The organism is Pseudomonas sp. NPDC096917, from assembly GCF_044762555.1.
GTDB lineage: Bacteria > Pseudomonadota > Gammaproteobacteria > Pseudomonadales > Pseudomonadaceae > Aquipseudomonas.
This window is the reverse complement of the sequence record NZ_JBIWEO010000019.1, coordinates 1-56,616: the sequence shown is the minus strand read 5'-3', so window position 1 is coordinate 56,616 and position 56,616 is coordinate 1. Positions and strand designations below refer to the sequence as shown.

The following is a 56,616-nucleotide window of genomic DNA, read 5'->3' as shown; positions in this document are numbered from 1 at the left end:
GCCAGGACATTGAGTACACCCAGGTTGGAGTTAGCCTTTACCGCGAAACACACCAGGTGCGGCATACCGTTCAGCGCGTCGGCGTAAGCGTTGTATTGCGCCTCAATGTGCGCCCGGGAATACACGTAAGTCGGCGTGCCAAAGCGCTCGGCGATGGCCGTCAGCGCAACACCTTCAGCGAACAGCTCGCCGTCCCGGTAATTAAAAGCGTCCATGGTGTTCCCTTATTGGTGCTTGTGCGCTTGAGATTGCGAAGACTTAGCTTGGTCATCAGGGTTTTGGCTGTCATCGGGCAGATACAGCGGTCCTTTTTGACCACAGGCAGAAACAAGGCAAGCAACCGCGACGAGCGCAGCAATAGAAGAGATCAGGCGCTTCATGGCGAAATCCTTTGAAAAGCATTAATTGCGCCCGAGTATACCGAGCACCTACCAGCTTGCCTATGCGGCATGCGGCTTGAGCGCGGGCGCCTGTCTGGATAATCAGTGGTGACTTGCCGGCGGGCAGTCTTAGGGTTTGCAATCGGCCTGGAGCGCCCGTATCTTGCGAGATCCGAGCATGACTAGACAATAAGAGGGTTCCACCATGAGTTTGACTGAAGCCCGTTTTCACGATCTGGTCGATGCAACCCAGCAACAGCTGGAAGACGTTTTTGACGAGAGTGGCCTGGATGTAGATCTGGAGAACTCAGCCGGTGTTCTGACGGTTAAGTTTGAAGGCGGAGCCCAATTGATATTCAGCCGCCAGGAACCGTTGCGACAGCTTTGGCTGGCCGCTAAAAGCGGTGGCTTCCACTTTGACTACGATGAGGACTCCTCGCGCTGGATCTGCGATACGTCTGAGGAACTGCTCAGCGAAATGGTGCAACGCCTGACACTGGAACACACAGGTGCTGACCTGGATTTTGACGAGATTTGATTGTGAATCCCCCTGCTAAACCCGCAAAACCGCTCTACAGCAACGTCAGTCCGGCAGTGCCGTCCCCTTGCATCAGCACCTGCCGGCTGGATGAACACAAAGTCTGCCTGGGCTGTTTTCGCCACGTCGAAGATATTCGCGAGTGGCGCTCGGCAGATGACCAGCGGCGCCGGGTGATTTGCGAACAGGCCCGGCAACGCAAAGGTTGATCCAACGCTGTGCATTAACCCCACCTGGCTTGTGTATTTATTTTGCTGTGGTAGTGTCCGGGTTCGCCTCGCGCTAACGAGGCTGGTCAAAACCCCGCCATTTTTCGGCGGGGTTTTGCTTTTCCGTGCAGAAAAAAGGAGTCTGCCAGGTCATGAGTAACTCACCCGCCATCACCCTCACACGCCTGGACGTACAACGTCTGGAGAAGTTGATCGACAGCCTCGACGACACAGCACCCGGTGTTGCTGCGCTGCAAGCCGAGCTGGATCGAGCCGAAAACCTTGTCGGCCACGAAGAAGTGCAGGCAGGCGTTGTGACCATGAACTCGCGCGTGCACTGCCGCGAAGAAAGCAGCGGCAAGGACTACCACCTGACCCTGGTTTATCCGAAGGACGCCAACGCTGACGAGGGCAAGATTTCGATTTTGGCACCTGTCGGCAGCGCACTGCTGGGCCTGCATGCCGGGCAACACATCGACTGGCCAGCGCCGGGCGGCAAAACCCTCAAGCTCAAACTGATCGAAGTTGAATACCAGCCAGAAGCATCTGGCCACTACGACCTTTAAGCCTCCCCGCACCATCAGGATCAACGGTAGCGCTCGGCGTTGCAGCGCTGCCCCAATGCCTTAATCCACGCTGACGGGCAACCTGAGCGCAGGCTCATTGCGAGCCAACCGACTCAAGAAACGGTAACTGCCATTGAGCTCGCGTGACAACGCCAGACGCTCTCGGCTGTCGGGGCCGCTCTTCCAGTTCGAGCGATTGTCCAGCCGCGCCAATTGCTGCGCATCCCAGCCCCATTCAGTGGTCAAGCGCTCCAGCAACTGGCGTTGCCACTGCGCGCCACCGTGAGCCGCATGCCCCGTCAGCTTGCGATTGACCTTCAGGTACAGACTGCGACGCACCAACTCCAGCCGCTGCACATCGCCACAGGCGAGCAGATAGTCTTCGATACGCCGGTACACCATGACATACGGGTCCAATTCATCGAGGTCCAGTTGATTGCTGTACACCGCCCCCTTAAACCCCAGGCTCAGGCAATTGACCTGCGGGTACTCGCTGGCATACACCTCAATCAGCAGCAGTTTGAGCACTGACTTGTAGGGCGACTCAATGCCTTTGAACAACTGCCGCAGCCCAGCGTCTAAAAATTCACTCGGCGCGATGTGCGCCAAATGCCCGAGATCAATGACTTCATCGGCGCTGATAAAGGACTGTGCCTGCAAGGCGCTGGTAAATTCGACATAGCGCGCCTCCTCACGCACCGGCACCCACCACCACAGCGGAGTGCGCCCCGCCAGCCAGATAGCGGTGCGATAAAACTCATCAAGCAGCAACGAATGCTGCGCGGTCGCACCCTCGTGTTCGCGCCCTTTCATTGCAGTCTCGCCTTGCGCAAAACGCTGTGCATCAATCAAAAAAAAGTGCGCCTCGCAGCCTTGGCTCGCCGCCCATCGTTCCAGTTGATGGCACTTTTGGTGCAACGCCGCCAAGGCGCCTTCATCCAGATCCGGGGCGTGGCAAATCCACACGTCCATATCGCTCTTGTCGTTCTGGGCCAACGTGCCGAGACTGCCCATCAAATACAGGCCGTGGATTGGCTGCGGCGCGTCCGGGGCGGGTAGGTAAGTCAACTCAGGCGCAAGGGCCTGCGCCTTCTCAAGCGTCGGCGCATCAGGCGCATAGCCCGATACCCCGGCAGGCGTGCGGTCCGACACATAGCCGGGCAACAACCGATGATTCACATGAAACAGCAGCGCCAGCAGGCTCAGTACCGTCTGCTGACAGGGCGTCAAACCCGCCATCGCTCGGCTCAGACGGCCCTGATTGACAGCCAGAAATCGCCCACGCAGCTGATGGAGAATCTGTCGGTCGATTCCCTCATTCAGAGCAGGCCGTACTTCAAAAGGGCGCGTCATGGCAAACTCAGACCGGCTCGCCAAGCGAGAAAGAGAAGGGGAGGAGAGTTTACAGCCAGCTGTAGGAAAGTCTTAGAGCGAATGTGTTTTTGACGTCAGATTTTTTACGTATCTGAACAATGGGCGGGGGAAAGAGTGTGCCCGCGGAATCATTGAGCGATGAGATTCCGTGGGCATGGCATGACTATCAGGCAAGTTCTGCCAGTTTTTCACCCAACTTGGACTCTGAATTCAAAATCAACAGCAACCCTTGGACATGCTCAGCCGCATCACGGCCCAGGCTGGTCAGGTAGCCACCATCGGGCTGATTGATCAGATCCTTGTCATACAAACGCTGTGCTGCCGCAACCAGTGCCGGATTGGCAGTTTGATGAATCTTCAGGCCCTCAAGAGTACTTTCCAGATCAAACAGTGCTAGGACTTCCAGTTCGGCAACCAACTCAGGGGTAAACGACATAAAAACTCCAGGCTATGCAGGAAAAGACGACAACTGCTCTAAGGTGATCTCACTCACGCCGACTGTCCAGTGACAGTTCAGACCTTTGCAAAGCAGCATGTCGTACCTGCCCCGCGTTGTAGCTCTGACGAGGCTATTGGAGTGTAGCCGCAGTCTTCAATTGCGCGCGCGAACAAATGAACACCTTGGCAGCGATTACGCACGCCCCTTGGAAATTGATTTTCCAGTTATATAAACATTCTTAAATAGTATTTTTAAGAATAATCGCGCCTCACTACTATTGCTCCCAAGCCAGCACCTCAGTCGGCACCCAATATTTTCAGGAGCACACCATGAGCGCATCTCTGCGTAGCGTTGACGGCCAGGACGAAGCCACCATTCTGCGGGAAATCCAGAGCGCGCTACGAGACCTGCGCTTTGGTGCCGTGGAAATCACGGTGCACAACGCACAAGTGGTTCAGATCGAACGTAAAGAAAAATTCCGTCTGCAGAACCCTAGCCAAAAAAACAATTGATTTGCTTAAAGCGCACTCGCCTGGGTGCGCTCATAAAAACTAGAAAAGCTTTGGAGCCTCACCTATGTCCCTACGCCGTTACGCTTTGGCCGCGCTGGCCAGTGCCATTTTTGCTGGCTCCGCTGTAGCCAAAGATTACGAACTACTCAACGTCTCTTACGATCCGACCCGCGAGCTGTATCAGGATTACAACGCCGAATTCACCCACTTTTGGAAACAAAGCCACCCGGGCGACGACGTCAAAATCCAGCAATCTCACGGCGGCTCGGGTAAACAAGCTCGCGCCGTGATCGATGGCTTGCGCGCAGATGTCGTGACCCTTGCCTTGGCCGGTGACATCGACGAAATCGCCAAATTGAACAAAGGCTCGCTGCCGGAAAACTGGCAAACCCGCCTCCCGGATTCCAGCACGCCTTATACCTCGACCATCGTTTTCCTGGTGCGCAAAGGCAACCCTAAAGGCATCAAGGACTGGGGCGACCTGGTTAAGGATGACGTTTCGGTCATTACCCCGAACCCAAAAACCAGCGGCGGCGCTCGCTGGAACTTCCTCGCGGCCTACGCCTACGGCCTGAAAGCCAACGGCGGCGACGAAACCAAAGCCAAAGAGTACGTCAAAGCGTTGTTCAAGCACGTTCCGGTACTGGACACCGGTGCCCGCGGCTCGACCATTACCTTCGTCAACAACGGTCAGGGTGACGTGTTGCTGGCCTGGGAAAACGAAGCCTTCCTGGCACTGAAAGAAGACGGCGGCGCTGACAAATTCGAGATCGTCGTGCCTTCGCTGTCGATTCTGGCTGAGCCACCGGTAGCTGTAGTCGACAAAAACGCCGAGAAAAAAGGCAACTCCGAGATCGCCAAGGCGTACCTCGAACACCTGTATAGCCCGGCGGGTCAGGAGATCGCCGCCAAGAACTTCTACCGCCCTCGCGACAAGGACGTTGCCGCTAAATACGCCAAACAATTTCCGACACTGGATCTTGTGACTATCGACAAAGACTTCGGCGGCTGGAAAACTGCGCAGCCGAAATTTTTCAATGACGGTGGCGTGTTCGACCAGATCTACCAGGCGCAATAACCTGTGGGGCGCGACGTCAAGTCGCGCTTAAAGCTAGAACATAGAGCCCGCGACTGAGTTGCGGGCTTCGTGCGTTAACCAAGGACTCTTATGTCACGTCGTATCTCCCCCGTCATACCCGGCTTCGGGCTGACGCTGGGCTACACCTTGGTGTACCTCAGCCTCATTGTGCTTATACCGCTGGCCGCCATGTTCGTGCATGCCGCCCAACTCACTTGGGACCAGTTCTGGGCCATCATCACCGCCCCGCGGGTGTTGGCTGCGCTCAAGCTAAGCTTTGGTACTGCTTTCGTCGCCGCCATTATCAATGGCGTAATCGGCACCGTCCTGGCCTGGGTCCTGGTGCGTTACACCTTCCCCGGTCGCAAGATTATCGACGCGATGATCGACCTGCCGTTTGCCCTGCCGACCGCCGTGGCCGGTATCGCACTGACCGCGCTGTACGCCCCAAACGGCTGGATCGGACAGCTCGCCACCGACCTGGGTTTTAAAATCGCTTACACCCCGATGGGTATCACCCTGGCACTGACGTTCGTCACTCTGCCGTTCGTGGTGCGTACCGTGCAACCGGTGTTGGCTGACATTCCGCGTGAAGTCGAAGAAGCCGCGGCCTGCCTCGGCGCCAAGCCACTGCAAGTGTTCCGCTACATCCTGGTGCCGGCTCTGCTGCCCGCCTGGTTGACCGGTTTTGCGCTGGCCTTCGCCCGGGGTGTTGGCGAGTACGGCTCGGTGATTTTCATCGCCGGTAATATGCCGATGAAAACCGAGATTTTGCCGCTGCTGATCATGGTCAAGCTCGACCAGTACGACTACACCGGCGCGACCGCCATTGGCGTGATGATGCTGGTGGTTTCCTTCATTTTGCTGCTGATCATTAACTTGATTCAGCGCCGCATCGAAACCCCATCCTGAAGGAGGCCAGCGCATGTCCAGTTCAACAGTAAGCGCGGCGTCTGCCGCCAACGCCGCCCGCCGGGGCAGCCCGGGTTCACGCCGGGTGCTGATCGCTCTCGGCTGGTTGTTCTTCATTGTCTTTCTGCTGCTGCCATTGCTCATCGTGGTGTCGCAGGGCCTGAAGCTGGGTTTCGGTGCATTCTTTGACGCAATTCTTGAGCCTGACGCACTGTCGGCCCTCAAGCTGACCATCATCGCAGTGGTCATTTCGGTGCCACTCAACCTGCTGTTCGGCGTCAGCGCCGCGTGGTGCGTGAGCAAATACAGCTTTCGTGGCAAAAGTATCCTGGTCACCCTGATCGACCTGCCATTTTCGGTCTCGCCCGTTATTGCCGGTCTGGTGTACGTGCTGATGTTCGGCGCGCAAGGCTTCTTCGGACAATGGCTGCAAGACCACGACATCCAGATCGTCTTCGCCTTGCCGGGTATCGTGCTGGCCACCATCTTCGTCACCGTGCCCTTCGTGGCCCGTGAACTGATCCCGCTGATGCAAGAGCAGGGCACCCAGGAAGAAGAAGCTGCACGCCTGCTGGGGGCCAACGGCTGGCAGATGTTCTGGCATGTGACCGTGCCCAACATCAAATGGGGCCTGATCTACGGCGTTGTGTTGTGTACGGCGCGTGCGATGGGCGAATTCGGCGCAGTGTCGGTGGTTTCCGGGCACATTCGCGGGGTAACCAACACCCTGCCGCTGCACGTCGAGATCCTCTACAACGAATACAACCACGTCGCCGCCTTCGCTGTGGCCACCCTGTTGCTGATCCTGGCGCTCTTCATCTTGCTGCTCAAGCAGTGGAGCGAATCCCGTATTAACCGCCTGCGCGCCAGCGCCGCGGAGGAATAAACCATGTCGATCGAAGTCCGTAACGTCAGCAAGAACTTCAATGCCTTCAAGGCACTGAACAGCATCAACCTGGACATTCAAAGCGGCGAGCTGGTGGCCCTGCTCGGCCCGTCGGGCTGTGGCAAAACCACGTTGTTGCGCATCATCGCGGGCCTTGAAACCCCCGATCAGGGCAACATCGTATTCCACGGTGAAGACGTCTCGGGGCATGACGTGCGTGATCGCAACGTCGGCTTTGTGTTCCAGCATTACGCGCTGTTCCGTCACATGACGGTATTTGACAACGTGGCTTTCGGCCTGCGCATGAAGCCCAAAAACCAGCGCCCGAATGAAAGCCGCATCGCAGAAAAAGTCCATGAACTGCTGAACATGGTGCAGCTGGACTGGCTCTCCGACCGCTACCCCGAGCAGCTTTCTGGCGGTCAGCGCCAGCGTATCGCCCTGGCTCGCGCCTTGGCGGTCGAGCCCAAAGTGCTGCTGCTCGACGAACCGTTCGGCGCCCTCGACGCCAAGGTGCGTAAAGAACTGCGTCGCTGGCTTGCACGCCTGCACGAAGACATCAACCTGACCTCAGTTTTCGTGACCCACGACCAGGAAGAAGCGATGGAAGTCGCTGACCGCATCGTGGTCATGAACAAAGGCGTGATCGAGCAAATTGGTTCGCCGGGGCAAGTCTACGAAAACCCCGCCAGCGATTTCGTGTACCACTTTCTGGGCGACTCTAACCGCCTGCACATCGGCGAAGACCAGCACGTGCTGTTCCGTCCGCACGAAGTGTCGTTGTCACGTCACGAACTCGAAGACCACCACGCAGCACAAGTGCGTGACATCCGCCCACTGGGCGCCACGACCCGGGTGACGTTGAAGGTTGAAGGTCAAAACGAGCTGATCGAAGTTGAAGTGGTCAAAGACCACGACAGCCTCACCGAACTGGCCCGTGGCGAGACGTTGTTCTTTAAGCCGAAGGTGTGGCAGAAGGCTTGAAAACGCCCTCACCCCAACCCTCTCCCGAAGGGAGAGGGTGATGGGCTTTTAGCTTTTGTCTTTTAAGGCTTTTTCAGCTTCGGATTAGGGAAGAACTGCACCGCTTGGACTTTGGGGTCCGGTGCTTTTTTCAGCGCGGAGGTATTGACCCGCGTACCCAATTCCTTGGGCACCGACAGGCCTTGCTCGTTCAGCGTGTCGGAGTAACCGCAGGCCACGCATTCGCGGTGCGGCACTTCGTCTTCGTTCCACATCATCAACTTGTCGGGCTCGCTGCACGCCGGGCAAACAGCCCCGGCGATAAAGCGTTTTTTTGTCACGTTTACCGGTGCATCACTCATGCTGCCGCATCCTCGGTCAGACCGCTGTGGCGCAAGAGGGCGTCTATTGACGGCTCACGGCCACGGAAGTCCTTGAACAGTTCCATCGGTGCCAGCGAGCCACCCCGCGCCAGAATCGCCTGACGGAATGCCTTGCCGGTTTGTGGGTTGAATACGCCTTCTTCTTCGAAGCGCGAAAAGGCATCCGCCGACAACACTTCAGCCCATTTGTAGCTGTAGTAACCCGCTGCGTAACCGCCCGCAAAAATATGCGCGAAGCTGTTGGGGAAGCGGTTGTACGCCGGTGGACGCATCACCGAGACTTCATCGCGAATGCTGTCCAGCACCTGCGCCACACCGCGGCCATCGCCGTGGGTGGCGTGCAGTTCGAAGTCAAACAGCGAGAACTCCAGCTGGCGAACCATCATCAGCCCTGACTGGAAGTTCTTGGCCGCAAGCATTTTGTCCAGCAGGTCTTTAGGCAGTGCTTCGCCGGTTTCGTAGTGGCTGGAAATCAGCGCCAGACCTTCGGGCTCCCAGCACCAGTTTTCCATGAACTGGCTTGGCAACTCGACCGCATCCCACGCCACGCCGTTGATACCGGACACGCCTGCGTGTTCGATTTCAGTCAGCATGTGGTGCAGGCCGTGGCCGAATTCGTGGAACAGGGTCGTCACTTCGTCGTGGGTCAGCAGCGCAGGCTTGCCTGATACCGCTGGCGTGAAATTGCACACCAGATTGGCCACCGGGCTCTGCAACACGCCAGCCGCTGTGCGGCGACGGTCGCGCGCGCCGTCCATCCATGCACCACCGCGCTTGTTGGCGCGAGCATACAGGTCAAAGAAGAAGCGCCCGATGCGCTCGCCGTTTTCCTTGATTTCGAACAGGCGAACATCCGGGTGCCAAGTGTCAAAGCCTTTGATCTCGGCAATTTCGATCCCGTAAAGGCGATGCACGATGGCAAACAAGCCATCCAGCACGGTGTCGATCGGGAAGTAGGCGCGCAGTGCTTCTTGAGACACGCTGTAACGTTGCTCGCGCAGTTTCTCGCCGAAGAAGCCTGTGTCCCAGCTTTTCAATTCCGAGCAGCCTTGCTCGCTGGCATAGGCTTGCAATTGCTCAAGGTCGCGGGCCGCGAACGGCTTGGTGCGCTTGGCCAGATCACGCAGGAAGGTCAGCACCTGATCCGGAGTCTCAGCCATTTTGGTCGCCAGGCTCAGCTCGGCAAAGCTGCCGAAGCCCAGCAACTTGGCCAGTTCCTGGCGCAGATCGAGGATTTGCTCCATCACCGGGCCGTTATCAAACTTACCGGCATTGGGGCCTTGGTCCGACGCACGGGTGCAGTACGCCGCGTAGACTTCCTCACGCAGGGCGCGGTCTTCGGCGTAGGTCATGACCGGGTAGTAGCTTGGGAATTCGAGCGAGATCAACCAGCCATCCAGACCTTTGGCCTGTGCAGCGGCGGCCATTTGGGCCTTGGCCGAGTCAGTCAGGCCCGCCAGTGCGGCTTCGTCGGTAATGTGCTTGGTCCAGGCCTGAGTCGCGTCCAGCAACTGGTTAGAGAACTTGCTGCCCAGCTCCGAGAGTTTGCTCTGCACGTGGGCATAACGCTTCTGCTCGGCTTCTGGCAGATCAATACCCGACAAGCGGAAATCGCGCAGCGAGTGCTCAAGAATGGTTTTTTGCGCCTGGTCAAAGTCAGCCACTTGCGGGCTGTGCGCCAGGGCTTCGAAGGCCTGGAACAACTCGCGGTTCTGGCCCATCTCGGTGGAGTAGGCGCTCAACGCAGGCAAGCACGCCTCATAGGCATCACGCAGTTCGCTGCTGTTGCACACGGCGTTAAGGTGGCTGACCGGACTCCAGGCAGCGCCCAGACGGTCGTTCAACTCGTCCATCGCCAGCACCAGACCGTCCCATGTCGGGTTCTTGCCCTGATCAGCGAGGATCTTTTGAATGCCAGCACGGTTGTCCGCGAGGATCTGCTCGATGGCCGGCTGTACGTGCTCAGGACGGATCGCCGAAAACGGCGGCAGGTCGTAGGGCTGCAATAGAGGGTTGTTCTCGCTCACGTTTGGCACCTTGGCTAGAAGAAATTAAGGATCTGTTGAGGTTTCACAGCAAAATTTGAACCACTGACTTAACGTGTAATGAAACGTCAGCAGACCCACGGCCATCTTAATTACAATCACCACAGACCGCAGCCCTGTAACGCCCTATTACTGCTAAAGAAGGAAGCTATTTGTGTCCATCCGTCCGTTCCAGCAGCACACACCCTTATTGGGCGCACGCACCTTTATCGATCGCTCGGCGGTCGTGATTGGCGACGTCGAGATCGGGGCCGACAGTTCAATCTGGCCATTGACCGTGATTCGCGGCGATATGCACCGCATCCGCATCGGTGCCCGCACCAGCGTGCAAGACGGCTGCGTGTTGCACATCACCCACGCCGGGCCATTCAACCCCGAGGGTTTCCCGCTGCTGATCGGCGATGATGTGACCATCGCCCACAAAGTCATGCTGCATGGTTGCAACGTGGGCAGCCGCATCTTGATCGGCATGGGCAGCATCGTGATGGACGGTGCCGTGATTGAAGACGACGTGATCGTCGGCGCCGGCAGCCTGGTACCACCGGGCAAGCGGTTGGCGAGCGGCTTTCTGTATGTCGGCAGCCCGGTCAAACAAGTGCGTGAACTGACTGAAAAAGAGAAAGCCTTTTTTACCTACAGCGCTGGCAACTACGTAAAACTCAAAGACCAGCACTTGGCCGAAGGTTACGACCAGCCCGTTTAAGCCGCCTATTTTGGAGCCCTGCATGCAGTATCAAAACGTATTGTTCGACCTCGACGGCACCCTCACCGACCCACGCGAGGGCATCACCCGCTCCATTCAGTACGGCCTGAGCAAAATGGGCATTGATGAGCCTGACCTGAGCAAACTCGAACACTTTATCGGCCCGCCGTTGTTGCAAGCCTTTATGGAGTTCTACTCGTTCAGCGAAGCCCAAGCCTGGAAAGCTGTAGATTATTACCGCGAGCGTTTTTCGGTCACCGGGTTGTACGAAAACCGAGTATTTGACGGCGTTACGCCGCTGCTGGAAGAACTGGTCGGGCAGGGTCGCCAGCTGTTCATCGCCACCTCGAAGCCGCAGATTTACGCCCGCGAAATCGCCCGGCACTTTGACTTTGCCAAGCACTTTAAAGTGATTTACGGCAGCGAACTGGACGGCACACGCACCAACAAGGTCGAGCTGATTGCTCACCTGATGGCCGAAGAAGGGCTGGACCCGGCGCACACCCTGATGATCGGCGACCGCAAGCACGACCTCATCGGCGCCAGCGAAAACGGCCTGGACGCGGCGGCCGTGGGCTACGGCTTTGGCAGCTTTGAAGAACTGAGCTCGCACACGCCCACGTACCACTTTGAAACCTTGGCGCAGTTGCATCAGGCGTTTAAAAACTGACAAAAGCCTGGTGAACAGCTAGATGCTACCGCCCACTTCTAACAAAACCGTTTCTGAATTGGTTAATAGTATTGATATTCTCGATATAACTTGTGTCTACTGGAAACCTGAATGGACGCGTAGCATCTGGACCCTGTGCCATAAACTGGTCAACTCGAGATCTTGATCGTGCAACTTTAACTCTTGATTGTGCAGCTTTAGCTTCAGCATAAGTAGGCAAATAATCCTCTGCTATCTGGGGATAAGTCGGTAGGGGATCCATCACTTGCCCAGCACTATCTTGAACACTGCGTCCAGGCAGCCGCGCTGGCACATCGTCTGCCCTATTTAAAACATCGCGACTCGCCCGGGGTATTGGTGTACCGGCGATCACATTCTGGACACCGCTTGCAGTAGGAAGTTCTTGCACGCTGTTTCTGCGGTTTGAAGTATTGCCGAAAATACTTCGAAAAAAACGCATGAACACATATCCCGAAGGATCCTCGTAATTAACAGGATCATCCCCGCAATAAGCATAAGTATTAATTCCGCCTTCTTGAAACGGGCTCAAAACATCTGGGCTGTTAAAGCGCATTAAGACAGGGTTGTAAGCCCGTACACCGTTACCCAATAAATAATGCCCGGTCAACGGGTCGGGGCGCTGGCCATTAAAGCCCAACACACTCAGCCTGGCTTCAGAGGACGAATGGCTGCCGTAAGGTGTATAGGCAATCGTTTGGGTGGTATGTGGCGCAACCACTTCCAGCACCGACCGTTGAACGTTCGTACCCAGCAAGCGGGTTTCACGGCTGTTAACGTCGGCTTGATGAAACGCGAGCAGGGATGCCCCCGTCTCGAACACACTGCGGGTTGATGTGCCCTGAATGTCAGTGGCGAGTCGTTTCTGGTTGTAAAACCGCTGAGAGACCGTTTTAGCTCCCTGTCCGCTAGCGACAATGCGATCCAGTGGATCGTAGGTGTAGTGTTGATCAGCCATGGCAAAGACCTCTGTTTGCAAGTGACTTGCCAGTATCAGCCTCTAACGCCCCCTCAGATAGCTAGCAGAACTGCTAGGCTTGCTCAGCCGCGCCTCTATCTCGCGCTGCAAATCCTGGCGCCAGCCCAACAAAAAAAACAGCTCCACCACCACAAACAAAGGCCCGACAATCAGCCCGGTCACGTCATCGATAAACGCCGGTTTGCGCCCTTCGTAGTAATGCCCGACAAACTGAATCACCCAGCCGATCACAAACAGCCCAACGCCCCAGCTCAACCAAGCTCCCGTACTCAAGGCCGCCAAGCTGTGCCCCAGCCATACGGCCAAGCCCAGCAAAACAGTCATCAATACCCCCAGGCGCACGTCAAGGCGCAGGTAAAACACCGCACTCGCAATCATCACGAACACCGCAGGCGAAATACCCGCCCATTGCGGGCGCGACAACAGCACTGCCACGGCAATCACAATCAGTGGGATGCCCACAAAGTGGGTCACGATATTGCGCTTATCACGGTGATAAGCGGCGTATTGGCTCAGATGGTCGACCAGGCTTTTCATGGTGGCAGCTCTCGGGTGGGCAACGAGCTGATTGTAATACTCCCCCTTGTATCAACAGGCAATAAACGCCAATGGCAAATCCCGAATCTGCTCGCGCACCGGCGGCTGATAAGGCCCTTCACGCGTCAGTTCATGCAGCAATTCTTCACGCAGTTGATGAAACTCAAAACTGCTGCGATGGCGCGGGTGAGGCAGGTCGATGTTGACCACTTGCTTGATCCGCCCGGGGCGTGGCTCCAGCACCACCACACGGTCTGCCAGAAAAATCGCCTCTTCGACGTCATGCGTCACCAACACGGTGGTGATTTTGGCCCGCTCGCGGATCGCCAGCAGCTCGTCCTGCATTTGCTGGCGGGTCAGGGCATCCAGCGCCCCGAACGGCTCGTCCAGCAGCAAAATCCGTGGGCTGGCCACCAGCCCGCGAGCAATCGCCACGCGCTGCGCCATGCCGCCGGACAACTGATGCGGAAACGCCCGGGCGAAGTCTTTCAAGCCCACCAGTTCAATAAACGCGGCGACCCGCTGCTGACGCTCGGCCGGGGTCAGCGGTTCGTTGACCAGCCCCAGGCCGATGTTGTCTTCAACACTCAACCACGGGAACAAACGGTGCTCTTGAAACACGATCCCACGCTCGCTGCCCACACCGTTGACGGCCTTGCCGTCCACTTCAATCGAGCCGCGAAACTCAGTGTCGAGCCCCACCAGCAAGCGCAGCAAGGTCGACTTGCCGCAGCCGCTGGAACCGACAATGGCGACAAACTCACCTTCAGCAATCTGCACATTGAAATCGCGTATGGCTTCCAGTTCCAGGCCGTCCACTTCGAAGGATTTACCGACCTGATTAAAACTGACAATAGGTGCGTTCATGCGTTTCTCCAGCGGGTTGCGCGGGTTTCGAGGCGTTGGCCAATCAGGTTCAGCAGGGCGCCGGTCAGGCCCACCAGCAGCATGCCGCTGAGGAGGGTGTCCATGCGCAGCAGTTGTTGGGCGCCGATCATCAGGCTGCCGATGCCCCCATTGGACGGCATAAAGTATTCCGCACCGATGGTGCCCAGCCAGGCGTAGATCAGGCTCAGACGCAGCCCGGCGAAAATACCCGGTGCAGCGCCTGGCAACACCAACAGACGCAGGCGCTGCCACAGGTTAAGGCGCATTACCTGCGCCGCTTCACGCAGTTGCGGCGAGAGGTTGGCCACACTGCGTTGGGTGGCAATAAACAGCGGAAAAAAAGCAGCCAGGGCGACGAAAACCCACTTCGACAACTCACCCAGGCCAAACCATGCCGTGAGTAACGGTACCCACGCAAAAATTGCAATCTGGCGCAGCGCCGACAGGCTCGGCCCCAGCAACCGTTCGCTGGTGTGCGACAAGCCCAGCACCACACCAAAAACAAAACCCAAACCGCCACCCAGCACCAAACCACCCAAGGTGCGCTTGAGGCTCAAGGCCATCGCCGTCGGCAAACTGCCGTCAACCAGACCGTTCCAGGTACCATGCACCACGGCCCACGGGCTCAACAGAATCTGTGGGTCGACCCACGCTTGCGTCACCGCCACTTGCCACAACGCCAACAGAAGCAGCGGCAACCACCCTGATTGCAGACGTTGCCAGCCGCTCGAACGTGGGCCACGGGTCAATTGCGCCGTCGCCGCATGCGGCCAATGCACCAGTTTTTGATCCAGCCAGCCAATGCCGCGATCCATCGAGACGCCGATCACGCCAATCACCACGATGCACACAAACACGATGTCGAGCATGAACAACTGCCGCGCATAGACCATCAGGTAGCCAATCCCTTCGCTGGAGGCCAGCAGCTCAACAGCCAGCAACGATGTCCAACCCGCCGCCAGCGCCAAACGCAAACCCGCCATAAAACCGGGCAGGGCGGCAGGCACGATCAGCCGACGAACCTTGAGGTGCAGCGGCAAGCGCAGCACCTGCGCCGCTTCTCGTAACGTGGGCTGGGCATCCCGTACCGCCACCAGCGTGTGCAAGGTGATGGGCACCACAATCGCTTTGATCAGCACCACCAGCTTGAGCACTTCGCCGATGCCAAAAAACACCATAAACAGCGGGATCCACGCCAAGGTTGGCACGTGTGCCAACGCGTTGAATGTCGGCAAAACCAGCCGTTCAGCCACACGGCTCAAGCCCAACGTGGCACCCAGCACCGTGCCAATACCGACGCCGACCAGCAAACCAAAAAACAGACGTTGCAGGCTGATCGCCAAATGGCTCCACAGCTCACCGGCGCCCAACTCCAGCGCGCTTTGCCAGACCAGCGAAGGCGGCGGCAAAATCTGCTCGCTCATCCATTGCTCGCGAGCAGCCAACCACCATAGTAAAAACAGGGCTATCGGCAACAGCCACGGCAATGCTCGTTGACTGACGTTGGGTAACCAGGCCTTCACACCCAACGGTGAGGCAGCCAAAGGCAAATTGAGCAGCGAAGCTTTGGCCATCGCAGACCTCCGTTGTCGGTTGTGCGGGCGCAACCAAACGTTCTATGTATATTTCCGTTTGATCTATAAATATTGATATTCATATCTAACAGAGATAAGGCCATCCTTTATGCCGTGTCTTGATACCCGCTGCCAATGCATTAAATGAATATTTTCCGTGCGACTTATGCATATCAGGCCAAGAGCCGCAGACGAGAACGCTTATTCCTTTTTGTTACTAAATTGTGCGCTTTTAGTATTTATTGCTCGCTCAATCTTATGCCTACTTTTTGTTCCTCAATACCCGCCGTATTCAGGAGCAGCACCCATGCCAATCCCTTTCAAACACACCTTTCGCCGCCTGGCCGCGCCTGCCTTAGCGGGCTTGCTGGGGTGCTTGCCATTGCTGGGCCACGCCGATGACTTAAAGCAAATCCGCATCGCTGTACCCGACCTGAGCGCGGGCAGCCAACACAGCGGCGGCGGGATCAGCGACGTGCTGCGCAGCCAGCAGTTGCTGGAAAAAGCCTTTGCCGACGACGGCGTGACCATTGAATGGAAGTACTTCAAAGGGGCAGGCCCGGTGATCAATGAAGCCTTCGCCAACGGCCAGGTCGACTTTGCCTACCTGGGTGACTTGGCCGCCATCATCGGCAAGGCCAATGGTCTGGACACGCGCCTGCTGAGTGCCGCCGCACGTGACAACAAACAATATTTGGCCGTGGTGCCGGGTTCGGGGATCAAAACCCTGCAAGACCTCAAAGGCAAACGGGTCGGACTATTTCGCGGCACCGCGACCCAACTGTCTTTTGACGCCGCGCTGGCCAGCGTGGGCCTGACGGAGAAAGACCTCAAAGTCATCAACCTGGACTTCAACGCCTCGGTGGCCGCGCTGGCGGCCAAACAAATCGACGCTTCGTGGGGCGGTTCCAACTTGAGTTCGTTGCAGGCCAAGGGCCTGGCAGACATCCCGCTGAACACCAAAGACCTGAACAACGCCGGCAGCGTGCAAAGCGTGCTCGTGGCCTCGGGCGCCTTTGTCGATGCCCACCCGCAAGCCGTGGCCAAACTGCTTAAAGCCCAGGAACAAGGTGTGCAATGGCTGACCAACGAGGCCAACAAACCGGCCTACATCGCGCTGGTCTCGGGGCTGGCCAACTACCCGGCGCACATCCTTGAAAAAGACACTGAGGACCAGACATTCAGCGAAGTCTTCGTCTCGCAACTCGACCCCGTGTTCCTTGGCAAATTGCAGGACTCCGTCACCCTGGCCGCCGAGCAACGCCTGATCCGAAAACCGTTCCAGGTCAGCGAGTGGGTTGCACCACCGCTTGCCGCCGCCTCCCGCTAAACCTTTGCGTCGCACTCTAACCGTAAGCCATCAAAACAATGAGGGTCATCCAATGAGCACTGCCGCTTTAGCCGTAAAACCTGACGTTCAAACACTTGAGATACACCCGGTGGCCGGACGCATTGGCGCCGAAATCCGCGGGATCAAACTGTCGGGCGACCTGGACGCCAGCACCGTCGACGCGATTCAACAGGCGTTGCTGACCCACAAAGTGATTTTCTTCCGCGACCAGACTCACCTCGATGACCAAAGCCAGGAAGCCTTTGCGCAACTGCTCGGCGACCCGATTGCTCACCCCACCGTGCCCGTGCGTGACGGCACGCGGTTTTTGATGGAACTGGACGGTGCCCAGGGCCAGCGCGCCAACTCGTGGCACACCGACGTGACCTTCGTTGACGCTTACCCCAAAGCTTCGGTACTGCGCTCCGTACTGGCCCCGGCGGCGGGCGGCGACACGGTATGGGCCAACACCGCCAGCGCATACGCCAAGTTGCCTAAAAACCTGCAAGAACTGGCTGACAACCTGTGGGCCGTGCACAGCAACGAATACGACTACGCGACCACTAAGCCGGAGGTCGCGCCAGAAAAGATTGAGCAATACCGCAAAATCTTTACCTCAACCGTGTATGAAACCGAGCATCCGGTGGTGCGCGTGCACCCGGTGAGTGGTGAGAAGAGTTTGGTGCTGGGACACTTTGTGAAACGCATCAAGGGGTACTCGTCGTCTGATTCGGCGCACCTGTTCAACCTGCTGCAAAGCCACGTTACGCGTTTGGAAAACACCGTGCGCTGGCGCTGGAACACCGGTGACGTAGCGATCTGGGACAACCGCTCGACCCAGCATTACGCCATTGACGACTACGGCACCCAAGACCGCATCGTGCGCCGCGTGACCTTGCAGGGCGATGTGCCAGTGAGCGTGCAAGGGCACCGCAGCCAGACCACAAAAGGCGCTTAGCCCATTACAACACCCTGAAGGAGCAAGCTTGCTCGCGATCTTTTGCTTTTAAAGATCGCGAGCAAAACGGGTTTACCACACCCCAATCTGCACCACTTTCTCAACTTCTGGCTCACCATAGCGAAAGCTCTCCGCGCGGCGGTCCACTTCCTGATGGCTAATAGTGGTACGGCGCTTCAATCCGCGCAGCCAGTCAAACAAATACCCCATGTGCTGTTCACGTACCGCTGCATAGGCCGGGTCGTCACCCAGGTCATTCAACTCCTGCGGGTCATTGAGCAGGTCATACAGCTGCGGGCGAAAACCGTCATACGCCAGATACTTCCAACGCTCACTGCGCACCATGGTCATGCGGCACCGATCAATTGGTTGGCCCAAACGCTCACGTGCCGGAGCCTGGAACGCGTAGTCGTATTCGCTAATCGCGTACTCGCGCCACGCAGGCGTTTGCCCATGCAGCAGCGGAATTAGCGAACGCCCTTCCAATCGGTGCTCAGCGCCCGTCACCCCAAGCGCCTGCAAAAAGGTCGGCAAGGCATCAATGGTTTCCGCCAGGCGTTGATCGACCGTGCCACGTGTCACATCAGCCTCCGCGCGTGGGTCCCGCACGATCAGCGGTACGCCCACCGCAGGCTCCAGCAAGAACTCTTTTTCGCCCAAAAAGTGATCACCCAAAAAGTCGCCGTGGTCACTGGTGAACACAATCAGCGTGTCGTCCCAGCGGCCGGTGCTTTGCAGCAAGTCAAACAGCCGCCCCAATTGATCATCGACCTGCTTGATCAACCCCATGTACGTCGGGATCACATTCAAACGCACTTCGTCCCGCGAAAAATTCTGGCTCTCTTCGTGCTGGCGAAACGCGTTGTACACCGGGTGCTCGCTGGCTGGCTGGCCCGCATTCGGGCGAATCGGCGCCAGCACGTGCTCCGCGCCATACAGCGCGTGATACGGCGCCGGGGCGATGTAGGGCCAATGCGGCTTGATGTACGACAAATGCAGGCACCACGGCTGCTCACCTTGCTCCTGGATAAAGTCGATGGCGCGGTCGGTGGTGAACACCGTTTCCGAATGCTGTTCCTGCACCCGTGCGGGCAGGTGCGCGTTACGCATTTTCCAGCCGCTGAGCACTTCGCCATCGGCCCCCGCACCCGCGTTGGCCCAGTCATGCCACGGGTTGGCACCGTCGTAGCCCAAGTCCTTTAAATACTGGGTGTAGGGCGCTGAGTCTCGTTTGTCGTCAAACAGCGGGCTGTCAGGGTAAATGCCGTCGTGGCGGGCGTAGGCTTCAAAGCCAACTTCATTCAAGATTTCGGCTTGCTGGCTGTTCGGGTCAATCGCCAAACGCTGCAAGGCCTCGACGTTGGCCGTGGCGTGGGTTTTACCCACCAGCGCGGTACGAATCCCATGGGGGCGCAGGTAGTCACCCAGAGTCAGTTCCTCCAGCGGCAACGGCACCGCGTTCCAGGCCACTTGGTGGCTGCTGACATAACGCCCGGTGTACGCCGACATGCGCGACGGGCCGCAAATCGTGCCTTGGGTATAGGCCCGGCTGAAACGCACGCCAGCCGCGGCCAGGCGGTCGATATTGGGCGTGTGCAAATGCGGGTGGCCGTAGCACGACAAGTAATCGCGACGCAGTTGGTCGCACATGATGTACAGCACGTTTTTGATGGGTTGCAGCTGTGGCATGAGGGTTCACCTTTGGCAGATCAGGTGACCGATTTCGCGCGAGCGCGCCGCGTGCGACAAGCGCATTTGGTGAATGGGTTTGATGCACAGTACGCATGCCTCAAATCGCGAAGTTCTCAAGCCCACACACATCATGGTCATCACTGTTATCCAGTTGTTTGATTTCATCAATCAAGGCTTGGGCCAAGGGCGAAAGACGAGTCGATGAGCGGCTGACGATGCCATAGCGGGTGTAGAGCGCGTCCTGGTCTTGGGCCAGTTCGTCGACCTCAATGCGTACCAGGTCGCCCTTGGCGTACAAAAAAACGTCGCTGTAGGCGCCGCAAATGCCGATGGCATCGCTGCTCAGCACCACGCTCAAAAGACTGAACGGGCTTTCACACTCCACATTCGGCGCGTAGTCCTGGCGTCCACTTAACTGCACCAGCACTTTGCGCAGGTTAGGCGGGCGGATGGTCACGGCCAATGGATAACTCAACAGTTCTTCGGCGCTGACGCTGCTGCGTTGAGCCAGCGGGTGGCCTGCGCGGCAGCAAAAAAACCAGCGGCGCGGACGCAAGCGCTGGGTGAAGTAGGCAGGATCTGCTTCGAAGTTGCGGGTATCCGCGATGAAAAACTCAAACTCTTCGTTAAGCATGCGCTTACTCAGGCTTTGCCAGTCATCAACCTGAAAATTCACCCGCGCCTTGGGGTAACGCCCGATGAAACGTCCGATGGCTTTGGGCACCAAGCCCGAAGCAGGCGCAGGGCCGCAACCGAACAACACCTCACCGCTTTCCAGACTATTGAACTGATTGATCTCGTTGGTCAGTTGCCGGGCGCCACTGACCAGTCGCCGCGCGTGTTCAAGCAGCAACTGGCCTTGCTTGGTGGGTGCCAGGTCCTTGCGCCCGCGGTCCACCAACGGGCAACCCACGCTGTGCTCCAGCGCCTGAATGCTGCGGCTAAATGCCGATTGCGAGAGGTTCACCGCCTGCGCCCCCGCAACAAAACTGCGCTGCTCGGCAAGGGCGATGAAGTGACGAAGTTGGCGCAGGTCGATATGCATTTTTCACATCAAAAATATCGGGGAAATGCATTGGCTATGCATTCGATGGACTCCTTATAAAGGCAATCTCTTATGCAGTAAATATCTGTCAAAACATAAACAAATAACTAATTGGAATATACAAGGCTGTGTATTTCGTCGACCAGGAGCCGCCCATGAGCCCATCCCAACAAGCCCTTCCATTCCCTTCAAGGCGTGTTAAACGCCTGCCAATGGCGCTATTCCTGGCGGGCTGCACCACGGGTTCGATGGCAATGGCAGACGAAAACCCAGCCGCTGTTGCCACCACGCCGGCCACCCAAGCCGCACCGGCAAAAGCTGATGGCAGCCAATTGAAAACCGTGACGGTGACCGCTCGACGCCGTGAAGAAAGCGCGCAAAACGTGCCAACGCCGATGAGTGTGATCAGCGGCCAGACCCTCGAAGCCCAACGCGTTTACCGAATTCAGGATTTGCAGCAACTGGTGCCCAGCGTCAACGTCGCCTACATGCACGCGCGCCAATCCAGTGTGTCGATTCGCGGGCTGGGCAATAACCCGGCCAGCGATGGCCTGGAAGGCAGCGTGGGGTTGTACATCGACAACGTTTACCTGGGGCGGCCGGGCATGGCGGTGTTTGACTTGATGGACATTGAGCAGCTGGATGTACTGCGCGGCCCACAGGGCACGTTGTTCGGCAAAAACACCACGGCTGGCGTGATCAATATCAACACCCGTGCGCCGACATTCACCCCCGAGCGCAGTATCGAAACGTCACTGGGCGAGGACGGTTATTTCCAGACCAAGGGTACGATTTCCGGGCCGCTCAGCGATGAGCTGGCCGGGCGTTTTTCGGCCTACCGAACCCGCAGCGATGGCGACATCAAAAACGAATTCGACGGCAATCAACTTAACGGCGGCGCACGCGAAGGGTTTCGCGGCCAACTGCTGTACAAGCCCAGCGAGACGTTCAACCTGCGCTGGATCGGCGACTACAACGAAGAGGATTCCAGCGCGGGCACCCGTACGCTGTTCAGTACCGGGCCGACCATTAATGGCGTCAACCGATACGAAACACGTGCCGCCGCAGCCGGGGCCACGCTGGTCGACGGCTCACACCGCAAGGTCAACCTCGACAGCCAGCAATCGGTCACCGTGTTTCAGGGCGGCACCTCGCTGGAGGCCAACTGGACACTGCCCAGTGACTACACGCTGACCTCGATCACCTCGTATCGCTGGTGGGATTTCACCCCACGCAACGACGACGGGTTGGACGTACCGGCGGCTTACAACGCTGGCGTGTCCGTGAATGACAAACAGTGGTCGCAGGAGTTTCGAATCGCTTCGCCTACCGGCGGTTTCTTCGATTACGTGGCGGGGGCTTACTACTTCGGCTCCGATCTGGACAACCAGTCCTTCACTTATTACGGCCCCAAGGCCGACATCTGGAATGGCACACCGGCGGGGGCTCTGGCGAACGTGAACACCGTGGGTAACGGCCACATTTCGACCAACAGTTTTGCGCTGTTTGCCCAAGGCACGTGGCACCTGACGCCGCAGCTGGATTTCACGGCCGGGCTGCGCGGCACCTATGAAGAGAAAAGCGCATGGGTGACCCGCAATGCTCCGGTCGGCGGGGCCTCTGTCACTGGCGCCGCAGCAACGGCCCGCCAGGCGCGGGTCGGCGCTTATGATTCGGGCGATTTGAACCAATACAGTACCAGCCCATCAGGCCTGCTGAACCTGACCTACCACTTCAACGACAACGTGCTGGGCTACGCCAGCCTGTCACATGGCGAGAAGTCGGGCGGGGTGAACCTCACCGTTGGCTCGGCACCCAGCGCCGGGGCCGATTCGCTGCTGATCGGTGCCGAGCGCGCCAACAATGCCGAGCTGGGGGTTAAAAGCACGCTGTGGGATCGTCGCCTGCAACTAAACGCCAACCTGTTCTGGACACAGGTCAACGGGTACCAGACCACGGCGTATGACGATTCCACACGCGCTCAATACCTGACTAACGCAGGCTCTGTGCGCTCACGCGGGGTCGAATTCGAGAGCACGTTGATCCCCGTGCGCGGGCTGACGCTGAACATAAACGGATCGTTTAATGATGTGCGGTACCTGTCTTACAAAGATGCGCCATGCCCGCCGGAAGTCAGCCTGCAACCCGGCGCGCCCGCCTCATGCGACTTGAGCGGGCATCAGGTGGTCGGCGCTTCGAAGTGGATCGGCAACGCCAATGGCGAATACAAATGGAACCTCAACAACGGCCTCGAAGAGTACGTGACCGCCAGCTACGCCTTGCGCTCCAAAGCCGTGGGCACGGTCGAAGACTCGGCTTATGCACAGATCCCGAGTTATGCGGTAGTCAACTTATCCACAGGCCTGCGCGGGGACTTTCACCAAGGTCAGTGGGACGTATCGCTGTGGCTGAAAAACGCCTTCGACAAAACCTATTACACCACCCTGTGGAGCGCTGCCAACGGCGGTTATGAAGGGTTGCTGGGCTCGCCACGCACGCTTGGCGTGACCGGCCGTTACGATTTTTAAAGGCTGACCACAGCCTATCCGGCAGGAGCGGGCTTGCAGCCCGCTCTCACTCTCAGAATGGTTTTTTGGTTATTAACAAATAGCTTCTTATTCCTTAGCGAATCTAAAAGCCGTCCCTATACTGACTCGGTAACACACATACCGCTGGAGGCATGCACCCATGGGCAACGAATCGATTCGCTATTTGATAGTGCCGGGCTGGCAAGGGTCGTCTGACGATCATTGGCAAACCCACTGGCAAAACAGCTTGCCGAACAGTGCTCGGGTGGAGCAAGCCGACTGGCTGACACCACGCCGCGAAGACTGGATTGCTGCGTTGGCCGAGGCGATTGCCACCGACAGCACGCCGGTCATTCTGATTGCCCACAGCCTGGGTTGCATCACCGTCGCTCATTGGGCAGAACGCGCCCCTGCTAGCCTGCTGAGCCAGGTGCGGGGGGCCTTGCTGGTAGCCCCGGCCGATGTCGAACGCCCAGCCTGCGCGCCCGCTCTGCGTAACTTTGCACCGATCCCGACGCAAACCCTGCCGTTCCCCAGCCAAGTCGTCGGTTCGGACAACGATGCAGCGGCCAGCGCGCCTCGCGCCATGGAGTTCGCCCGTCAATGGGGTGCCGAGGTCGGCATTCTCAGCGGCGCCGGACATATCAACGTTAAGTCCGGCCACCAACGTTGGGAGCAAGGGTTCGCGTTTTTGTATCGCCTGCAAACCCGCATTGAGCACGGGGCCCTGCGCCGAGCCTGAATTTTTTGTAACGCCCGCGCCCACCCTTCGGCAGCGGGCGGGAGCCTGCCATGAGTCCGCATAAAACCTTTGGCCAACCCCTGTTGACCTTTCCCGACGCAGAAAAAAGCCCACTGAGTATTCGCGCCAAAGCACTGGTGTTTGTCGACCCACGCTCGCGCCAATTACGTGACGACCTGGAACGGCTCGCCCCGCGTGCCCTGCCTGTGCTGATTCGTGGCGAAACCGGCAGCGGCAAAGAACTGCTGGCCCGGCATATTCACCGCGCCAGCGACCGCCCCGGTTTGTTTGTATCCGTTAATTGCGGCGCGATCAGCCCGACCTACGCCGACGCCGAACTGTTCGGCTACGCCCCTGGCACCCACAACAGCTCAGCCAGCAGTCGCGCCGGGTGGTTTGGCTCAGCCAATGGCGGCACCTTATACCTGGATGAAATCGGAGATTTGCCGCTGGGTATTCAGGTCAAGCTGCTGACGGCCCTGGAAACCCATGAAGTCACGCGGGTCGGTGCCCATCAGCCTAATCCAGTCGATGTGCGGCTGGTCGCGGCCACCAGCATCGATCTGGCGCAGGCTGTAAAAGCCGGCAAATTCCACGAGCGGCTGTATCACTACCTCAGCGAAGGGCAATTGGAGTTGCCCGCCTTGCGCGAGCGAGTGGGCGATATTTTGTCGCTGGCCGAATACTTTTTGGGCATCTACAGCCAACGCCTTAACCTGCCGGTGCCACTGATCAGCGACAGCGCGCAACGCGTGCTGGAGCGCCACAGTTGGCCGGGCAATACCCGTGAGCTGGAGAACGTGATTCACTTTGCGCTGCTGGTCAGCACGGGCGAAGAGATCCAACCCGAGCATTTAAACCTGCCCGACAGCCTGAGCCAGATTGAGCTGTTTATTAAAAGCGCCACGCCGCAGGAGTTGGCAGCGCTGAAGAACTTACTGCCCTAACCTGCGATATAGGAGCGAGCTTGCTCGCGATCTTTTAAAAGATTGCGAGACAACAGGCCGCGCCAACCGAACAAAACGATCTAAGAAGCTTAATAAATATTATTGTTCTGGCATAAAGAAGTTAGGTATTGTCCGCTCTGACTTCCAATAAAACCGTCATCCGAACGGTCATTTACTTAAGGGCATTGCATGAAAAAGGTTCTGTTGTTTACCGCATTGGCGGCTGCTTTGACGGCAGGCCTGGCACAGGCTAACGAAAAACTGGTCGTCGCTGCGACGCCGGTTCCCCACGCCGAAATCCTTGAGCTCATCAAACCGACCCTTGCCAAAGAAGGCGTGGATCTGGAAATCAAAGTCTTCACCGATTACGTTCAGCCGAACGTACAGGTCGCAGAGAAACGTCTGGACGCCAACTACTTCCAGACCCTGCCGTACCTCGAAAGCTTCAACAAAGGTAAAGGCACCAACCTGGTCACAGTGATCGGTGTGCACGTTGAACCATTCGGCGGCTACTCGAAAAAAATTAAAAGCCTGTCAGAGCTCAAAGATGGCGCAACCATTGCCATCCCTAACGAGGGCAGCAACAGCGGCCGTGCGTTGATCCTGCTGCAAAAGGCCGGTTTGATCGAACTCAAAGACCCGACCAACGCTGTGTCCACGCCAAAAGACATCGCTAAAAACCCGCATAACTTCAAATTCAAAGAACTTGAGTCTGCACTGTTGCCTCGCGTGCTGGACCAGGTCGACCTGGACATGATCAACACCAACTACGCGCTGGAAGCGGGCCTCAACCCAGCCACCGACGCGCTGATCATCGAAGGTGCTGATTCGCCTTACGTGAACTTCCTGGTGTCGCGTCCAGACAACAAGGACAGCCCGGCCATCCAGAAGCTGGCCAAAGCCCTGACCAGCCCGGAAGTTAAAGCGTTTATCGAGAAGAAATACAACGGTGCGGTGCTGCCAGCGTTCTGATTGAGCGCCAGCGCCACTGAAAACGCCGACGGCTATTACAGCGTCGGCGTTTTTTATTGATTGGCAAAACTACCTAGCAGATTTCACAGGTAGTCAAAAAGTAAGGCCGAGGTGACTCTGGAACGCCCCAACCCAAGGAGTGATTCAGATGCGCCGCACGCAGATGTCTTATCGCTATGACCCGTTGGATCGCCTGATTGGCAGTGCCCATGAGCAGTCACCCGCCACCCAACGTTTTTACAATCAGCAACGCTTAGCCACTGAAAAGCAGGGTATACAGTCGCGCTCGGTCTTCCAGCACCTCAATCAGTTATTGGCCGAGCACCCCCTCAATGCCCAGGCCAGCCAAACCCTGCTATTGGCTACAGACCAACAACGCAGCGTGTTGCAACGCGCAAGCCGCGCTGGCATCCAGAGCAGCGCCTATGACGCTTATGGCCATATCACCCCAGAAGGCTGTGAGCACCTGCTGGGCTTCAACGGCGAGCAACCCGACCCGCTCACTGGCCATTACTTATTGGGCAACGGCCATCGGGCGTATAACCCAATATTGATGCGATTTAATAGCCCCGATACGTTAAGCCCGTTCGGCAAGGGCGGGATCAATGCCTATGCGTATTGCGCAGGGGATCCGGTGAATCGTAGTGATCCCAGTGGGCGATTCAGTCTGGTACTCGCTTCAGCCTTCATCGGTTTTGCCGGTGCCTTACTGAGCACACAGCGCAGCATGGGATTCATGAGTGCGGCGAAAAAAATCTGGAACTTAGAACCCAGCTTCAGAGCGGTAACCAAGGTAGCAACTACATTAGGTACTATCGGCGCTAGCGGCGTGACCGTTGCTCGTTTAACGATGGCTGAGTACGCCCCAAACAGTGTGCCGACTCAGCTCCTTTTAGCTTCCACAGTGATCAGCGGTATAGCCGTTGCAGGGGGCGCAGTAGGAGCAGCTCTTCATCGTCTGAAAAAGGGCCCCTTCACGTGGAGTAAAAAAGCGGCATCGGATGCGGCTGTACCCAACATAGAGCTCGAGGAAGTTGTTACTGATAGCCTCGCGTCATCGCCCACGTCTCAAGCCAGTACGTCATCAACAGGGATTTCATCTCAACCATCCCAAAGCACGCGGGTTAATATCCAGGCAGCTGACATTCGAGCAAAGTGAGCTGAATCTGCCCAAAACCAAGGGGGTTGATCGAGCATCCGCTGGCCCACCACCTCGTTCTGGCCGAGGTTTTTTTCCAGCACGATGCAATTGCACTCCGGGTCTTGCCGCAGGGCTGCGATCAACCGCACGCGGCCTCGCGGGCTAGGCAACGGCTACGGGTTTGGCGCGCGATAGATCTGTCGGTGCAAACAGAGTCCCACAAACACTAAACCCTGTTCTACGCTGTCTGTCGTATCGTCCCGTAAATCGGCATCACGCAAAGGAGTCTGCATGGCTGGTCAACGAATCAAGTGTGTTTGGGGCTTAAGCCTTTTGGCGCTCCTGACCGCTTGTGGCAAGGAAGCCCCCACAGAGCCTTTGTCCCCACGGGTCTATGTACAGCAGGTGAGCACGCGCGAATTTGCGCCACCCATTCAACTCAGCGGTGATATTCAGGCACGGGTCGAAACGCAGCTTTCGTTCCGCGTGGGCGGCAAGATCATCGCGCGTAAGGTCGATGTCGGTGACCACATCCAGGCCAATCAGGTATTGGCCAGCCTTGATCCCAAAGACCTGAAAATCCAGGTCCAAACCGCGCAAGCCAGCGTTTATGCGCAACAGGCGCAAGTGGTGCAAACCCGCGCGGCCTTTATCCGTCAGCAAAAACTGCTGCCAAAAGGCTACACCAGCCAAAGTGAATACGATGCCGCCAACGCCGCGCAGCTCAGCGCCCAAAGCGCGATGGCCGCCGCACAGGCTCAGTTGGCCAATGCGCGCGAGCAACTGAGCTACAGCAACCTGGTCGCCGAAGCGCCAGGCATCATCACCGCGCGCCAGGCCGAGGTTGGCCAGGTGGTGCAAGCGACCATGCCCATTTTTACCCTGGCCCGTGACGGCGCCCGCGACGCGGTATTTAACGTGTACGAATCGCTGTTCATTGAGCCGCCCAAAGACCCGACCGTGCAAGTCACGTTGCTGAGCGATCCGACGATCAAGGTCAACGGCCAGATCCGCGAGATAACCCCGACCGTGGCGGCGCAAAGCGGCACGCTGCAAATCAAGGTGCAACTGGATACCTTGCCCAAGGGCATGGATTTAGGCTCGATTGTCACCGTCAACCTGACCCCCGCGCCTCGTCCCAGCATTGAGCTGCCGTGGTCAGCCCTGACCAAAGATGTCTCGGAACCTGCCGTGTGGGTGGTCGACGGTCAAAACAACGTGCGCATGCAGCGCGTCACCGTGGGGCGCTACCTCACCGGCAGCGTGATCATCAACGATGGCCTCAAGGACGGAGAGCAGGTTGTGGTCGCAGGCGGACAATTGCTACACCCCGGCATGCAGGTCGAAATCACCCCCGTCCCGGCCGGAGGGATGGCGCTATGAGCCGATTATGGATCGTGCCGCTCGCCGCAGCGTTACTGCTGGGCTGCTCGGAGAAAAAACCACCTGAACCTGTCAGGCCGGTGCTGTTCGTGGTGGCAACACCTGAGCTGGCACAAAACCTGGGGCGTTTTGCCGGGAATATCGAAGCCCGTTACGAGAGCACATTAGGCTTTAGGGTGCCGGGCCGCATTGTGCGGCGCCTTTACGATGTCGGGGCTTTGGTCAAAGAAGGCGATATTTTGGCCAGCCTTGACCCCACCGATCAGCAGAACAATGTGCGCGCAGCCCAAGGCGATCTGGCCAAGGCCAAAGCGCAACTGATCAACGCCCAGGCCAATGCCCGACGTCAGCAAGAGCTGTTCAATAAGGGCGTAGGCGCACAAGCGCAACTCGACACGGCGCAAGCCAACCTCAAAACCGCTGACGCGTCGATGCAACAGGCCGTCGCAGCGCTCAATCAGGCCAAAGATCAACTCAGTTACTGCAACCTGCGCGCCGACCATGACTCGGTCATCACCGTTTGGCAGGCCGAGGCCGGGCAAGTGGTCAGCGTGGGCGAAGAGGTTGTCACTCTGGCGCGGCCTGAGATCAAGGAAGCGGTGATCGACCTGCCGGGGCCGCTGGCTGAAGCCCTGCCCAAAGACATCGTGTTCCTGGTCGCAGGCCAGCTCGACCCGAACGTCAACACCACCGCCCGTGTACGCGAAATCGCCCCACAAGCCGACAGCGCCACGCGCACCCGGCGCACCCGCCTGACACTCGACCAGACCCCGCCGGCCTTTCGCCTCGGCAGCTCGGTGAGCGTGACCGTCAGCAGCCCGATTGCCGAACACTTCCAGTTGCCGTTGACCGCCTTGCAAGAAGTCGACGGCCACACCCGGGTCTGGGTCATCGACCCGCAGACCTTCGCCGTCAACCCTCGCGACGTCAGCGTGTTGCGGCGCGAGGGCAAAACTGTGCTGCTCTCGGGCGGCCTGCACAGCGGTGAAAAAGTCGTCAGCGCAGGCGTTCACAGCCTGACCCCCGGACAGACAGTCAGATTCGACAAGGAAAGCTCGCTATGAATGGGAAGTTCAACCTCTCCGAGTGGGCCCTGAAGCACCAATCGTTCGTCTGGTACCTGATGTTTGTCGCCGTGCTTGCCGGATTCTTTTCTTACTTCAATCTGGGCCGGGCAGAAGACCCCAGCTTTGCCATCAAAACCATGGTGATCCAGACCAAATGGCCCGGTGCCACGGTCGATGACACCATGCTGCAAATCACCGATCGCATCGAGAAAAAGCTCGAAGAGCTGGACTCGCTGGACTACGTACAGAGCTATACCCGGCCGGGCGAGTCCACGGTGTTTGTGTTTTTGAAGGACACCACCAAAGCCGATGCCATCCCCCATATCTGGTATGAGGTGCGCAAAAAGATCGGCGACATTCGCGGCGACTTCCCTCAGGGCATTCAAGGCCCGGGGTTCGACGATGAGTTCGGTGATGTCTATGGCACGATTTACGCTTTTACCGGCGACGGCTTCACCATGCGCCAACTGCGCGATTACGTGGAGCACGTACGCCTGGGGATTCGCGACATTCCCAATCGCGGCAAGATGATGACCATTGGCGAGCAGGACGAAACTTTCTACCTAGACTTCTCGACGCGCAAACTGGCCGCCCTGGGCCTGGACCAACAACACATCCTCGAAAGCCTGCAAGAACAGAACGCCGTGACCCCCGCAGGCGTGATCGAAGCGGGCCCGGAGCGCATGTCCGTGCGCGCATCGGGGCAGTTTAAAAACGTGGCCGACCTTGAGGCGGTGAACTTGCGGGTCAACAACCGCTTCTACCGGCTGGCGGACGTCGCCGACATTACCCGTGGCTACGTTGACCCGGCGGCGCCAATGTTCCACTACAACGGCCAGCCCGCCATCGGCCTGGCGGTGGCCATGAACGCGGGCGGCAACATTCAGGAGTTTGGTGAGCAGCTGCAACAACGCATCGACGACCTGACTGCCGACCTGCCCGTCGGCGTGGGCGTGCACATGGTGTCCAATCAGGCAGAAGTGGTTGAGGTCGCCGTGCACGGCTTCACCAGCGCACTGTTTGAAGCGGTAATCATCGTGTTGGCGGTGAGCTTCATCAGCCTTGGCCTGCGCGCTGGCATGGTGGTCGCCATCTCGATCCCGCTGGTGCTGGCGCTGGTCTTTGTGTTCATGGAATTCACCGGCATCGCCATGCAGCGCGTGTCGCTGGGCGCGCTGATCATCGCCCTGGGGCTGCTGGTGGACGATGCGATGATCACGGTGGAGATGATGATCTCGCGGCTCGAACTGGGAGAAACCAAGCAACAGGCCGCAACGTTTGCCTACCACTCCACAGCCTTTCCGATGCTCACCGGCACCCTGGTGACGGTGTCCGGCTTTGTGCCGATTGGCCTCAACAACAGTTCTGCGGGGGAATACACCTTCACCCTGTTCGCGGTTATTGCCGTGGCGCTGCTGGTGTCGTGGGTGGTGGCCGTGCTCTTTGCGCCGGTGCTGGGCGTGCACATCCTTAGCCAAAAGGTCAAACCCAAGTCCGACAAACCAGGGCGACTGGCCCAAGCTTTCGACACCAGCCTGCTGTGGTGCATGACCCATCGCTGGCTGACCATCATTGCCACGGTGGTGATGTTTTTGATGGCCGTGGTCGGCATGACCTACGTGCAAAACCAGTTTTTCCCGGCCTCGGACCGCCCCGAGATCCTGGTGGACCTGAACCTGCCGCAAAACGCCTCGATTCAAGAAACGCTCAAAGTCACCCAGCGTTTTGAAGAGACGCTCAAGGGCGATCCGGACATCGTGCGCTGGAGCACCTACGTGGGCGAGGGGGCGATTCGCTTCTACCTGCCGCTGGACCAGCAACTGCAAAACCCTTTCTTCTCACAACTGGTGATCGTCAGCACCGGCCTTGAAAACCGCGACATGCTGATCGATCGGCTCAACAAACGCCTGCGCGATGACTTTGTGGGCATCGGCAGTTACGTCCACACCCTGGAGCTGGGCCCGCCCGTGGGCCAACCGCTGCAATACCGGGTGAGCGGCCCGAACATCGACAAAGTGCGCAAATACGCCCTTGACCTAGCCTCCGTGCTCGACGCCAACCCCAACGTGGGCGAAACCCTGTTCAACTGGAACGAGCCGGGCAAAGTGCTGCGCATCGACATCGCACAAGACAAGGCCCGCCAATTCGGGTTGTCATCCCAAGACGTGGCGCAAGTGATGAACAGCATCGTCACCGGCGCGACCGTCAGCCAGGTCAAGGACAGCATCTACCTGATCAACCTCATCGGGCGGGCCAACGGCAACGAACGCGACACGCCGGAAACACTGCTCAACCTGCAAATCACCACACCGAGCGGCACCTCGATTCCATTGCTGGCGTTTGCATCAGTGCGCTATGAGCTGGAGCAGCCGTTGATCTGGAGCCGTGATCGCATCCCGACCGTGACCCTCAAGGCCTCGGTGCGCGGCAGCATTCAGCCGACCGACCTGGTGAGCGACCTCAAACCGACCATCAACGCCTTCACCGACAAACTGCCGCAGGGCTACACAGTACAAACCGGTGGCACCGTGGAAGAAAGCGCCAAGGCCCAGGGCCCGATTGCCCAAGTGGTGCCGTTGATGCTGTTCTTGATGGCCACCTTCCTGATGATCCAGCTGCAAAGTGCACAGAAGATGTTTCTGGTGGTCAGCGTGGCCCCGCTGGGGCTGATTGGCGTGGTGCTGGCTTTAGTGCCAACAGGCACGCCGATGGGCTTTGTGGCGATACTGGGGATTCTGGCACTGGTGGGCATCATCATTCGTAACTCGGTGATTCTGGTGACCCAGATCGACCAGTTCGAGCGCGACGGCTACGACCCGTGGCACGCCGTAATGCATGCCACGCAACACCGTCGCCGGCCGATTTTATTGACGGCGGCGGCGGCCAGTCTGGGCATGATCCCGATTGCGCGTGACGTGTTCTGGGGGCCGATGGCGTACGCCATGATCGGCGGCATCATCTCGGCCACCTTACTGACCTTGTTGTTTTTGCCGGCGCTGTATGTGGCCTGGTACAAAATCAAGGAAAACAAAAACCCACCTCCAGCTCTTCACTGACGGCGGGTACACAACCCATGTAGGCGCTGGTGCAGGCTGCGATCTTTTGATCTTTTAAAAGATCGCAGCCTTCGGCAGCTCCCACACATGGCCTCACCGCACCAAATGCAAGAACTGCATGTGGCGTTCGTACTGGTCGAGGATGTCGTTGATGATTTGCTCTTTGGTATAGCCGGTCAGGTCATAGTCCTGACTGCCTTCGGCCAAATGCACTTCAGCCCGGTAATAACGGCGGTTGCGCAGTTGCTCTTTTTTACCAAAGCCACCACGTGCGAACGACGGTGTGAAGTAGCCGCGCATCTGTACCTGGTAGATGAACGGATGCTCCTCGCCATGACCGATTTCCAGACTGACATTGTCGTTGGCCGGATCCGGCTGAGTGACAACGCTCAGGCCTTTTTCGCGGAATACCGCGCTCACCTCTTCAATAGCCGGGCGCACGGTGGAATCCATAAAGCGGTACACCTCGTCACGTGACGGAAAGTGCACGGCCTGGCTCAAGCGCTGACGCCAGCCACCCCGGCGCGAGTGAGACACGGGCGCCAATGAGTGCGTCTGGGCGATTTTCTTCTGCGACTCAAGGTAGAACGCCTTGTGCAGGCCCCACATCATGAGCAGCAAGATCAGCGAGAACGGCAGCGAGGTCAGTACCACCGCCGACTTGAGCGCATCAATGCTGCCCGAGAACAACAGCGCGCTGGTCACCAGCGCAGTCATCGCGCCCCAGAACACCCGCAGCCATTTTGGACCATCTTCGTCGGCGTTGTTGCCACGCGCCGAAAGCGTCGACAACACCACTGTGCCGGAGTCGGCCGAGGTCACGAAGAATACAAAACTGATGAACACCGTCACGGCGATCACCGTTTTGCTCCACGGGTAGGTTTCGAGCAGCAGGTACAACGTGCGCGACGGGTCGTCGATGGCCGACTGGCCGAGAGCAACCATGCCGTGGTTGAGCACTTGATCGATAGCGCTGTTGCCGAAGATCGACATCCACGCCAAGGTGAAGCCCAGCGGGATCAGCAGCACGCCAAACACGAATTCGCGAATGGTGCGGCCGCGGGAGATACGCGCAATGAACAGGCCCACAAACGGCGACCATGCGATCCACCAGGCCCAATAGAACACGGTCCAGCCACCCAGCCAGTCGCTCGGCTTGTCATAGGCATACACATCAAAACTCTTGGTCGGCAGCGCGCCCAAGTAGTCACCGATGTTCTGGATCAAGGTGTTGAGCAAGTGCTGGGTGGGCCCGGCGAACAACACAAACAGTAACAGCGCACAGGCCAGCAGCATGTTGATGTCGGACATCACACGCACGCCTTTGTCGACGCCCGCGATGGCCACCAAAATGGCGGCACCCATCATCAGGGTGATCAAGCCCACCTGAATCCATTGGGTATGGGGCACACCGAACAGATAGTCGAGGCCGGAGTTGAGGTGCAACACCCCAAAGCCCATGTCGGCCCCCAGACCAAACACCGTGGCGATGATGCCGAAGCCATCCACCGCATAGCCGATGGGCCCGTTGATGCGCTTACCGATCAGCGGGTACAGCGCCGAACGCAGGGCCAAGGGGAGGTTATGCCGGTAGGCGAAGTAGGCCAGCGCCATGCCGACAAAAGCAAACACGCCCCAGCCGTGGAGCCCCCAGTGCAGAAACAGCAACTCCATGGCCTGACGTGCGGCCGCGTCCGTACCCGCCGGGCCTTGAGGCGGGGCGAGCATGTGGGTGAGGGGTTCTGATACACAGAAGAAAAATAGCGTGATGCTGATCCCGGCGGCGAAAAGCATGCCCGCCCAAGACAGGTAACTGAACTCAGGTTCGTCGTGGTCGGCACCGAGCTTTATCTTGCCGTAGCCAGACAAGGCGGTGACGACCACGAAGATCAGATACAGGGTCATCGCTAACATGTAGTACCAGCCGACCGTATTGGCCGCCCAGGTTTGTGCAGCAAGCAGCCATTCCCCGGCCGCTTTTGGCATGGAGATAACCACCAGGCCGAAGATCAGAATGAACGCGGCGGCAAAGTAAAACACCGGCGGGTTCATGCGGATCACAGACGTCTGCGACGTCGCCGGTGCACTCATTGGATGTGCACCTTATTGAGGTGAAACGGGAGCAAAAAGAGCGAATTCGGCAAAGGTAAGCCTCCTGTTGTGAGCGGGCAGCGGACCACCGTTTAACTTGAACGAGTGTTCAAGTTAAACACGAATGGACTTTTAGGACTATTCGCTACCCCTGGCTACACGTGTCTTACGTTAGCTCATGGCAAGGTATGACACATGGCAGTGACCAACGTTCAGCCGTTATGGCTTGGGGCTATCAGGGAGTTGCCGAAGGCTGGAAGGTGGGGGTGTTTGAGGGGGTGAAAAAAATTTAAAAACATGCGAATGAGTCGCTCACTGATCAAAAAGCAGACAAATTCAACGCCCGCACTGCGCCCATCCAGATCGCATGATCGGTGTGATCAAGCAGGTCATTGCCCGTGTCGGGGTGCATAAAGATCACCAGCCCATGCCGGTTGATCGCCAGCCATGGCAGGACGATGCCGAGCAGCTCGGGGCCGAAGGCCAGTTGGCAGCTCCAGTCGGGGTGCGGGCCGACCGGGCGCTCGTGAACGCGGCCCATGCTGATGCCAAACCGGTGCGCGGCTTCTTCGCACAAGGCGCGCGCCTGCTCGACAGTGCTCGCATCAAAATAGACGTGGGCATGGTAGCCCTTGATTCGTTGCATATGCGCCTCTTAAAAAACGGTCTGTGGTCGCTGCCAACGACTGCGTAGCAACGCATTTTTTGAACCCTGCGCGATCCTTACACAGCCTTCATTCTTCGCCAGCACGTACATGCTAGGGTCTGCCTTATACATCTGCCCAACGAGAGCGTTATGCCCCGGCTCAACCGCGCTGACATCCTGCCATTTTTGAACTGGCTGCCCCAACAAACCCGCGCAAGCATAGGCCGAGATGCGCTGGTTGGCCTGAGCGGGGCAATTCTGGCACTGCCGCAGTCCATCGCCTATGCCTTGATTGCCGGTTTACCCCCCGAGTACGGGCTGTATGCGGCGATTGTGCCGGTGATAATTGCCTGCTTGTGGGGCTCGTCGTGGCATTTGATCTGCGGTCCGACGGCGGCGATTTCGATTGTGTTGTTTGCCAGTGTCAGCCCGCTAGCGGTGCCCGGTAGCCAGGATTACATCGGCCTGATTCTGCTACTGACGTTTCTGGCCGGGGTTTTTCAGTGGTTGTTGGGCCTGCTGAAATTTGGCGCGCTGGCCAATTTTGTCTCGCACTCGGTGGTGCTCGGTTTCACCCTTGGCGCGGCAGTGGTGATTGCACTGGGCCAGTTGCCCAATGTGCTGGGCGTTGATGTGCAGGGCAAGGCCACCGCCCTCGACAGCCTGTTGACGTTAATGCGCCATGTTCGCGACTTCGACCCCGCTTCACTGGCGCTGGGCGTGGCGACGGTGGTGCTGGGGGCAGCGCTCAAGTTGTGGCTGCCGCACTGGCCAACCTTGCTGATGACACTGGTGCTGGCAAGCCTCGCGGTGTGGCTGGCGCCGCAGGTGTTTGGGCATGTGCAATTGGTACAGGCATTCGTGGGCCGTCTGCCGCCCTTTAGCCCGTTGCCGTTAGATATTGAGACCGTTTTGCGCTTGCTGCCAAGCGCCGTGGCGGTGGGCATGCTGGGGTTGGTGACCAGTTTGTCGATCGCCCGCTCGTTAGCCGTTCGTTCGCAGCAGATGCTCGACGCCAATCAAGAAGTTCGCGCGCAGGGTGTATCGAATGTCGTCGGCGCACTGTGCTCGGGCTATTTGTCAGCGGGCTCGTTTACCCGTTCTGGGCTCAATTTTGAAGCCGGCGCCCACTCGCCACTGGCCGGGGTGTTTTCGGCGCTGTGGGTGGCGCTGTTTGCGATCACAGGTTCGGCGCTGATTGCCCACATCCCGATCCCGGCCATGGCGGGCAGTATTTTATTGATCAGTTGGGGGCTGGTGGACACGCGCGGTATTCGGGCGCTGTGGCGGGTGAGCCGCGCCGAGTTCGCGGTGATGGCGCTGACCTGCGTCGCCACCTTGCTGCTGGAGCTGCAAACGGCGATTTATGCCGGGGTGCTGGCCTCGCTGTTTTTCTACCTCAAGCGCACCTCGCGGCCGCGTATTCAGCAGTGGATCGACGGGGATGAAGAGATTTTGCGGGTCGGGGGCTCGATTTTTTTCGGTGCCAGCCATTACCTGCAAGTGCGTTTGCAGCGCACCCATGGCAAGCGGGTGGTAGTTGATGCACAACAAATCAACTTTATCGACTACTCAGGTGTTGAGATGCTCCACCAAGAAGCGCGCAGGTTGCTGGGGTTAGGCCGCAGCCTGACCTTGCGCGGGGCGCGGGCGCAGGTGGTTGAGGAATTGATCAAGCTGGAGGGGGCGGATAAATGCCCAATTCTATTTGAGGGGTAACTGATTGCCCCAAATCCGGTGGGAGCGGGCTTGCTCGCGATAGCGATCAGCGCAGTGCGTCTGAAGAACCGCGCCGCTTGCATCGCGAGCAAGCCCGCTCCCACAGTGGATATGGAGTGTTTAGCGTTACTGCGCCAGTAACCGGCGCAACTCGGCCAGCGCCGGGGCTGTGTCCGGGCGCACACCGCGCCATAAGTAAAAAGCTTCTGCAGCCTGTTCGGCCAACATCCCAAGGCCGTCCATGACCTGACCCGCGCCATGCTCAGTGGCCCACACGCAAAACGGCGTCGGCTCTTTGCCGTACATCATGTCGTAGCACAGGGTCTGACCCGGCTCGATCAGGCTGCTGGCAATCGGCGGCAGTTCACCGGCCAAGCTGGCCGAGGTGGCGTTGATGATCAAATCGACCGGCTCGTGCAGCCAGTCAAATCCACTGGCGGCCACCGGGCCCAGATCACTGAACAGTTCGGCCAGCACTTCGGCTTTTTCGACCGTGCGGTTGGCGATGGTCACCGAAGCCGGGCCTTGAGCCAAGATCGGCTCCAGTGCGCCACGTACCGCCCCGCCCGCACCGAGGAGAAGGATGCGTTTGCCCTTGAGGCTGAAACCCGCATTCACCGTCAGGTCGCGCACCAGGCCCGCGCCGTCGGTGTTGTCCCCCAACAAGGTGCCGTCTGCCAGTTTGCTCAGGGTATTCACCGCGCCAGCCCGTTGCGCACGCGGCGTCAGGCTGTTGGCCAAACGGTAGGCGTCTTCCTTGAACGGCACCGTGACGTTGGCTCCGCGTCCATGCTGAAAAAATGCCGAAGCGCAGCCGCTAAAGTCATCCAGCGGCGCCAGCAAGGTGTCGTATTGCATCGACTGCCCGGTTTGTTCGGCAAACAGGCGCTGCAATACCGGCGATTTGCTGTGGGCGATCGGGTTACCAAAAACGACGTAACGGTCCATCAGGTTCGCTCCTCGGGCTCTATCAGGCGTTGGCTAACCAGTCGCGGTCTTGCAGGAAGTAGTCAACCAGGCGCGCTTCGGCGCTGCCGGGCTCGGCTTTCCAGTCATAGCCCCAGCGCACTTGCGGCGGCAGCGACATCAGGATCGATTCGGTGCGCCCGCCCGATTGCAGGCCGAACAGAGTGCCACGGTCGTAGACCAGGTTGAATTCAACGTAGCGCCCGCGACGGTATTCCTGGAATTCGCGCTGCTGGGTGGTGTAAGCGTCGGCTTTGCGGCGCTGAACAATCGGCAAATAGGCGTCGATGTAAGCGTCGCCAATGGCACGAATGAAGGCGAAGCACGTGTCGAAGTCCCACTCGTTCAGGTCATCAAAGAACAGGCCGCCGATGCCACGCGGCTCGTTGCGGTGCTTGATGTGGAAGTAGCTGTCGCACCAGGCTTTGTAGCGCGGGTACACGTCGGGGCCAAACGGTGCACACGCTTGCTCGGCCACGCGGTGCCAGTGCACGCAGTCTTCTTCGACGCCGTAGTACGGCGTGAGGTCGAAGCCGCCACCAAACCACCAGACCGCCTCTTCGCCTTCTTTTTCAGCGATGAAAAAACGCACGTTGGCGTGGGAAGTCGGTACATGCGGGTTGTGTGGGTGGATCACCAGCGACACACCCAGGGCTTCAAAGCCACGGCCCGCAAGCTCTGGGCGATGAGCACTGGCCGAGGGCGGCAAACCGCTGCCAAACACGTGAGAAAAGTTGACGCCGCCTTTTTCAATCACATGGCCGTTTTCGATCACACGAGTACGACCGCCGCCGCCCGCTGGACGCTCCCAGGCATCTTCAACGAAGCGCGCGCCGCCGTCTTCGGTTTCCAGAGCTGAGCAAATGCGGTCTTGAAGGTCGAGCAAGTAGGCTTTTACGGCCTCGGTGCGGGTAGACATGACATCACCTTTTTAGGTCAAAGCTACGCGGCACTTCGTCTGAGCGGGCCGGCGGCAAAGGGCGGCTAGCATACCACCGCAGTCGACCTCGCCACAGTTGACGAAGATCACGGTAAAGCGTTGGATAGGGCCTTCGTCAATTCAGCGAGGACAGTGCAGATGGCTAAGCGTATCCAGTTTCGGGCCCACGGCGGCCCAGAAGTGCTTGAGTATGTCGACTACCAACCCGCCGCGCCCGGCCCGCAGCAGGTGCGGGTGCGTAACCAAGCCATCGGCCTGAACTTCATCGATACCTATTACCGCAGTGGCCTGTACCCATTGCCTGAGCTGCCGTCTGGTCTGGGCAACGAAGGCGCAGGCGTTGTCGACGCCATCGGCAGTGAGGTGCACAACGTTAAAGTGGGCGACCGTGTGGCCTACGGCACTGGCCCTCTGGGAGCAAACAGCGAATTGCACGTGTTGCCTGCTGCGAATGTGGTGAAGCTGCCCGACGATATTTCGTTTGAGCAAGCGGCCGCCGTGATGCTCAAGGGCCTGACCGTGCAGTACTTGCTGCGTCAGACGTACGAGTTAAAAGGCGGCGAAACCGTGCTGTTTCACGCCGCTGCCGGTGGCGTTGGCTCGATTGCCTGCCAATGGGCCAAGGCGCTGGGCGTAAAGTTGATCGGTACGGTCAGCTCGGCAGAGAAAGCCGCCCATGCCAAAGCACTGGGCGCTTGGGAGACCATTGATTACAGCCATGAAGACGTGGCCCAACGGGTGCTGGAGTTGACCGGCGGCAAGAAGGTTGCGGTGGTGTACGACGGTGTCGGCAAAGACACCTGGCTCACGTCGCTGGACAGCTTGGCGCCACGCGGGCTGATGGTCAGTTTCGGGAATGCGTCGGGGGCGGTGACCGGGGTAAACCTGGGGATTTTGTCGCAAAAGGGCTCGCTGTACGTGACCCGGCCCACGCTGGCGAGCTACGCCAACAACGCCGAGAACCTGCAAAAAATGGCCGATGAGCTGTTTGAGATGATCCGCAGCGCCAAGATCAAGGTTGAAATCAGCCAGCGTTTTGCGTTGAAAGACACTGCCAAAGCACACATTGAATTGTCGGCCCGCCGCACCACGGGCTCGACGATTTTGCTGCCGTAACCCACCACCTGTAGCCGCTGCCGCAGGCTGCGATAAGGGCCGAAGGACATTCGCTTTTAGAAGCAGGGGCCGCTACGCAGCCCATCGCAGCCTTCGGCAGCGGCTACAGGGTTTAGGGGTGAAGCGTTCAGGAGGGGCGCACAACCTTGCCGGTCGCCAAATCACGGATCAGGCTCGGGTTTTTACGCCCACCTAAATTGCCGCCCAACACGTAATCAACCTGCCCTCGAAAGTACTGCTCAACCTTCAGTCGCGTCCGCGCCGCCGGTAAACCCGCTGGGTTGGCTGAAGTCGAGACGATTGGCCCTACCAACGAGCACAACTCGCGCACCTGCGGATGATCGCTCACCCGCAACGCCACGGTTTCGTGTTGACCGGTGATCCACTCCGGCAATAAGCCCTGATGCGGCACCAGCCAGGTGTTCGGCCCCGGCCAGGTGCTGGCCATGCGGTCGAGCCACGCTTGCGGGAAGTCTTCGAACAAAAAGTCGAATTGGCGAACGTTGTCGGCCACCAGAATCAGGCCTTTGTCCACAGGTCGAGATTTAATCGCCAGCAAGCGCTCCACCGCTTCTTCATCCCAGGGGTCGCAACCCAACCCCCAGACAGCTTCGGTGGGATAGGCGATCACCGCGCCTGCGCGAATGGCTCGTGCTGCTTGTTGGACGCGCCAGGTGCTGAGCATTGAATGTCTCCAAATAGTTACTGGGCGCAGTGTACTTAGCTGGCGCGAGCAAACCAACGCCCGCCCTCAAGCACTACGTGCCCGTCGAGCTCCAATTCGGTCAGCGCGGCCAGCAGCCGGGGCAAATCCCAACCGCTGGCACACACCAGCGCTTCACTGGTGTGGGGCGCTGCCTGCAATAATTTCACTAATGGATGACAGCTGTGAGTAAACAATTCAGGCGTAGGCAACGGCATCGAACGCCAGCCGCGCAAGCCTTCTAGGATGTGGTCGACGGTTTCAACCAAAGTGGCGCCATCACGGATCAGTTGATGACAGCCCCGCGCGCCGGGGTGGTGGATAGACCCCGGCAAGGCGTAAACCTCGCGACCTTGCTCGGCGGCCAGGCGGGCAGTGATCAACGAACCGCTGGCCACACTGGCCTCAACCACCAATACGCCCAACGACAAACCGCTGATGATTCTGTTGCGTCGCGGGAAGTTGGCCGACAGCGGCCCGGCATCCAGCGGGAACTCCGAAACCACTGCGCTACCGCTGTTGATCATGGCGTCAGCCAGCACACGGTGACGCTGTGGATAAAGTTTTTCCAGTCCGGTGCCCAGTACTCCAATTGTCTGCCCGCCAATGTCTAGTGCAGCCTGATGCGCGGCCCCGTCGATGCCCAGCGCCAGCCCGCTGGTGATCACAAAACCTGCGCCAGCCAGACAACGCGAAAAGGCCTCGGCGGTGTCCAGCCCCGGCCTTGAGGCCCGGCGGCTACCCACCATCGCCAGTTGCGGCTTTTCCAGAATGGCAGGGTCGCCAGCCACGAACAGCAACGGCGGTGGGTCTTTGATTTCGCCCAGCAACGCCGGGTAATCGGACTGATCATGCAACACCACATGGTGCTTGCAGCCCTCAAGCCAGCGCATTGCAGCGCTGGCACCGTCACGGATTTCAGGGCTGCGACGCGCATCGCTGCTCACCGCTGGCAGCCCCAATGCCCGCCACGCACTGGCGGGTGCGCTGAGCGCCGAACTGGCCGAGCCAAAGGCCCGGAACAGGCCGTGATAACGCTGCGGGCCTACCTCGGGCAAGCGATGCAAACGCAAACGGGCTTCCAGCTCTGCCGGGGAAATATCTGACATCGACATGGGATCATCCTTGATCTGTTTCAGCAGCTTTACGAAAAGAACAACCTGTGGATAAGTCTGTTAACAAGTTGTTTGGAAACCGCTGGGAAAAACCGGGTTGCATACCCGACCGGTCCTTGAAATAACGCTTCAAAACCCAACCTTAGTTGAACGTTGCGCATAGGCCGTACACATTGGTTTCAAGCTGCGACACGCCACGGCTGGCGCCCACGACATGCAGCTGGGCAGCAAGTCGTTTCATCCGGTGTTGAATCCCTTTATTATGTGCGCTCGCGTGAAACGCCAGAGCCCGAGCGGGCTCTCTCTGAAGGAGACGTTTTGCACAGGTTGCCGAGTCTTCAAGACCCCCTGACAACCGTTTTTGAATCTTTCACACAGTGCCCCAATCAAACTTATGGCTATTTTAAACATCCTCGAATTCCCAGACTCGCGTCTGCGCACCATCGCCAAACCGGTGACGGTTGTGGACGACAGCGTCCGTCAGTTGATCGATGACATGTTTGAAACCATGTACGAAGCGCCTGGCATTGGTCTGGCCGCGACTCAGGTCAACGTGCACAAGCGCATCGTGGTCATGGACCTGAGCGAAGACCGCAGCGCGCCGATGGTGTTTATCAACCCCGAGTTCGAAACCCTGACCGACGAGATGGGCCAGTACCAGGAAGGCTGCCTCTCGGTGCCGGGTTACTACGAAAACGTTGATCGCCCGCAACAGGTCAAAATCAAGGCGCTGGACCGTGATGGCAAGCCGTTTGAAATGGTCGCCGAAGGCCTGTTGGCGGTGTGCATTCAGCACGAATGCGACCACCTTAACGGCAAGCTGTTCGTCGATTACCTGTCTACGCTCAAGCGTGACCGGATCAAGAAGAAGCTGGAAAAGCTGCACCGCCAGAACGCTTGATCCCAACATCCAAATATTGACGCGGCTCTTGTAGCCGCTGTCGAGGCACGAGGCTGCGACCGGGCGCGAAGCGGCCGTAATCCAAGCTCTACGGACATGCCTGATGTACTCTATCGCCGAGTTTTGCGACGGCTACGCAGTCGTTCGCAGCCTTCGTACCTCGTCAGCGGCTACAGGTATCTCGAAGGATTATTCCCGCGCGTCCCCCCCATTCCAAGTGAGTAATCCATGACTGAGCCACTGCGCATCGTCTTTGCTGGCACCCCCGAATTTGCCGCTGAACATCTCAAGGCGCTGCTCGACAGCCCATACGAGATCGTCGCGGTGTACACCCAACCGGATCGTCCGGCCGGGCGCGGGCAAAAGCTGATGCCAAGCCCGGTCAAGCAGTTGGCGCTGGAACACAACATTGTGGTCATGCAGCCGCCAACCCTGCGCGCTCCAGAAGCGCAAGCTGACCTTGCGGCCTTAAAGCCAGACCTGTTGGTGGTGGTGGCGTACGGCCTGATCCTGCCGCAGGTGGTGCTGGATATTCCGCGTCTGGGCTGCATTAACAGCCACGCGTCATTGCTGCCACGCTGGCGCGGGGCGGCACCGATTCAGCGCGCAATCGAAGCGGGCGACACCGAAAGTGGCGTGACCGTGATGCGCATGGAGGCGGGGCTGGACACCGGCCCTATGCTGCTCAAGTCCGTGACCCCCATCACTGCGCAAGACACCGGCGGCAGCCTGCACGACCGTTTGGCCGAACTGGGGCCGCCTGCCGTACTCGAAGCCATCAAGGGTTTGGCCGCTGGCACGCTGCATGGCGAAGTGCAGGACGACACTCTGGCGACCTACGCCCACAAGCTGAATAAAGACGAAGCGCGCCTCGACTGGAGCCGCCCGGCGGTTGAGTTGGAGCGTCTGATTCGTGCCTTCAACCCATGGCCAATCTGCCACAGCACCCTCAATGGCGAAGCGCTGAAAGTGCTGACCGCCACTCTGGCAGACGCGAAAGGCGAGCCAGGACAGATCCTCGCCGCCAGCAAAGACGGCCTGATCGTCGGCTGTGGCGAAGGCGCGTTGTGCCTGACACGTCTGCAATTGCCAGGCGGCAAAGCGCTGAACTTCAGTGATTTTTTCAACAGTCGTCGTGAGAAATTCGCCGTTGGCACCGTTCTGGGCGCCGCGCAATGAACCCGCGTCTGGCAGCCGCCAAGGCACTGACCGCCGTCCTCAACGGCAAGGCATCGCTCAACAGTTCGCTGCCGCTGCAACTGGACAAGGTTGAAGTCCGCGACCGTGGCCTGACCCAGGATCTGGCGTTCGGTACTGCGCGCTGGTATCCGCGCTTGTCAGCGCTGGCCAACAAGCTGTTGCAAAAACCCTTCAAGGCCGCCGATGCAGACGTTGAAGCGCTGTTGTTGGTGGGGCTGTATCAACTGCTCTACACCCGCATTCCGGCCCACGCCGCGATTGGCGAAACCGTGGGCTGTGCCGACAAGCTGAAAAAGCCGTGGGCCAAAGGCCTGCTCAACGCCGTGTTGCGCAACGCTCAGCGCGAAAGTGAAGCCTTGCTGGCCGAGCTGGAGCACGACCCGGTGGTGCGCACCGCCCACCCGCGCTGGCTGCAAAAGTCGCTGAAAGCGTTCTGGCCGCAGCAGTGGGAAGCCATCTGCGCGGCCAACAACGCCCATCCGCCGATGATTCTGCGGGTCAATCGCCGCCACAAGACCCGCGATGCCTACGTGCAGTTGCTGGTTGAAAGCGGCATCCAAGCGCAACCGTGTGTGTACAGCCAAGATGGCATCGTGCTGGCCGAAGCGTGCGACGTGCGCAACCTGCCGGGCTTTGCCGAAGGCTGGATCAGCGTGCAGGACGAAGCCGCGCAATTGGCCGCCGACCTGCTGGATCTGGCGCCCGGTCAACGCGTGCTCGACGCCTGTTGCGCACCCGGCGGCAAGACCTGCCACATTCTTGAGGTTGAGCCCAAGCTCGCGGGCGTGGTGGCGGTCGATCTGGAAGCCAAGCGTTTGGTGCGCGTGCGTGAAAACCTTGAGCGTCTGGGCCTGAGTGCCGAGCTGATTGCTGCCGATGGTCGCGACACCGCGACCTGGTGGGACGGCAAGCCGTTCCAGCGCATCCTGCTGGATGCCCCGTGTTCGGCGACGGGCGTTATTCGCCGTCACCCGGACATCAAGCTGACCCGCCAACCGGACGACATTGCCGCCCTTGCCACCTTGCAAGGCGAGTTGCTGGACGCGATGTGGCCTACGCTGGAAGTCGGCGGCATCCTGCTGTATGCGACGTGCTCGACCTTGCCGACCGAAAATACCGAGGTCATTGAAGCCTTTTTGGCCCGGACACCGGGTGCACGGGAGCTCGATATCGCTGGGCAGTTTGGTATCAAGCAACCGCACGGGCGCCAGCTGTTGGCGCAAGAGGGCGGGCATGACGGTTTCTACTACGCCAAATTGATCAAGATCGCTGCCGCTCGCGGCTAACGGCTAGAACAGGGAATGACGGCATGAAAATCATCATCCTCGGCGCAGGACAGGTCGGCGGCACGCTGGCTGAGCATTTGGCCAGCGAGGCCAATGACATCACCGTGGTCGACACCGATGGCGATCGCCTGCGCGATTTGGGCGACCGCCTCGACATTCGTACCGTGCAAGGCCGCGCCTCGCTGCCCAATGTGTTGCGCCAGGCCGGTGCCGACGATGCCGATATGCTGGTGGCAGTGACGAACAGCGACGAGACCAATATGGTCGCGTGCCAAGTGGCCTACACGCTGTTCCATACCCCGACCAAGATCGCCAGGGTACGCGAATCGGCCTACCTCACACGCGGTCAAGAGCTGTTCGATAACGACGCGATTCCGGTCGATGTGTTGATCAGCCCTGAGCAAGTGGTGACCAACTACATCAAGCGTCTCATTGAGCACCCTGGCGCCTTGCAGGTGATCGACTTTGCCGAAGGCAAGGCGCAACTGGTGGCGGTCAAGGCGTACTACGGCGGCCCGTTGATTGGTCAGCAATTGCGCCAGCTGCGTGAGCACATGCCGAATGTGGACACGCGGGTGGCGGCGATTTTCCGGCGCGACCGACCGATCACGCCGCGCGGCGACACGGTCATTGAAGCTGACGATGAGGTGTTTTTCATCGCAGCCAAAGCCAACATTCGCGCGGTGATGAGCGAAATGCGCCGGCTCGATGAAAGCTATAAGCGCATTGTGATTGCCGGTGGCGGACAGATTGGCGAGCGCTTGGCCGAGGCCATCGAAAGCCGTTATCAGGTCAAGATCATCGAGATGAACTCGGCCCGTTGCCGTTATTTGTCCGACACGCTCGACAGCACCGTGGTGCTGCAAGGCAGCGCGTCAGACCGCGACCTGATGCTTGAAGAGAACATCGCCGACGCCGACCTGTTTTTGGCCCTGACCAACGACGACGAGGCCAACATCATGTCCTCGTTGCTGGCCAAACGCCTGGGCGCGAAAAAGGTGATGACCATCATCAATAACCCGGCCTACGTGGACTTGATACAGGGCGGCGAGATCGACATCGCCATCAGTCCGCAGTTGGCCACTATCGGCACGTTGCTGGCCCACGTGCGCCGGGGCGACATTGTCAGCGTGCACTCACTGCGCCGAGGTGCAGCCGAAGCCATCGAGGCGATTGCCCATGGTGATTCGAAGTCGAGCAAGGTGATTGGCCGCCGTATTGGTGAAATCCACCTGCCGCCGGGTACCACGATTGGCGCGATTATTCGCGACGAAGAAGTGCTGATTGCCCACGACGCCACGGTGATCAATGCCAGCGACCACGTTATTTTGTTCCTTGTGGATAAAAAGCATATTCGCGACGTGGAGAAGCTGTTCCACGTGGGTTTGAGTTTTTTCTAAGGAGTCAGAGATGCTCGAATCACTGGAAAAAATGCTGGCCAAGGGTGTGGATAACTCTCTGCTGCGTTTCGGCCTGGGCAAGGGTTATCTGGACCTTGGGGATAACCTCAGGGCGGCGGAGCATTTGCAGCGCTGCGTAGCGTTCGACCCCAAGTATTCCGCAGCCTGGAAGTTACTGGGCAAGGCGCATCTGGCGGCGGGGGATCGCCATGCTGCGCGCACGGCGTGGGAACAGGGGCTTGCGGCAGCCCGGGCCCATGGTGACAAACAGGCCGAGAAAGAAATGACCGTGTTTGTGAAGAAGCTGGATAAGCAGCTTGGCTAAAGAGCCTGTAGTCGCTGCCGCAGGCTGCGATGGGTTGCGCAACAACCCTGCTTTTTGAAGGTCCTGCGGACCTTATCGCAGCCTGCGGCAGCGACTACAAGGCTTTCTAGTACCAGCGCGCCTCACCCGGCGGACGTTTTTTGAAGCGTTTCATGCTCCACATATATTGGCTCGGGTAAGCCCGTACGTACTTTTCCACCACTTGGCTCATGGCCGCGCACGCTGTTTCGGTGTCGGTGCTGTACATGGCTTCTGGCGCGGCTTCCAATATCACCTTAAAGCCCGAGCCGTCCGGCAGGCGCACCGCGTGCAGGAACACGCCCACCGCTTTGCCACCCGCCAGCATGTTGGGCACGAACTTGCTGGTCAGAGCCATAGTGCCCAGGAACGGCACAAAAATACCCGCGGACTCTGCAGGCTCCGGGTCGGCCGGAATGCCCACCTGGCCGCCTTTGCGCACTTCTTTGATGACACTCAAAATGCCTTCTTTAGTCGACGCGGCTACGCGATTGCCGAGCTGTACGCGTTGTTTGCGCAGCAGTTCGTCGACGGCCTTGAGCTTGGGCGGGCGGTAAAAAATGATCGGTTTGCACTGGCTGCAATAGAAGTGGTTGAGCACTTCCCAGTTGCCCAAATGGCTGGTGATACCGACCACGCCTTTGCCCGAGGCGAGGGCGTCTTTGAGCACGTCCAGGCCCTCGACTTCACGTACCAGGTCAATCGAGCGCTGAGCGGGCCAGATCCAGGCGCAGGCGCTCTCGGTCAGGCTTTTACCGATGTCTTTGAGGCTTTGGCCGACCAGTTGCTCACGGGCAACCGGGTCCATTTCAGGGAAGCATTTGGCCAGGTTGATGCGCACCACTTCGCGGGAGCGATTGGGCAGTTTCCACATCAACCAGCCGATGGCCGAGCCCACGCGTTGTACCGCGCCCCACGGGAGCATGGCAAACGCCCTTAAAGCCCCGACCAGCAAGGCGCCTTTAAACTTTTCCACAGGGTTTTCTCTCACAAAAATCGTAAATACCCTGTGGGAGCTGCCGAAGGCTGCGATCTTTTGATTTGAAAGATCGCAGCCTTCGACAGCTCCCACAAAGTTTGCGTAGGGCAGACATTCTACCCGGCGTTGGACAGCTCAGCGTAGCGGTCGCACGTGGTGGCGTGGTCCATGACCATGCCGCTGGCCTGCATGAAGGCGTAGCAGATGGTTGGGCCAACAAATGTAAATCCAGCTTTTTTCAACGCTTTGCTCATGGCTTCGGCTTCGGGTGTCACGGCCGGGAACTCATGGCGTACGGTGAAATGGTTGATCTTCGGCTGGCCGCCCACAAACGACCATAAAAACGCCACCGGGTCTTTCAAGGCCAGCCAGGCTTGGGCATTGCGCCGTGCACCGTTGACTTTCAAGCGATTGCGAACAATCCCCGGATCCAGCAACAAGGCCTCTATTTCTGCGTCAGTCATGACCGCCAAACGCTGCGCATCAAAGCCGAACATGACCTTGCGATAGTGCTCGCGTTTGCGCAAAACGGTGATCCATGACAAACCCGCCTGGAACCCTTCGAGCAATAACAACTCGAACAGCCCATGCGCATCGCGCAACGGCACGCCCCACTCTTGATCGTGATAGGCCACATACAACGGGTCGTCAGGGCACCAGAAACAACGTGGCATATAGGCTCCAAGAGGTGGAGGCGCGACCGAATCGGGTATACTCCCGCTCTTTAAATCGCAGCCCAAGAAACAGGTGAATTTGTGAGCCAGCCTACGCCAGCAGTGCGTACCTTCCAAGACTTGATCCTCGCCCTCCAGCAATACTGGGCCGAGCAAGGTTGTGTGGTGCTTCAGCCCTACGATATGGAAGTGGGCGCCGGCACTTTCCATACCGCCACGTTTTTGCGCTCTCTGGGCCCAGAAACCTGGAACGCCGCTTATGTGCAGCCCAGTCGTCGCCCGACTGACGGCCGCTACGGCGAAAACCCGAACCGTTTGCAGCACTACTACCAGTTCCAGGTGGTATTGAAGCCCAATCCGCCAAACTTCCAGGAGCTGTACTTGGGCTCCCTGAAGCACATCGGCCTGGACCCGCTGGTTCACGACATCCGTTTCGTCGAAGACAACTGGGAATCGCCAACACTGGGCGCCTGGGGTCTGGGCTGGGAAATCTGGCTCAACGGTATGGAAGTCACTCAGTTCACTTACTTCCAACAAGTGGGCGGCATTGAGTGCTACCCGGTAACCGGCGAAATCACCTACGGCCTTGAGCGCCTGGCGATGTACTTGCAAGGCGTGGACTCCGTCTACGACCTGGTCTGGACTGACGGCCCGTTCGGCAAAGTGACCTACGGCGATGTGTTCCACCAGAACGAAGTCGAGCAGTCGACTTACAACTTTGAACACGCCAACGTCGACAAACTGTTTGAGCTGTTCGATTTCTACGAAAGCGAAGCCAAGCGCCTGATCGAACTCGACCAGCCGCTGCCGCTGCCAAGCTACGAAATGGTGCTCAAGGCATCGCACACCTTCAACCTGCTGGACGCGCGCCGGGCTATTTCGGTGACGGCACGCCAGCAGTACATTCTGCGTGTGCGAACCCTGGCACGTTCGGTCGCACAGGCCTATCTCGAAGCACGCGCCAAGCTGGGCTTCCCGATGGCGCCACCTGATTTGCGTGATGAAGTGTTGGCTAAGTTGGAGGCTGCACAATGAGTGCTCAAGATTTTCTGGTTGAACTGGGCACTGAAGAACTGCCGCCAAAAGCCCTCAATACCCTGGCCGAAGCATTCTTGGCCGGTATCGAAAAAGGCCTGCAAAGCGCCGGTCTGAACTTCAGCGCGAAAAAAGTCTATGCCGCGCCGCGTCGTCTGGCCGTGCTGTTGACCCAACTCGACACGCAACAGCCTGATCGCAACATCAACATCGACGGCCCACCACGTCAGGCGGCGTTCGACGCTGAAGGCAACCCGACTCAAGCAGCCCTTGGTTTCGCCAAGAAGTGCGGCGTTGAGCTGAGCGAAATCGATCAAAGCGGTCCGAAACTGCGTTTCAGCCAGGTGATCGTCGGCAAGCCGACCGCCAGCCTGCTGCCGACCATCGTGGAAGACTCGCTGAACGACCTGCCCATTCCTAAGCGCATGCGCTGGGGTGCACGCAAAGAAGAGTTCGTGCGTCCAACCCAATGGCTGGTCATGCTGCTGGGCGATGAAGTGATCGACTGCACCATCCTTGCGCAAAAGGCTGGCCGTGACTCCCGTGGTCACCGCTTCCACCACCCTCAAAACGTGCGCATCACCGCGCCTGCCAACTACCTCGAAGACTTGCGCAACGCCCACGTGCTGGCAGATTTCAATGAGCGTCGCGAGCTGATTTCCAAGCGTGTGGCCGAGCTGGCAACGATGCAGGAAGGCACAGCCATCGTGCCGCCAAGCCTGCTCGACGAAGTGACCGCGCTGGTTGAATGGCCTGTGCCGCTGGTGTGCTCGTTCGAAGAGCGCTTCCTGGATGTGCCGCAAGAAGCCCTGATCACCACCATGCAGGACAACCAGAAGTATTTCTGCCTGCTGGACGTTGATGGCAAGCTGCTGCCGCGCTTCATCACTGTGGCCAACATCGAAAGCAAAGACCCGAAGCAAATCATCTCGGGTAACGAGAAAGTGGTTCGCCCGCGTCTGACCGATGCTGAATTCTTCTTCAAGCAAGACAAAAAGCAGACGCTGGAAAGCTTCAACCTGCGCCTGCAGAACGTGGTGTTCCAGGCGCAACTGGGCAGCGTTTTCGACAAGGCCGAGCGCGTGTCCAAGCTGGCCGCGTTCATCGCACCCCGCATTGGCGGTGATGCTCAGCGCGCAGCCCGTGCAGGCTTGCTGTCCAAGTGCGACCTGGCCACCGAAATGGTCGGCGAGTTCCCGGAAATGCAAGGTGTTGCCGGTTACTACTACGCCCTCAACGATGGCGAACCCGAAGATGTTGCACTGGCCCTGAACGAGCAGTACATGCCGCGCGGTGCTGGCGCTGAACTGCCGACCACCCTGACCGGTGCGGCGGTTGCAATCGCCGACAAGCTCGACACCCTGGTCGGCATTTTCGGTATCGGCATGTTGCCTACCGGCAGCAAAGACCCGTATGCACTGCGTCGCGCAGCGCTGGGTATCTTGCGCATCCTGATCGACAAGAAGCTCGACCTCGACCTGACCGAAGCGGTGAATTTCGCCGTGTCGGCGTTCGGCGCCAAGATCAAGTCGGCCGGTTTGGCGGATCAAGTGCTGGAATTCATCTTCGACCGCCTGCGCGCACGTTACGAAGACGAAGGCGTGGACGTGGCGACTTACCTGTCGGTACGTGCGTTGCAGCCGCGTTCGGCACTGGACTTCGATCAGCGTGTGCAAGCCGTTCAAGCGTTCCGTCAATTGCCGGAAGCTGCTGCGCTGGCCGCTGTGAACAAGCGCGTATCGAACCTGCTGAGCAAGATTGAAGGCAAGATTTCGACGAACGTTGAAGCCAAGTTCTTCGACAACGCCAGTGAGTTCTCGCTGTACTCGGCCATTCAGAAAGCCGACGAAGCGGTTCAGCCTATGGCTGCTGCCCGTCAGTACAACGAAGCACTGACCCGCTTGGCCTCGCTGCGCGAGCCGGTGGATGCGTTCTTTGAAGCGGTGATGATCAACGCTGAAGACGCCAGTGTGCGCGCCAACCGCTACGCGTTGCTGGCGCGGTTGCGCAGCCTGTTCCTGGGCGTTGCTGATATTTCGTTGCTGAGCTAAGGGCTGAATGTTGAAACTGCTGATTCTCGATCGGGACGGCGTCATAAATTATGACTCCGACGCTTACATCAAGTCTGTCGAGGAGTGGATCCCGCTTCCCGGCGCGATTGAAGCCATTGCGCAGTTGAGCAAGGCGGGCTGGACGGTCGCAGTCGCGACCAACCAGTCCGGCATAGCCCGCGGCTATTACGACATCGCCACCCTGGACGCCATGCACGAGCGCTTGCGTTCGTTGGTGGCCGAGCAGGGTGGTGAGGTCGGTCTCATCGTTTATTGCCCTCACGGTCCCGATGCAGGCTGCGATTGCCGCAAGCCCAAACCGGGCATGTTGCAAGCCATTGCCGCACATTACGGCGCTGATTTGGCCGGATGTTGGTTTGTCGGTGACAGTTTGGGTGACTTACAGGCTGCACACGCCGTCGATTCTCAGCCCGTTTTGGTAAAAACCGGAAAAGGCCTACAAACTTTGGCCAAAGTGTTACCGGTTAATACCCTAATATTTGACGATCTGGCGGCAGTCGCCGCAGAACTTATCCACAAATAAAGCAGGGTTGAACACGCGCCAGCTCGCTGCGCGCCAAATTGTTCAATCGTGCTTTATCCGCAACGGTAAAAGTCGCTATGTCGATACTGCAGGCCATCAGAACTTTTTTCTTTTACCTGCTGCTGGGCACCAGTTCTCTGCTGTGGTGCTCACTGAGTTTTTTTGTCGCTCCCTTTTTGTCCTTTCCGGCACGTTATCGCTTTATTAACGTGTATTGGTGCCGCTGCGCGTTGTGGCTGACGCGGGTGTTTCTGGGCATCAACGTTAAGGTCACCGGAGCTGAGAACATCCCTGAGCGCCCGTGCGTGATTCTGGCCAACCACCAAAGTACTTGGGAGACATTTTTTCTCTCGGCCTACTTTCAGCCGTTGAGTCAGGTGCTCAAGCGCGAACTGCTGTACGTGCCGTTTTTTGGGTGGGCGATGGCGATGCTGCGTCCGATTGCCATCGACCGCGAGAACCCAAAGGCAGCGCTCAAACACATCGCCAAAAAGGGTGATGAGCTGCTCAAGGACAACGTTTGGGTGCTTATTTTTCCGGAGGGCACACGCGTGCCGTACGGTCAGGTCGGCAAGTTTTCCCGAGGCGGTACAGCCTTGGCCGTGAACGCCGAGTTGCCGGTGCTACCGATTGCACACAATGCGGGCAAGTACTGGCCCAAGACTGGCTGGGCCAAACGCCCAGGCACGATTGAGCTGGTGATCGGTGAGCCGATGTACGCCAATGGCAGCGGCCCACGGGCCATTGCTGAGCTCAATGACCGGGTACAAGCCTGGAATGAAGACGCTCAACGGGCCATGGGTTCGTTACCACCTCTCGCCGTACCAGAAGAGACAACCGCAAGCTGATCGAATTGTGGATAACTTGTGCACAAGTTTTGGATTTCTTTGTAAAAACAGCCGTAACCTTATGATTTAAATGCTTATTTCAAGGTATGACTTTTTAGCAAAAAACGTGCATAAGTTTTTCTAAGGTATAAAAAACGATCTTGTGCTGAATGCCAGTCAGTAAAGCTAGCTAGCTTGACCTTTGGCCGTCAAAAATCAAAATCCGATGCCTCTGTAGTGGTCTCGGATTTTTTTTCGGCTTGTTCGCGCCGTTGCGCGCACAGGCAACATCGCCTCAACCCACCGCGCGGTCGACTAACTGGGCTCATTGATTGACCCGGCGCTAATCGGACAGTCTTTAAAACCATTGCTTTCGCCGTCACACAGCCAACACCAAGAACCTTGCTTGCCCCCCCAAGTTAGCGTCGCAAGCAACGCCATGAGAGCGGCGTCCTCGAGTGCTTATACGCCTGCGACAAGCCTGCCTGCAGGCCCGCGGGCTAGTTTCAGCATGCCTTCAAGGGTCTTAAGTACTGAATCAATCATCTATTAGTGCTGCGTTTTGTTTGTCTATAGATGAGTCAACCCGATCCGGCTTGGGGGTTGTTGCGGTAGTGCGCTTCTGAGTGTTTGGCGATACGACGGCCAAGGGCGTCGTAGTAGCAGTCCACGCTCAGGCGGTCGTCGTTGAAGGCCACCAGGCGGTCAAACAGGTCCCATTGCAGTTGGCTCAATCGACCGTTGTGCAGGCGCTTGGGGTCTTGCTCCAGCGGCCTTTGTGGCTGTTGCTGTTTTTCGTTGAGCAGGTTGCCCGCCGGGTCGAAGGCGAAGGTTTCGGTTTGCCATTTTCGTCCCCCTTATGTCCGGCGTGGCTTGCGGTCAGGCGTCCAAGCGGGTCGCGGTTCAACAAGTACGCTGACATGGGCGATACATTGTCCAATGTCGGTGATGTTGGGTTGTTAAAGAGTGATGAGTTGTGTGGTTAGCGGTGAGCCAATGCGTGGTAGCCATTCGCAATCAGGCTACCTCCGCAGGAGGTTTTCATGGCGACGAGTGCCACCGGAATGCTGTTGACTGAATAGGTGCTACTACCCGCAACAATCGGGAGTGATCCCTTGCCCAAGGGGTACATTACCAAGTTGCCTTTACCTGCTATGGGTTTGCAATTGAGGAGGGTGTTGGGGATGGTTTCGATCACTAATTCGCCGTGGTCGGCGGTGTAGCCAAGATAAAATCTTTAGCTCGTTTAATTATATTCGCTCTGAATATTAGTATGTTCCATGCACTTAAGATGATTGGCAGGTCAGTAGGCGTTTTTTTTGATTTTTTAGTTTTTTAGTTTTTTAGTTATTTTTATAATTTCATGCTTGTATTGAAATAGTGTAATTTTTTCTACTGAAATATTCTTTGAGTTCCATGGTTTAAGTGCCATTATTTCTTCGTTTTCAATGATAAAAAAAGCTGCCTGATCCCCGTCGAAGCTTTCAATGCCAATTGGTAGGCAGGAATTTCTAATATTTTGTGATACCAATGATATGAGTTCTCTGCTTAGGTTGTTGAGAGTGCATTTCTTAACTTTGTACTTGTTTAGGCGCGTGATTATATCTTCAAATGCACCTATCATAGTGTTTGTTAAAGTGACTTGATCAAAATCTCCAATTATTGTTGATGCGAACACAAATTGGCATCTTGAGAATATATGCTTTCTGTCGTTTGAGAGAAATGTATCCAGTTGCACGAATACTTCCTTCATTTTTTCTTTACTCCGCAAATACAGTCTTTTCTCATCGCGTTGAACCTTCTTTCGACTTCGGGTGGGAGTTGGACTCCGCGCCCCTGCGATGAGTCTCCGTTCCAGTGAACATTTCCGTCATTGCTATTCCCGAACCGGTGAATCACACCATCGGAGTCCATGGCATACCAATGTTTCCCTTCGGAGTCAGGTATTGCCCGCTTGTAAAGCTGCTCTGCGTTTTGGGGGATTAGTGATGTTTTTGATCCCCCGCCTCTGAAGTTTCCTGATGTGAGGTCATGATGGCCGGGGTTCTGATAGTTGGGTTTTGGTCCGTGATAGCGTCCTTGTTTGCTAATTCGGCTAAGCCCCAGCGGATCAACCCACCCCACTGGATTTGGCGCATACACAAACGGGTTCAACCCACCCGCATACCCAATCGGGTCTTTGCTGATGAACCGTCCCACCCTCGGATCATAGTACCGATAGCGGTTGTAGTGCAGCCCTGTCTCGTGGTCGTGGTATTGGCCTTGGAACCTGATCGGGTTGTTCAGGCTTTGTTGTTTGGCCGTGTCCGAACGGTGTTCAAGGATTTCACCCCAGGCTTTGTAGTCTGCGCTCCAGACGATTTGGCCGTTCTGGTCGGTCATTTCCTGCGGGGTGCCGAGGTGGTCGCAGTGGTACCAACTCAATACGTCGATTTTTTGTGCGACGGGTGTGTAGGTCCACAGCGGGTCGGTTTTTTGGCTGTACTCGCCGCTGTAGTCGGGCTGTTTGAGCAGGCGGATGTTGCCGTGCCGCAGGGCCTGGGCCACGGGCACGAAGGTGCCGGGTTCGTAGAGGTAGTGAACGGTGCGGCCGGTGTCGGTCTCGAGCAGCGGCGGGCAGTTTTCCCATGCCAGGGTGTCGCCGTCCCAGCCGTATAAGGTGTGGTCGCAGCCCAGTTCGCGTTGTTTGCGCGCGTGTTGGTTGATGTTCCAACCCGATCCGGCTTGGGGGTTGTTTCGGTAGTGCGCTTCTGAGTGTTTGGCGATACGACGGCCAAGGGCGTCGTAGAAGTAGTCCACGCTCAGGCGGTCGTCGTTGAAGGCCACCAGGCGGTCAAACAGGTCCCATTGCAGTTGACTCAATCGACCGTTGTACAGGCGTTTGGTCTGGTTGCCGCGTTCGTCGTATGCGTAGTGGGTGCCCACGTATTCGCGCAGCAGGTTGTCCATGAGTGTGCTGCGTTTGGGGTCTTGCTCTAGCGGTCTTTGTGGCTGTTGCTGTTTTTCGTTGAGCAGGTTGCCCGCCGGGTCGAAGGCGAAGGTTTCTTCGCCCAGGCGGCTGGTGGCGCTGAGCAAACGGCCAACGGGGTCGTAGCGATAGGCCAGTGGCCCACGGCGGCTGTCGTTGATGCGGGTCAGTTGGCTGGCGTGGTCGTAGGTGTAATCGCGCTTGAGCAGGCTGGCTGTGTCGTCGCTGCGGCTCAGTAGTTGTGCTTGCAGGCGTCCGGCCGGGTCCCAGCTCTGGCGTTGCAGCAGGTGGTTGCCTTGGTGGCGTGCAATTTCACGGTGCAGGTCGTCGCGCTCGTAGTTGACCAGTTCGTGTTCGTCGAACTTAAGACTCAGGACGTGGCCACTGCCGTAGGTCAGCCAACTGACGCGATGGCCATCCGGGCGGGTGGTGGCGATACGCTGGTTCAGGGGGTCGTATTCGTGCTGCCACACGCAGACGGTGGGGATTGATTGATGAAGGTAGTGCTGGTGTTCGCGCAGCAGGTTACCCGCCGCATCATGAAACCACTGCAAGCGGCTGTGCAGGTTGCTGGCCTGTAGCAGGTTGCCGTTGCCG

The 56,616-nt window shown here is 58.3% G+C and carries 52 protein-coding genes and 4 pseudogenes (1 of these 56 only partly in view); 31 read left to right on the top strand and 25 right to left on the bottom strand.

Annotated features, from left to right (window positions below; genetic code table 11):
* On the bottom strand, positions 1–215 hold the 5' end (the start) of the coding sequence (gene lysA / locus ACIQYF_RS19840; protein WP_402865219.1) for a diaminopimelate decarboxylase. The gene continues 1,033 nt to the left of window position 1, outside the view; the window shows 215 of its 1,248 coding nt (coding positions 1–215); it begins with the start codon at positions 213–215; its stop codon lies off the left edge, out of view.
* A gap of 9 nt (positions 216–224) precedes the next feature.
* The gene (locus ACIQYF_RS19835) at positions 225–380 is read right to left on the bottom strand and encodes a lipoprotein (protein ID WP_010656736.1); all 156 of its coding nucleotides are present in this window, start codon (positions 378–380) and stop codon (positions 225–227) included.
* Positions 381–585: 205 nt separating this feature from the next.
* Between ACIQYF_RS19835 and cyaY the strand changes: the two genes are divergently transcribed.
* From cyaY to rnk, 3 genes are all read left to right on the top strand, one after another.
* Positions 586–918 (top strand): iron donor protein CyaY, encoded by a 333-nt coding sequence (gene cyaY / locus ACIQYF_RS19830; protein WP_402865216.1) that lies wholly within the window; start codon positions 586–588, stop codon positions 916–918.
* Between the two features lie 2 nt (positions 919–920).
* Positions 921–1,127, top strand: coding sequence for a DUF1289 domain-containing protein (locus tag ACIQYF_RS19825; RefSeq protein WP_402865214.1), 207 nt, complete (start codon positions 921–923; stop codon positions 1,125–1,127).
* 152 nt (positions 1,128–1,279) lie between these two features.
* Positions 1,280–1,693: a nucleoside diphosphate kinase regulator gene (gene rnk / locus ACIQYF_RS19820; RefSeq protein ID WP_402865212.1), complete on the top strand. Its 414-nt coding sequence runs from the start codon at positions 1,280–1,282 to the stop codon at positions 1,691–1,693.
* A 78-nt stretch (positions 1,694–1,771) separates the two neighbouring features.
* Here rnk and ACIQYF_RS19815 read toward each other — a convergent pair.
* Positions 1,772–3,046 (bottom strand): annotated as a pseudogene (locus tag ACIQYF_RS19815) (class I adenylate cyclase); the annotation flags it as partial.
* A gap of 187 nt (positions 3,047–3,233) precedes the next feature.
* Positions 3,234–3,503 carry a TIGR02647 family protein gene (locus tag ACIQYF_RS19810; RefSeq protein WP_402865210.1) on the bottom strand — a complete coding sequence of 90 codons (270 nt, stop codon included), beginning with the start codon at positions 3,501–3,503 and terminating at the stop codon, positions 3,234–3,236.
* A 332-nt stretch (positions 3,504–3,835) separates the two neighbouring features.
* Between ACIQYF_RS19810 and oscA the strand changes: the two genes are divergently transcribed.
* From oscA to ACIQYF_RS19785, 5 genes are all read left to right on the top strand, one after another.
* On the top strand, positions 3,836–4,018 hold the full coding sequence (gene oscA, locus ACIQYF_RS19805; RefSeq protein WP_019411821.1) for a sulfur starvation response protein OscA: 183 nt from the start codon (positions 3,836–3,838) through the stop codon (positions 4,016–4,018).
* A 64-nt stretch (positions 4,019–4,082) separates the two neighbouring features.
* Positions 4,083–5,096 (top strand): sulfate ABC transporter substrate-binding protein, encoded by a 1,014-nt coding sequence (locus ACIQYF_RS19800; RefSeq protein WP_402865208.1) that lies wholly within the window; start codon positions 4,083–4,085, stop codon positions 5,094–5,096.
* A gap of 90 nt (positions 5,097–5,186) precedes the next feature.
* Positions 5,187–6,008 (top strand): sulfate ABC transporter permease subunit CysT, encoded by an 822-nt coding sequence (gene cysT / locus ACIQYF_RS19795; protein ID WP_402865206.1) that lies wholly within the window; start codon positions 5,187–5,189, stop codon positions 6,006–6,008.
* 13 nt (positions 6,009–6,021) lie between these two features.
* The gene (cysW, locus tag ACIQYF_RS19790; protein WP_402865204.1) at positions 6,022–6,894 is read left to right on the top strand and encodes a sulfate ABC transporter permease subunit CysW; all 873 of its coding nucleotides are present in this window, start codon (positions 6,022–6,024) and stop codon (positions 6,892–6,894) included.
* A gap of 3 nt (positions 6,895–6,897) precedes the next feature.
* Entirely contained in the window at positions 6,898–7,878 is a 981-nt protein-coding gene (locus ACIQYF_RS19785) for a sulfate/molybdate ABC transporter ATP-binding protein (protein WP_402865202.1), read from the top strand.
* 62 nt (positions 7,879–7,940) lie between these two features.
* Here the strand turns inward: ACIQYF_RS19785 and ACIQYF_RS19780 are convergent, their stop codons facing one another.
* Positions 7,941–8,219 carry a YheV family putative zinc ribbon protein gene (locus ACIQYF_RS19780; protein ID WP_095027602.1) on the bottom strand — a complete coding sequence of 93 codons (279 nt, stop codon included), beginning with the start codon at positions 8,217–8,219 and terminating at the stop codon, positions 7,941–7,943.
* Complete coding sequence (gene prlC, locus ACIQYF_RS19775; protein ID WP_402865199.1) at positions 8,216–10,267, bottom strand: oligopeptidase A; 2,052 nt, start codon at positions 10,265–10,267, stop codon at positions 8,216–8,218. Before prlC ends, ACIQYF_RS19780 begins: the two co-directional genes overlap by 4 nt.
* Before the next feature lie 172 nt (positions 10,268–10,439).
* Between prlC and ACIQYF_RS19770 the strand changes: the two genes are divergently transcribed.
* Together ACIQYF_RS19770 and ACIQYF_RS19765 are read left to right on the top strand one after the other, a co-directional pair.
* Positions 10,440–10,988, top strand: coding sequence for a gamma carbonic anhydrase family protein (locus tag ACIQYF_RS19770; protein ID WP_402865197.1), 549 nt, complete (start codon positions 10,440–10,442; stop codon positions 10,986–10,988).
* Positions 10,989–11,010: 22 nt separating this feature from the next.
* A complete protein-coding gene (locus ACIQYF_RS19765) occupies positions 11,011–11,658 on the top strand; it encodes an HAD family hydrolase (RefSeq protein ID WP_402865195.1) in 648 nt (215 codons plus the stop codon).
* Between the two features lie 25 nt (positions 11,659–11,683).
* Here the strand turns inward: ACIQYF_RS19765 and ACIQYF_RS19760 are convergent, their stop codons facing one another.
* The 4 genes from ACIQYF_RS19760 to ACIQYF_RS19745 are packed head-to-tail and all read right to left on the bottom strand — an operon-like array spanning position 11,684 to position 15,654.
* Positions 11,684–12,634, bottom strand: a complete 951-nt coding sequence (locus ACIQYF_RS19760; RefSeq protein WP_402865193.1) for an RHS repeat-associated core domain-containing protein — start codon at positions 12,632–12,634, stop codon at positions 11,684–11,686.
* A gap of 42 nt (positions 12,635–12,676) precedes the next feature.
* The gene (locus ACIQYF_RS19755) at positions 12,677–13,192 is read right to left on the bottom strand and encodes a DUF962 domain-containing protein (RefSeq protein WP_402865191.1); all 516 of its coding nucleotides are present in this window, start codon (positions 13,190–13,192) and stop codon (positions 12,677–12,679) included.
* Between the two features lie 51 nt (positions 13,193–13,243).
* On the bottom strand, positions 13,244–14,059 hold the full coding sequence (locus ACIQYF_RS19750; protein ID WP_402865189.1) for an ABC transporter ATP-binding protein: 816 nt from the start codon (positions 14,057–14,059) through the stop codon (positions 13,244–13,246).
* Positions 14,056–15,654, bottom strand: a complete 1,599-nt coding sequence (locus tag ACIQYF_RS19745; RefSeq protein ID WP_402865187.1) for an ABC transporter permease — start codon at positions 15,652–15,654, stop codon at positions 14,056–14,058. Before ACIQYF_RS19745 ends, ACIQYF_RS19750 begins: the two co-directional genes overlap by 4 nt.
* Before the next feature lie 307 nt (positions 15,655–15,961).
* Here ACIQYF_RS19745 and ACIQYF_RS19740 point away from each other — a divergent pair, with 307 nt between their 5' ends.
* A complete protein-coding gene (locus ACIQYF_RS19740) occupies positions 15,962–16,984 on the top strand; it encodes an ABC transporter substrate-binding protein (protein WP_402865185.1) in 1,023 nt (340 codons plus the stop codon).
* 52 nt (positions 16,985–17,036) lie between these two features.
* A complete protein-coding gene (locus ACIQYF_RS19735; RefSeq protein WP_402865183.1) occupies positions 17,037–17,942 on the top strand; it encodes a TauD/TfdA dioxygenase family protein in 906 nt (301 codons plus the stop codon).
* Positions 17,943–18,014: 72 nt separating this feature from the next.
* Here ACIQYF_RS19735 and ACIQYF_RS19730 read toward each other — a convergent pair whose 3' ends face one another.
* Together ACIQYF_RS19730 and ACIQYF_RS19725 are read right to left on the bottom strand one after the other, a co-directional pair.
* Complete coding sequence (locus ACIQYF_RS19730; protein WP_402865181.1) at positions 18,015–19,631, bottom strand: alkaline phosphatase family protein; 1,617 nt, start codon at positions 19,629–19,631, stop codon at positions 18,015–18,017.
* Positions 19,632–19,731: 100 nt separating this feature from the next.
* Entirely contained in the window at positions 19,732–20,679 is a 948-nt protein-coding gene (locus tag ACIQYF_RS19725) for a LysR family transcriptional regulator (protein WP_402865179.1), read from the bottom strand.
* Between the two features lie 118 nt (positions 20,680–20,797).
* On the opposite strand from ACIQYF_RS19725, the pseudogene ACIQYF_RS19720 reads away from it, so the two are divergent.
* The 5 genes and pseudogenes from ACIQYF_RS19720 to ACIQYF_RS19700 all read left to right on the top strand — a co-directional run bounded on the left by ACIQYF_RS19720 (position 20,798) and on the right by ACIQYF_RS19700 (position 27,027).
* A pseudogene (locus ACIQYF_RS19720) lies at positions 20,798–23,207 on the top strand (TonB-dependent receptor).
* 160 nt (positions 23,208–23,367) lie between these two features.
* Positions 23,368–23,949, top strand: a complete 582-nt coding sequence (locus ACIQYF_RS19715) for an alpha/beta hydrolase (RefSeq protein ID WP_402865177.1) — start codon at positions 23,368–23,370, stop codon at positions 23,947–23,949.
* A gap of 50 nt (positions 23,950–23,999) precedes the next feature.
* Positions 24,000–24,896 carry a sigma 54-interacting transcriptional regulator gene (locus tag ACIQYF_RS19710; RefSeq protein ID WP_402865174.1) on the top strand — a complete coding sequence of 299 codons (897 nt, stop codon included), beginning with the start codon at positions 24,000–24,002 and terminating at the stop codon, positions 24,894–24,896.
* A 189-nt stretch (positions 24,897–25,085) separates the two neighbouring features.
* Positions 25,086–25,868, top strand: coding sequence for a MetQ/NlpA family ABC transporter substrate-binding protein (locus ACIQYF_RS19705; RefSeq protein WP_402865172.1), 783 nt, complete (start codon positions 25,086–25,088; stop codon positions 25,866–25,868).
* A 148-nt stretch (positions 25,869–26,016) separates the two neighbouring features.
* Positions 26,017–27,027, top strand: a complete 1,011-nt coding sequence (locus ACIQYF_RS19700; RefSeq protein ID WP_402865170.1) for an RHS repeat-associated core domain-containing protein — start codon at positions 26,017–26,019, stop codon at positions 27,025–27,027.
* Between the two features lie 5 nt (positions 27,028–27,032).
* On the opposite strand, the pseudogene ACIQYF_RS19695 reads toward ACIQYF_RS19700, so the two are convergent.
* A pseudogene (locus tag ACIQYF_RS19695) lies at positions 27,033–27,155 on the bottom strand (AAA family ATPase); the annotation flags it as partial.
* A gap of 145 nt (positions 27,156–27,300) precedes the next feature.
* Between ACIQYF_RS19695 and ACIQYF_RS19690 the strand changes: the two are divergent.
* The 3 genes from ACIQYF_RS19690 to ACIQYF_RS19680 are packed head-to-tail and all read left to right on the top strand — an operon-like array spanning position 27,301 to position 32,515.
* Positions 27,301–28,392: an efflux RND transporter periplasmic adaptor subunit gene (locus ACIQYF_RS19690; RefSeq protein WP_402865168.1), complete on the top strand. Its 1,092-nt coding sequence runs from the start codon at positions 27,301–27,303 to the stop codon at positions 28,390–28,392.
* Positions 28,389–29,456 carry an efflux RND transporter periplasmic adaptor subunit gene (locus tag ACIQYF_RS19685; RefSeq protein ID WP_402865166.1) on the top strand — a complete coding sequence of 356 codons (1,068 nt, stop codon included), beginning with the start codon at positions 28,389–28,391 and terminating at the stop codon, positions 29,454–29,456. Before ACIQYF_RS19690 ends, ACIQYF_RS19685 begins: the two co-directional genes overlap by 4 nt.
* The gene (locus tag ACIQYF_RS19680) at positions 29,453–32,515 is read left to right on the top strand and encodes an efflux RND transporter permease subunit (RefSeq protein WP_402865164.1); all 3,063 of its coding nucleotides are present in this window, start codon (positions 29,453–29,455) and stop codon (positions 32,513–32,515) included. Before ACIQYF_RS19685 ends, ACIQYF_RS19680 begins: the two co-directional genes overlap by 4 nt.
* Before the next feature lie 93 nt (positions 32,516–32,608).
* Here the strand turns inward: ACIQYF_RS19680 and betT are convergent, their stop codons facing one another.
* Together betT and ACIQYF_RS19670 are read right to left on the bottom strand one after the other, a co-directional pair.
* Positions 32,609–34,606: a choline transporter BetT gene (gene betT, locus ACIQYF_RS19675; RefSeq protein WP_402865162.1), complete on the bottom strand. Its 1,998-nt coding sequence runs from the start codon at positions 34,604–34,606 to the stop codon at positions 32,609–32,611.
* Positions 34,607–34,925: 319 nt separating this feature from the next.
* Positions 34,926–35,252: a DOPA 4,5-dioxygenase family protein gene (locus ACIQYF_RS19670; RefSeq protein WP_402865160.1), complete on the bottom strand. Its 327-nt coding sequence runs from the start codon at positions 35,250–35,252 to the stop codon at positions 34,926–34,928.
* Between the two features lie 150 nt (positions 35,253–35,402).
* Here ACIQYF_RS19670 and ACIQYF_RS19665 point away from each other — a divergent pair, with 150 nt between their 5' ends.
* Positions 35,403–36,971 carry a SulP family inorganic anion transporter gene (locus ACIQYF_RS19665; protein ID WP_402865158.1) on the top strand — a complete coding sequence of 523 codons (1,569 nt, stop codon included), beginning with the start codon at positions 35,403–35,405 and terminating at the stop codon, positions 36,969–36,971.
* Between the two features lie 126 nt (positions 36,972–37,097).
* Here ACIQYF_RS19665 and aroE read toward each other — a convergent pair whose 3' ends face one another.
* A complete protein-coding gene (aroE, locus tag ACIQYF_RS19660) occupies positions 37,098–37,919 on the bottom strand; it encodes a shikimate dehydrogenase (RefSeq protein WP_402865156.1) in 822 nt (273 codons plus the stop codon).
* 22 nt (positions 37,920–37,941) lie between these two features.
* A complete protein-coding gene (gene hemF / locus ACIQYF_RS19655) occupies positions 37,942–38,856 on the bottom strand; it encodes an oxygen-dependent coproporphyrinogen oxidase (protein ID WP_402865154.1) in 915 nt (304 codons plus the stop codon).
* 159 nt (positions 38,857–39,015) lie between these two features.
* Here hemF and ACIQYF_RS19650 point away from each other — a divergent pair, with 159 nt between their 5' ends.
* The gene (locus ACIQYF_RS19650) at positions 39,016–39,993 is read left to right on the top strand and encodes an NADPH:quinone reductase (RefSeq protein WP_402865152.1); all 978 of its coding nucleotides are present in this window, start codon (positions 39,016–39,018) and stop codon (positions 39,991–39,993) included.
* Positions 39,994–40,120: 127 nt separating this feature from the next.
* On the opposite strand, the gene ACIQYF_RS19645 is transcribed toward ACIQYF_RS19650, so the two are convergent.
* Both ACIQYF_RS19645 and dprA read right to left on the bottom strand, forming a co-directional pair.
* A complete protein-coding gene (locus tag ACIQYF_RS19645; RefSeq protein ID WP_402865150.1) occupies positions 40,121–40,678 on the bottom strand; it encodes an L-threonylcarbamoyladenylate synthase in 558 nt (185 codons plus the stop codon).
* Between the two features lie 35 nt (positions 40,679–40,713).
* A complete protein-coding gene (gene dprA / locus ACIQYF_RS19640; protein WP_402865148.1) occupies positions 40,714–41,811 on the bottom strand; it encodes a DNA-processing protein DprA in 1,098 nt (365 codons plus the stop codon).
* A 394-nt stretch (positions 41,812–42,205) separates the two neighbouring features.
* Between dprA and def the strand changes: the two genes are divergently transcribed.
* The 5 genes from def to ACIQYF_RS19615 all read left to right on the top strand — a co-directional run bounded on the left by def (position 42,206) and on the right by ACIQYF_RS19615 (position 46,923).
* Complete coding sequence (gene def / locus ACIQYF_RS19635) at positions 42,206–42,712, top strand: peptide deformylase (protein WP_402865146.1); 507 nt, start codon at positions 42,206–42,208, stop codon at positions 42,710–42,712.
* Between the two features lie 228 nt (positions 42,713–42,940).
* On the top strand, positions 42,941–43,891 hold the full coding sequence (gene fmt / locus ACIQYF_RS19630) for a methionyl-tRNA formyltransferase (RefSeq protein ID WP_402865144.1): 951 nt from the start codon (positions 42,941–42,943) through the stop codon (positions 43,889–43,891).
* On the top strand, positions 43,888–45,198 hold the full coding sequence (gene rsmB / locus ACIQYF_RS19625) for a 16S rRNA (cytosine(967)-C(5))-methyltransferase RsmB (RefSeq protein WP_402865142.1): 1,311 nt from the start codon (positions 43,888–43,890) through the stop codon (positions 45,196–45,198). The genes fmt and rsmB overlap by 4 nt, the downstream gene beginning before the upstream one ends.
* 23 nt (positions 45,199–45,221) lie before the next feature.
* Entirely contained in the window at positions 45,222–46,598 is a 1,377-nt protein-coding gene (trkA, locus tag ACIQYF_RS19620; RefSeq protein WP_402865140.1) for a Trk system potassium transporter TrkA, read from the top strand.
* A gap of 10 nt (positions 46,599–46,608) precedes the next feature.
* On the top strand, positions 46,609–46,923 hold the full coding sequence (locus ACIQYF_RS19615; RefSeq protein ID WP_402865138.1) for a tetratricopeptide repeat protein: 315 nt from the start codon (positions 46,609–46,611) through the stop codon (positions 46,921–46,923).
* A 106-nt stretch (positions 46,924–47,029) separates the two neighbouring features.
* Here the strand turns inward: ACIQYF_RS19615 and ACIQYF_RS19610 are convergent, their stop codons facing one another.
* Positions 47,030–47,917, bottom strand: coding sequence for a lysophospholipid acyltransferase (locus ACIQYF_RS19610; protein ID WP_402865136.1), 888 nt, complete (start codon positions 47,915–47,917; stop codon positions 47,030–47,032).
* A 119-nt stretch (positions 47,918–48,036) separates the two neighbouring features.
* Positions 48,037–48,594 carry a DNA-3-methyladenine glycosylase I gene (locus tag ACIQYF_RS19605; RefSeq protein WP_402865134.1) on the bottom strand — a complete coding sequence of 186 codons (558 nt, stop codon included), beginning with the start codon at positions 48,592–48,594 and terminating at the stop codon, positions 48,037–48,039.
* Positions 48,595–48,675: 81 nt separating this feature from the next.
* Between ACIQYF_RS19605 and glyQ the strand changes: the two genes are divergently transcribed.
* The 4 genes from glyQ (at position 48,676) to ACIQYF_RS19585 (ending at position 53,072) form a co-directional block, all read left to right on the top strand.
* The gene (glyQ, locus tag ACIQYF_RS19600; RefSeq protein ID WP_003437964.1) at positions 48,676–49,629 is read left to right on the top strand and encodes a glycine--tRNA ligase subunit alpha; all 954 of its coding nucleotides are present in this window, start codon (positions 48,676–48,678) and stop codon (positions 49,627–49,629) included.
* Positions 49,626–51,680 (top strand): glycine--tRNA ligase subunit beta, encoded by a 2,055-nt coding sequence (glyS, locus tag ACIQYF_RS19595; RefSeq protein ID WP_402865131.1) that lies wholly within the window; start codon positions 49,626–49,628, stop codon positions 51,678–51,680. Before glyQ ends, glyS begins: the two co-directional genes overlap by 4 nt.
* Positions 51,681–51,687: 7 nt before the next feature.
* Positions 51,688–52,224 carry a D-glycero-beta-D-manno-heptose 1,7-bisphosphate 7-phosphatase gene (gmhB, locus tag ACIQYF_RS19590; RefSeq protein WP_402865129.1) on the top strand — a complete coding sequence of 179 codons (537 nt, stop codon included), beginning with the start codon at positions 51,688–51,690 and terminating at the stop codon, positions 52,222–52,224.
* 77 nt (positions 52,225–52,301) lie between these two features.
* Positions 52,302–53,072, top strand: coding sequence for a lysophospholipid acyltransferase family protein (locus tag ACIQYF_RS19585; RefSeq protein ID WP_402865127.1), 771 nt, complete (start codon positions 52,302–52,304; stop codon positions 53,070–53,072).
* Between the two features lie 560 nt (positions 53,073–53,632).
* Here ACIQYF_RS19585 and ACIQYF_RS19580 read toward each other — a convergent pair.
* From ACIQYF_RS19580 to ACIQYF_RS19565, 4 genes and pseudogenes are all read right to left on the bottom strand, one after another.
* Positions 53,633–53,785, bottom strand: coding sequence for a hypothetical protein (locus tag ACIQYF_RS19580; protein WP_402865125.1), 153 nt, complete (start codon positions 53,783–53,785; stop codon positions 53,633–53,635).
* Between the two features lie 248 nt (positions 53,786–54,033).
* Positions 54,034–54,264: pseudogene (locus tag ACIQYF_RS19575) on the bottom strand (PAAR domain-containing protein); the annotation flags it as partial.
* 114 nt (positions 54,265–54,378) lie between these two features.
* Entirely contained in the window at positions 54,379–54,789 is a 411-nt protein-coding gene (locus ACIQYF_RS19570; RefSeq protein WP_402865123.1) for a hypothetical protein, read from the bottom strand.
* Positions 54,790–54,800: 11 nt separating this feature from the next.
* The coding region (locus ACIQYF_RS19565) for an RHS repeat-associated core domain-containing protein (protein WP_402865121.1) at positions 54,801–56,616 on the bottom strand (1,816 nt) is incomplete at its 5' end.

Coding starts and splice junctions, on each gene's coding strand:
- ACIQYF_RS19835 (WP_010656736.1), bottom strand. CDS start 380: ATGAAGCGCCTGATCTCTTCTATTGCTGCGCTCGTCGCGGTTGCTTGC.
- cyaY (WP_402865216.1), top strand. CDS start 586: ATGAGTTTGACTGAAGCCCGTTTTCACGATCTGGTCGATGCAACCCAG.
- rnk (WP_402865212.1), top strand. CDS start 1,280: ATGAGTAACTCACCCGCCATCACCCTCACACGCCTGGACGTACAACGT.
- ACIQYF_RS19810 (WP_402865210.1), bottom strand. CDS start 3,503: ATGTCGTTTACCCCTGAGTTGGTTGCCGAACTGGAAGTCCTAGCACTG.
- oscA (WP_019411821.1), top strand. CDS start 3,836: ATGAGCGCATCTCTGCGTAGCGTTGACGGCCAGGACGAAGCCACCATT.
- ACIQYF_RS19800 (WP_402865208.1), top strand. CDS start 4,083: ATGTCCCTACGCCGTTACGCTTTGGCCGCGCTGGCCAGTGCCATTTTT.
- cysT (WP_402865206.1), top strand. CDS start 5,187: ATGTCACGTCGTATCTCCCCCGTCATACCCGGCTTCGGGCTGACGCTG.
- cysW (WP_402865204.1), top strand. CDS start 6,022: ATGTCCAGTTCAACAGTAAGCGCGGCGTCTGCCGCCAACGCCGCCCGC.
- ACIQYF_RS19785 (WP_402865202.1), top strand. CDS start 6,898: ATGTCGATCGAAGTCCGTAACGTCAGCAAGAACTTCAATGCCTTCAAG.
- ACIQYF_RS19780 (WP_095027602.1), bottom strand. CDS start 8,219: ATGAGTGATGCACCGGTAAACGTGACAAAAAAACGCTTTATCGCCGGG.
- ACIQYF_RS19765 (WP_402865195.1), top strand. CDS start 11,011: ATGCAGTATCAAAACGTATTGTTCGACCTCGACGGCACCCTCACCGAC.
- ACIQYF_RS19760 (WP_402865193.1), bottom strand. CDS start 12,634: ATGGCTGATCAACACTACACCTACGATCCACTGGATCGCATTGTCGCT.
- ACIQYF_RS19755 (WP_402865191.1), bottom strand. CDS start 13,192: ATGAAAAGCCTGGTCGACCATCTGAGCCAATACGCCGCTTATCACCGT.
- ACIQYF_RS19750 (WP_402865189.1), bottom strand. CDS start 14,059: ATGAACGCACCTATTGTCAGTTTTAATCAGGTCGGTAAATCCTTCGAA.
- ACIQYF_RS19745 (WP_402865187.1), bottom strand. CDS start 15,654: ATGGCCAAAGCTTCGCTGCTCAATTTGCCTTTGGCTGCCTCACCGTTG.
- ACIQYF_RS19740 (WP_402865185.1), top strand. CDS start 15,962: ATGCCAATCCCTTTCAAACACACCTTTCGCCGCCTGGCCGCGCCTGCC.
- ACIQYF_RS19735 (WP_402865183.1), top strand. CDS start 17,037: ATGAGCACTGCCGCTTTAGCCGTAAAACCTGACGTTCAAACACTTGAG.
- ACIQYF_RS19730 (WP_402865181.1), bottom strand. CDS start 19,631: ATGCCACAGCTGCAACCCATCAAAAACGTGCTGTACATCATGTGCGAC.
- ACIQYF_RS19725 (WP_402865179.1), bottom strand. CDS start 20,679: ATGCATATCGACCTGCGCCAACTTCGTCACTTCATCGCCCTTGCCGAG.
- ACIQYF_RS19715 (WP_402865177.1), top strand. CDS start 23,368: ATGGGCAACGAATCGATTCGCTATTTGATAGTGCCGGGCTGGCAAGGG.
- ACIQYF_RS19710 (WP_402865174.1), top strand. CDS start 24,000: ATGAGTCCGCATAAAACCTTTGGCCAACCCCTGTTGACCTTTCCCGAC.
- ACIQYF_RS19705 (WP_402865172.1), top strand. CDS start 25,086: ATGAAAAAGGTTCTGTTGTTTACCGCATTGGCGGCTGCTTTGACGGCA.
- ACIQYF_RS19700 (WP_402865170.1), top strand. CDS start 26,017: ATGCGCCGCACGCAGATGTCTTATCGCTATGACCCGTTGGATCGCCTG.
- ACIQYF_RS19690 (WP_402865168.1), top strand. CDS start 27,301: ATGGCTGGTCAACGAATCAAGTGTGTTTGGGGCTTAAGCCTTTTGGCG.
- ACIQYF_RS19685 (WP_402865166.1), top strand. CDS start 28,389: ATGAGCCGATTATGGATCGTGCCGCTCGCCGCAGCGTTACTGCTGGGC.
- ACIQYF_RS19680 (WP_402865164.1), top strand. CDS start 29,453: ATGAATGGGAAGTTCAACCTCTCCGAGTGGGCCCTGAAGCACCAATCG.
- betT (WP_402865162.1), bottom strand. CDS start 34,606: ATGAGTGCACCGGCGACGTCGCAGACGTCTGTGATCCGCATGAACCCG.
- ACIQYF_RS19670 (WP_402865160.1), bottom strand. CDS start 35,252: ATGCAACGAATCAAGGGCTACCATGCCCACGTCTATTTTGATGCGAGC.
- ACIQYF_RS19665 (WP_402865158.1), top strand. CDS start 35,403: ATGCCCCGGCTCAACCGCGCTGACATCCTGCCATTTTTGAACTGGCTG.
- aroE (WP_402865156.1), bottom strand. CDS start 37,919: ATGGACCGTTACGTCGTTTTTGGTAACCCGATCGCCCACAGCAAATCG.
- hemF (WP_402865154.1), bottom strand. CDS start 38,856: ATGTCTACCCGCACCGAGGCCGTAAAAGCCTACTTGCTCGACCTTCAA.
- ACIQYF_RS19650 (WP_402865152.1), top strand. CDS start 39,016: ATGGCTAAGCGTATCCAGTTTCGGGCCCACGGCGGCCCAGAAGTGCTT.
- ACIQYF_RS19645 (WP_402865150.1), bottom strand. CDS start 40,678: ATGCTCAGCACCTGGCGCGTCCAACAAGCAGCACGAGCCATTCGCGCA.
- dprA (WP_402865148.1), bottom strand. CDS start 41,811: ATGTCGATGTCAGATATTTCCCCGGCAGAGCTGGAAGCCCGTTTGCGT.
- def (WP_402865146.1), top strand. CDS start 42,206: ATGGCTATTTTAAACATCCTCGAATTCCCAGACTCGCGTCTGCGCACC.
- fmt (WP_402865144.1), top strand. CDS start 42,941: ATGACTGAGCCACTGCGCATCGTCTTTGCTGGCACCCCCGAATTTGCC.
- rsmB (WP_402865142.1), top strand. CDS start 43,888: ATGAACCCGCGTCTGGCAGCCGCCAAGGCACTGACCGCCGTCCTCAAC.
- trkA (WP_402865140.1), top strand. CDS start 45,222: ATGAAAATCATCATCCTCGGCGCAGGACAGGTCGGCGGCACGCTGGCT.
- ACIQYF_RS19615 (WP_402865138.1), top strand. CDS start 46,609: ATGCTCGAATCACTGGAAAAAATGCTGGCCAAGGGTGTGGATAACTCT.
- ACIQYF_RS19605 (WP_402865134.1), bottom strand. CDS start 48,594: ATGCCACGTTGTTTCTGGTGCCCTGACGACCCGTTGTATGTGGCCTAT.
- glyS (WP_402865131.1), top strand. CDS start 49,626: ATGAGTGCTCAAGATTTTCTGGTTGAACTGGGCACTGAAGAACTGCCG.
- gmhB (WP_402865129.1), top strand. CDS start 51,688: ATGTTGAAACTGCTGATTCTCGATCGGGACGGCGTCATAAATTATGAC.
- ACIQYF_RS19585 (WP_402865127.1), top strand. CDS start 52,302: ATGTCGATACTGCAGGCCATCAGAACTTTTTTCTTTTACCTGCTGCTG.